Below are 55446 nucleotides of genomic sequence, written 5' to 3'. Positions count from 1 at the left end.
ACGAACGTGTAGGCCGTGTAGAGGTCGCCGCCGATCAGGAACCAGGTGATCCAGCTGCCGAAGCTGCGCCCGCCGAGGCCCCACTCGTCGAGGGTGGCGAGGTCGCCGGGACGGCGCCAGCGGGCGGCCACGAATCCCAGGCCGCTGACGACCAGGAACAGGAGCGTGAAGATGACGATCTCGGTGGTCTTCACCGGCTCCTCCTCGTCGCGCGGTAGACGAGGGTGGTCGTGGTCACGCCGAGGATGATGAAGGCGAGTTGCAGCCAGTAGAACATCGGGATGCCGAACAGCCGCGGTTCGTCGGCGTTGAACAGGGGCGGGATGAGCGGGATCGCGATCGGCAGCAGGAGCAGCCAGGTTCAGCGGGCTCCGGTCGGGGTTGCGGCCGCGGTCGGCGCGGGGGGTCGTCACACGTTCTCCAATCGGACACGGACCAGGCGTGACCGGCGGATCCGCGTGACGGGGCCGTCGCGCGGACCAGCGGGACGGTTACTCGGCGGCAGCGTAAGGACCCATGGGTAACAGGGGGATCACCAATCGCCGAACGGTCGTGTTGGCGCGCCCAGCGACGATCGCGGGGGAGGCCCCCGACCACATGCCGGCCCGATACCTGACGCCGTCTGACAGGAACGGGCGGTAGCCTCCCGCCGGAAGGAGGCGATGCGATGCGCTACGTGGCGCTGCTGCGCGGCATCAACGTCAACCCCGCCACCACGCTGGCGATGGCCGATCTCAGAACATTGCTGGAACGGCTCGGGTACGGGAACGTCCGCACGCACCTGCGCAGCGGGAACGCCCTGTTCACGGCGGACGGGGACGCCTAGTCGATCGCCACCGCGATCGAGCGCGGGCTCCGGGAGGAGTTCGGCCTGTCCGTGGCGGTGATCGTCCGTACGGCCGAGCAGCTTCGCGGCGTGGTGGAGCGCAACCCCCTGGAGGTCCGGGACCCCGCCAGGTTCGCCGTGGTCTTCCTGGCCCGGCCGCCGGACCGGGAGGGGCTGGCGAGCATCGATCCGGCGGCGTACGCCCCTGAGGAGATGCGGATGGGCGAGCGGGAGCTCTACATCTACTTCCCCGACGGGCTGCGGCGTCCCAAGCTGCCGCCGCTCCTGGAGAAGCGTTCGACCGGCCCGGCGACCATGCGCAACTGGAACACCGTCACCCGCCTGCTCGCGCTCGCCGAGGACCTCTAGGAGTATCCCCGGCGACTTTCCGCCCGTCAGGCTCCGGCGTGCAGGTAGGGGGCCCACAGCGAGGGCGTCCGCGGGAGCCGGTCGCGTACGGCGCGCACCGCGTGGTGCAGGGCCTGCGCGGACCGGCCGAGGTCCAGGGCTCCGTTCTCGGTGCGAAGGCCCTGGTAGAAGGCGTCGGCGAGCTCCAGGGTGATCGCGTCGTCGATCTCCCACAGCGTGCCGACGACGTGGCGGACGCCGATGGCCTGGAACGCCGCGGCGAGCGTGATGGCCTCGTCGAGCAGGTCACGTCCGCGGTTCAGCCGCCCGACGAGGGCGGCGAGCTGCGGCAGCTCGGTCCGGGCCGGTTGGGCGAGCTCGACCGTGCCCAGCGTGACGACGCTCATCTGCGCGGTGCTGCAGGCCGACAGGTAGACCAGCTCGGCGCCGCTCAGACCGGCCGCGGCGAGATCGGCCACGGTCAACGGGGCCGTCTCGTGGTCCGCCAGCAGCAGCCTGCTCCTCGCCGGATCGAGGGCCTCGCTCACGCCGTGACATGCGAAGTGGGCGATCGGCGCGTCCGCCATCGCGGCCAGCACCGCGTCGCGGGCAGGGGAGGTCAGCACGAGCGAGCCGGGCAACACAGCACGGAGCAGCTCGGCCTCCTCCGCGGCATAGGGCAGTGGCGCGGCACCCGGGGTCTGCGGCATCGCGACGACCAGGGGGCCGGCCGGGGGCCGCGCGCCCCCGGCGGCCGGGGGGCGGACGTCGTGCGTCGAGGAGGGCACGGACCGTCGGAGCGTACGACGAGACAACCCGGTCCAGGACCGTACGGCTGTCGGCGGCGCGGTGGTGGCCGGCCGCGTGGAGCGGGAACACGCTCAGCATGCCGCCGGGCACCCACCAGACCCGCGGCAACGGGGTGCCGGAGTCCGGCGGCGGCGCCGGGCAGCCGAGCGCGTCCAGCACCGGAGCCGCGGCGGCGTCCCACAGCCATTCCAGGGTGGCGTTGATGTCGTCCTGCGCCGCCACCCTCTCCCGCCATCCCGCCTCGGGGTCGCCGGCACCCTGCAACGCGGTGAGAAAGGCATGGAACCGCTCGGGGGCGGCGGCGAGACCGGGTAGCGGAAGGTGGTCGACGCCGTCGGGGGTGAGCAGGATCGCGTCGCTGCGGTAGCGGCTGACGTTGAACACCACGATCGGGCCGTCCTCCGCGGCGGCGCACAGCTCGGCCAGGCCGGGCAGCGGCGGGCTCTGCCGGATGCGGCCCAGCAGGATCGACCGGCCGGATTCCAGCAGGCGCAGGGCCCGCAGCGCGGGCGGTTCGGACCCGCCCCGCCGCTGCGGCGGCCCGGCGGAGGGGACGGACAGCGCGAGCGCGGCGGCGTCGGCGGCCAGCCGTGCGTAGGTTCTCAGCTCGTGCTGCCTGTCGCTCCAGCTCGGGCCCGCCGGAATCGTCTCGGGCAGTAGGGCGACCGCGGCCTCCAGCAGGTCCGCGGCGAGTGCCGGCCGCGTGTCGTGTACCAGGTCCGCCGCGGCCCTGGCGGCGGAGATCCGGAGGTCCAGCGGGCCCGACGGGTCGCCAAGCGCGCTCCGGTAGGCGGCCAGCGCCTCCCCGGCGCCTTCGCCGGAACGCTCGGCCCGGGCGCGCAGCGCGTTGCCGAGGAAGGCGACGTGCACGGCTCGGTGTGGTGAGCCGTCAGGGGTCGCCTCGACGGCCTCCCGGGCGACGGCGACGGCGGCGTGCAGGTCATCGGGTGCGCCCGTCGCTTTGGAGCGGTCGCCGTGTGCCTCGGCGAGCGTCGCCAGGAAGATCGACCGCGTCGGCGAGCCGGGCGGGGTCGCGTCCACCGCCTCGCGTCCCGCTCTGATCGCCATGTCGAGGTCCGACACGTCGCCGGTGAGTGTGAAGCGGTCCCGCAGTGCCACGCCGAGGTTGTGCAGCACGCCCGCCCGGAACGGGCGCCCTGCCGGCATCGCGTCCGCGGCGCCCTGGAAGGCCTCGACGGCGGCCTGGAGGTCGTGGAAATCACCCGTACGCCGGTAGCGCACGTGGTGTGCGGTGCCCAGGTCCGACAGCAGGGTCGCGCGGCGTGGGTGGCCGGCGGGGATCGCGCCGACGGCCTGCGTGCCCATCTCGACGGCCGCGTCGAGGTCGGCCGACGAGCGGCGGAGTTCGAACCGCAGCCGGAGGGCGAGGGCCAGGTTGCTCATCCGGGCCGGGCGCTCCGGATCACCGGGCGGGGTGGCGTCGACGGCCTCCCGGCCGACCGACACGGCTCGCTCGATGTCGTCCGATGCTCCGTCCGTTTCATGGCGCCGCAGGAGCGCGAGACACAGATTGTTCAACGCGGCGGCGCGCTCCGGCCGGCCCGGCGGGACGGCGCGAACGGCTTCCTCGCTGAGGGCGAGCGCTCGTTCCAGGTCCTCTCGTCCGCCCGTCACGCCGAAGCGGTCGAGCAGGGAGATGCCGAGATTGGTGAGCGGCGTGCCGCGGTCGTCGGCGGGGGTGCGGGCCAGGGACTCGCCGCCCGCTTCGATGGCGGCCTCGAGATCGTGCGTGTCTCCCGTCTGGTCGAACCTGGTCCGCAGGGCCACGGCGAGGTTGCCGAGGACGTGGTGGGCCGGCCCGTCCCGCGTCGTCAGGGCCTGCCGGTACGCCTCGATCGCGAGGTCCAGGTCGGCGACGTCGCCCGTACGGCGGAACCGTGTGACGAGCAGGACGCCCGTGTTGTACCAGAACCCGGCGGTCCGGAAGGCGGCGATCGCCGCGTCGAGGTCCGCGGCCTCGCCTGTGCGCTCGAACCTCGTGTTCAGCGCGCCTGCCAGGTTGCCCAGGAAGCCGGCGTGGTCGGGGTGGCCGGGCGTGGCGGCGGCCACGGCCCGGCGATTCGCCTCGACGACCTCGTCCAGGTCGGCGGGCGCCTGGGTGACGTCGAACCTGGCGCGCAGCGCCGCGCCGAGCAGCCATTGGTAGGTGCCGCTCCCGGGGACGGCGTCGGCCGAGAGCCGTGCGGCCTCGATCGCCGCGCTCAGATCACCCGGCGCGCTGTGCGGCGGAACCGGTCCAGAAGGGCGCGGCCGAGCCGGTGCCGCTGCTCGGGCACGTCGCCGTCCCGCGACAGGGCCACGGTGACCGCGAGACTCAGCGTCTCGACGGCCTCGTCCAAGAGATCGGCCGAGCCGGTCCGCTCGGCCAGCATCTGCAGGGAGACGCCCCAGCCGCCGATGTACCGGGCCCGGGCGGCGTCGTCGGGCGCGGCCGCGGCCACGATGCGCTGCCAGACGAGGGCGGCGGCCTCCAGACCGTCCGGTCCCGGCGTCTGGAGCCCCTGCTGGGTCATCGCGATCGCCAGGGGCTCGGCGATGTCGGCGAGGACGGGCAGCAGCGGTTCGGGCAGCGGTTCTGCGCCGGCCACGAAACAGCCGACGAAGGCACGCAGGGCGGCCCGCAGCTCGTCGCGGTCCTGGCCTTCGGGCAGGGCACTGTAGCGGTACCAGTGCAGCCAGCCGAGCGCGAACCCGGCGTCGAGGTCCTCGTCGTCGCCGAGCGCCTCCGTCAGCCGGCGGATGTCCGCCGTCACCTCGGGAGCCAATGCGTCCCGGGGTGTCCGGATGCGTGCCAGGTGCGCCTGGACGGCGGCGAGGTGCTGTTCCCGCATGACGGCCCCTGTCCCGGCGTCGGACCCGTGCGAGCGTAACGTCCGTGCGGGCCGAGCCGCTTACAGATTGGTGGGTCATCGGCTCCGCCGGGACTCGCCCGGAGGTGAGAATGAGCGATCGGACGGCCGCCGCGATCGGCTATGTCTGCGGCCACCTGGCCGGCATCCGCGAGCATCTGGAGGCACTGGGAGACACCGGGCCGCTCGACCGGCTGCTGGCCGCCGTTCGCTCCGGAGAGGAGGTCGCCGGACCGCTGGACCGGCTGCACGAGGCGCTGGTGGCGGGCGGCGACGTGCTCGGGGTGTACGGCAACGCGGGGCGTGGCCTGCGCGCTCTCGCCGTCGAACCCGACCCGGGCGAGTTCGTCTACCTGTGCCCGCAGCGACGGTGCGCGCGGTATCGCTGGCCCTCTCCCGGCTCCGGCGCCGCGCCGTCCTGCGACATCGGCGGGACGCCGATGACCCGCGAACGGCTGCGCTGACATGGGCGGCCTGCTGGCCGAGCTCGGGAAGAAGCTGGCCGAGCGCTGGCTGACCCTGCTCGTCCTGCCCGGGGCGCTGTACCTCGCCGCCCTGGTCGCCGCGGCGACGCTCGGGCATGCCCATCCGTTCGACGAACGTCTCATGACGACCCGGCTGGACCAGTGGACCGTGCCGTACGGCACCGGGCGTGCCGCGGTGCTCCTCACCACGTTCCTGCTGGGGTCGGCCGCCGCCGGGGTGGCCGCACAGGCCCTGGCCGCCGTGGTCGAACGGCTCTGGCTGGCCGAGGGATGGGGTTCCTGGCCACCACCGCTGCGGCAGGCCGCCGCCCGGCTCACCCGGCGCCGGCGCTCCCGCTGGTCCCGAGCCGTGGAGGGGTACCACCAGGCCAGGGAGGACGCCGCCGCCGCTCTGGCCCGCGCCCGCCTGGAAGAGGACCCGGTCTCCGGCGCGCCGGGCCGCGCGGCGCCCCCGTCGGGGCTCGACGCCGCACGGCGGCGGCTGCGGCACATCGGCACGGAGGAACCGGAGCGGCCCACGTGGATGGGCGACCGGATGCAGGCGGTCGCGACCCGTTTGGACCGGGAGCTGGACCTCGACCTGGCCACGGTCTGGCCGTACCTGTGGCTGACCGTACCGGAGACCGTCCGCGCCGAGATCACCGCGGCCCGCGAGACGCTCGGCCGGGCCACCACGCTGGCCGGGTGGGGGCTGCTCTACGCGGCGGTGGGGGCGCTGTGGTGGCCGGGCCTGCTCATCGCGGCCGTCGTCCTCGGCACGGGATGGCGCCGCGCCCGTACGGCCGTCGACGCCTACGCCGAGCTGGTCGAGGCGACGGTGCGCCTGCGCACCGCCGCCCTGGCCGGTGACCTGGGCCTGGAGCACACCGGTCCGCTCAGCCCGGCGACCGGCAAGGCCGTCACCGACCTCCTCCGTCACCGCGGGCCGGTGCCGTGAGAGCTACTCGCGGCTCATCATGTGACGATCGGTCAGAGCAGCGTGGGGAGGATCACCGCGGAGGGATGGCGGGGGTCGTGCAGGATCTCCTGGTCGGAGGCGACCATGGGGGTGCCGGCCGTCAGCGGCGCGCCGGTGCCCGGGTTGCGCGCGATGCGCGGGTAGGCGCCGCTCGCCACCTGCACCCGGATGCGGTGGCCGCGGCGGAACCGGTGACCCATCGGCCACAGGTCGATCTCCACCCGGCGCACGCCGTCCTCGTCGCCGCGGTCGGCGGGGGTCAGGCGGCGCACGCCCTCGCAGACGTTCATCGACGTGCCGTCGGGGTGCACGTCGCACACCCGTACGACGAAGTCGGTGTGCTCCCTGCCGGTGCGGACGAACAGTTCGGCGCTCACCGGGCCGATCATGTCGGTGTCCCTGCCGAGCACGTCCGAGGTGTAGACGAGCACGTCACGCCGGGCCTCGAGGCGCCGGTTGTCCCTCGGCTCGGAGTTGCCGATCAGCACCGGGCCGCCGAGCACCGGCGTGGGGTGCGCGGGGTCGTAGCGGTAGCGGTCCGGCTCGCCGCCCGCCGGGTTGTCCCGCGACAGGGCGAAGCCCGGCTGCAGGTGCCAGCGCTCGCGCCGCATCCCGGGCGGCGGCCAGTCGGGCTCGTCCCGCCACTCGTCCGCGCCGGTGACGTACAGCCGGACGGGGGAGGGGCGCAGCCCCGACGGGTCGCCGAGCAGGTGGGCGCGGAACCAGGCCAGGGCGTCGGCGTTGGCGGCCCGCCCGTGGCGGATGTCGGCGTGATACCACGGCCCGATCGTCAGATAGGGCCGCCGTCCGGCCGCCCGCAGCGCCGCGTAGTCCTTGAGCTGCCAGGGCAGGAACACGTCGTACCAGCCGCCGGTCATCGTGATCTCCGCACCGACCTGCCCCACGGAAGCGGAGAAGTCCGCCTTGTCCCAGTACGTGCAGAGGGTCTCGCCGTGATGGGCCAGCAGTTCGCGGAAGAACGGCAGCGGCCTGCCCGCCGACAGCAGGTCGAGTTCGTGCAGCGGGCGGCCCGACAGCACGGCCCGCCGCGTGCGCCGGGGCGCGATGAACGCGGCCACGCCGCCCAGCCTGCCCTCCAGGTGCGCGGTCAGCGTCGTCCAGATCAGCGTCGACTCCAGCGCGAACGACCCCCCGACGTACGCCGCGTCGCGGAAGCACGAGGCGGTCACCTGGATGGACATCGCGCGCAGGTCGGGGGTCTCCGCCGCGATCGCCCACTGTGTGTAGCCGAGGTAGGAGGGCCCGTGCATGGCGAAGCTGCCGCCGTACCACGCCTGCGCCCGCATCCACTCGACCGTCGCCAGGCCGTCCTCCTGCTCGTGGACCAGGGGATCGAGCCGCCCGCCGGAGCCGAAGCCGCCCCGGCAGCTCTGCAGCAGCACCTGGAACCCGTGCCGGGCGAAGGTCCAGCCGTACATCCAGCCGACCACCCCGCCCCTGCCGTACGGCGTGCGGATCAGGATCGTCGGCGGCCGGTCGGCGCCGACGGGCGCGTAGTGATCGGCCAGGAGGGTCACGCCGTCCGGCATCGGCACGGGCACGTCACGGCGGACCCGGACCCGGCGGCCCTGCGGCCCGCTCGAACCCCCGCCCGTACCTCTCGGCCCGCCCGGCTCTCCCGGGCGGCGGCTGTGCACCGGCACGCGGACCATGGCCCCTCCTTCCCCGGCCTCGAGCGGACGGCCCGCGCCGAGAGTGAGGTTTCCCGACCAGTAACAGAATATCTATCCGCTATTCGCCCTTCCAGTCATGCCGCGTTGCATGATCACGGCTCCCGCCGCTACCCTTGACGCATGCGAACTCATGCACCCTCCCAGTGGTGGCGCCGCTGACAGGCGGCGTTTTCGCATTCGCGTCGAATAGACCGGCCGCCCCATGAGTGGCGGCCTTCTGTGTGTCCGCCCCGGGGCATACGAAAAAAGGGGCGTGGACAGTGGAGATCAGCGGATATACCACGGCCGGCGGCATCGCGGTCGAGCGCCGGGTGCGCGAGGTGCCCGAGGAGGCACTGGAGGAGATCGTCACGTCGCTGGGGGAGCGGCGCGGCGGGGCCTTCTCGTCCGGCATGGACTACCCGGGCCGTTACAGCAGATGGGCGTTCGGCTACGTCGATCCCTGCCTGGAGATCGTGGCGCGGGGACGGCGGATCTCCGCCCGCGCGCTCAACGAGCGCGGCCAGGTCGTGCTGCCCGTCGTCGCCTCCTGCCTGCTGGCGGCCGGCAAGCCGGTGTCCGAGCCGACCCACGGCTACGTCGAGGTGCACGTCCCCGAGTCGGAGGACCTGCTGCCCGAGGAGATGCGCAGCCGCAGGCCCACCGTCTTCACCGCCATCCGCGAGATCATCGCGGCCTTCCGGTCCGACGACCCGCACCTCGGCCTGTACGGCGCCTTCGGCTACGACCTGGCCTTCCAGTTCGAGCCGATCCGCTACCGCCTGACCCGCCCGGGCGACCAGCGTGACCTGGTGCTGCACCTGCCCGACCGGCTTGTGGTGATCGACCGGGTCCGCGAGACCAGCGTGGAGTACTGCTACGAGTTCACCGTGGACGGCGCCTCCACCAGCGGCCTGGAGCGCGCCGGCGAGACGATCCCCCTGGTCGCGCCCCGGGAGATCCCGCCGAACCCGGTGAGGGGGACCTACGCCGAGGTCGTCGCCAAGGCCAAGGAGAAGTTCCAGCGCGGCGACCTGTTCGAGGTCGTCCCCGGTCAGGTCTTCCACGGCGCCTGCACCGACCCGTCCGCCTTCTACCGCTCGCTGCGCACCGAGAACCCCGCGCCGTACGAGTTCCTGCTCAACCTCGGCGACGGCGAGCACCTGGTCGGCGCCTCGCCCGAGATGTACGTCCGGGTGACCGGCGACCGCGTCGAGACCTGCCCGATCTCCGGCACCATCGCCCGCGGGGCCAACCCCGTCGAGGACGCCGAGGCCATCCGCACGCTCCTGTCCAGCGTGAAGGAGGAGTCGGAGCTGACCATGTGCACGGACGTGGACCGCAACGACAAGTCGCGGATCTGCGTCCCGGGCAGCGTCCGGGTGATCGGCCGCCGCCAGATCGAGATGTACTCCCGGCTGATCCACACCGTCGACCACATCGAGGGCCGCCTGCGCCCCGAGTTCGACGCCCTCGACGCGTTCCTCACCCACATGTGGGCCGTCACCGTCACCGGCGCCCCCAAGACGTGGGCCATGCAGTTCATCGAGGACCACGAGGAGACCACCCGGCGCTGGTACGGCGGCGCGGTCGGCTTCATCGGCTTCGACGGCTCGATGAACACCGGCCTGACCCTGCGCACCGCGCAGATCCGCGACGGCGTCGCCACCGTGCGCGCCGGGGCCACGCTGCTTTTCGACTCCGACCCCGAGGCCGAGGAGCGGGAGACCGAGCTCAAGGCCAGCGCCCTCCTCGGCGCGCTCGCCGCGTCCGCCCGCCCCCGGGAGGAGGCGCCGGCGGAGCCCCGGGCCGACCTGCCGGGCGAGGGCCACCGCGTGCTGCTCGTGGACCACGAGGACTCCTTCGTCAACACGCTCGCCGACTACTTCCGGCAGCAGGGCGCGTCGGTGGTCACGCTGCGGCACGGCTTCCCGCTGGAGAAGCTGGACGAGATCGCCCCCACGCTCGTCGTGCTGTCGCCCGGCCCCGGCTGGCCGTCCGACTTCGGCTGCTCGGCGCTGGTCGAGGCGCTGTACGCCCGGAGGCTGCCGGTGTTCGGGGTGTGCCTGGGCCTGCAGGCCATGGTCGAGCAGGCGGGCGGCACGCTCGAACTGCTGCCCTACCCGGAGCACGGCAAGCGCGGCCGGGTCCGCCGCGAGGGCGACAGCGTGCTGCTCGACGGGCTGCCCGGCGAGTTCGTCGCGGCCCGCTACCACTCCCTGCACGCCAAGGAGCCGGGGGTCAAGGGCTTCCGGGTCACGGCGTACACGCCGGACGGCGCGGCCATGGCGATCGAGGACGCCGAGAACCTGCGCTTCGGCGTGCAGTTCCACCCCGAGTCGATCCTGACCACGCAGGGCGGCGCCGGGGCCCGGATCATCGCCAACGTCCTGCGGCTTTGCGCACGTCATGGCTGAGTAAAGAGGCCGTCTGGGGCGGCGCCGGCGCGGCGGGGGAGCCGTAGAGTCCACTGCCGTGCCGGAGCCGAGATCCCACGACATGCTGCCCGTACCCGTACCCGTTCCCGACGCGGTGCGGGCGGCCCTGCTCGCGCCCGTGGTCGACCAGCACTGCCACGGCGTGCGCCGCGACGACACCACCAGGTCGGGGTTCGAGCAGCTCATCGGCGAAGGCGGCACGCCCGCGCCGCCCGGCACCACGCACTTCGACACCCCGGCCGCGCCGCCATCCGCCGCTGGTGCGCGCCGGTCCTCGGCCTGGAGCCGCACGCCTCGGCCACCGTCTACCTGTCGCGCCGCGCCGAGCTCGGCGCGGCCGAGGTCAACCGGCGGCTGCTGCGCGGCGCCGGGGTGTCGGCCTTCCTGGTCGACACCGGACCCGACGTCCCGGGGCTGCTCTCACCCGCCGAGATGGGACGCCTCGGTTCGGCCGCCGCCGACGAGATCGTCCGGCTGGAGCAGGTCGAGCAGGACGTCGCCGAGGCCGGGCTGCCCGCCGCCGACTACGCCGGGACGCTGCGGGACGAGCTCGCGGCCCGCGCGGCCTGCGCCGCCGCGCTCAAGTCGGTCGCGGCGCACCGCTGCGGCCTCGGCTTCGACCCCTCCCGGCCCTCGCGCGGCAGCGTGATCGCGGCGGCCGGCCGCAGGCTCGCCGACCCCAAGTCGCGCCTGGACGACCCCGTCCTCGTACGGCACCTGCTGTGGGCGGCGGTCGACGTCGCGAGGGAGCGGGGCCTGCCGCTGCAGTTCCACTGTGGCTTGTCCGGCGGGGGCTTGTCCGGCGGTGGTCTGTCCGGCTGGGGTCTGCCCGGCGGTGGTCCGTCGGGCGTCGGTGTGGGCCATCTGGCCGATCCCGCGCTGCTGACCGGGTTCGTCCGCGCCCTCGCCCCGCTCGGGGTGCCGGTCGTCCTGCTGCACTGCTATCCCTACCACCGCCAGGCGGCGTACCTGGCGGCCGTCTTCCCGCACGTCTACGTGGACGCCGGGCCCGCCGTCGCCCACACCGCAGCCGGCTCCGCACATGTCCTGCGCGAACTGCTCGAACTCGTCCCGTTCCACAAGCAGATGTACGGCTCCGGCTGCCACGGCGCCGCCGAGCTGTGTTTCCTGGCCGCGCTCTGCCATCGCCGCGGCCTGGCCCGCGTGCTCGCCGACCGGATCGCCGAGGGCGAGTGGAGCCCGGCCGACGCCGCCCGGATCGCCCACATGATCGGCTCGGGTAACGCCCGCCGCGTTTACCGCCTCTGAAATCCGGAAGCCCCGAGGGTTATGACATGGGGCCGGGTCGCGATCGTGGGGCCGAGCTGGTTTGCTTGGACGGTCACCCATCGGCAACCACTTCACGGGGAATGTGAATGCGCAGCGTCGAGCCCGAGGTCTTCCTCGTCGCCAAACCCTCTGTCGACTACGACGAGCTGGCCCGCTACCTTCACGAGATCGGCGGGGAGAGCTGGCTTGAGCGGCTGGAGCGGGGCGAGTTCGACGCCCAGAACCTCGCCGAGTTCGCCGGACGGCTGTGCTACCGGTCGTTCGAGCCGGGCCTGAACCCCAACGTCACGAGGGTGCGCACCGACCAGGAGGCGTACCTGCGCAACATCCTGGCCAGCGCGCACGGCAGCGTGCTTGAGCACCTCAGCTTCAGCTTCGTGCTGCACAACGTCTCGCGGGTGCTCACCCACGAGCTGGTACGGCACCGGCCGGGGGTGGCGATCTCGCAGGAGTCGCTGCGGTTCGTCCGGCTGAGCGACATCCCGTTCTGGTTCCCGGAGTGGGCGCGCGAGGACGCCGAGCTGATGAAGCGGGCGACCGAGATGCTCGACCGGATGGAGGAGTTCCAGAACTGGATGGCCACCCATTTCGGGCTGGACGAGGACGGCGTGCCGTTCGCGGAGAAGAAGCACCGCACCTCGTTCATGCGCCGCTTCGCCCCCGAGGGCGTCGCGACCGGCCTGGTCTGGACGGCCAACGTGCGCACCCTGCGGCACACGATCGAGGCCCGTACGGCCACGGGAGCCGAGGAGGAGATCCGCCTCATCTTCAACCGCATCGGGGAGATCATGCGGGAGGAGGCCCCGGCCCTGTTCGGCGACTACGTCGTCGAGGACGGCGCCTGGGTTCCCGGCTGGCGCAAGGTCTGAGCCGCCGAGGTTCGAGCCGCCGAGGTCTTGGGCCGCCGGCCCGCGGTCGCCCGGAAGGGCGCCGCGGGACGGCGGCGGCGGGTCAGAGGACGGCCGCCCGCACGCACAGCACGTCGGGCAGGTGACGGGCGATCAGCGACCAGGTCTCGCCCGCGTCGGCCGAGCCGTACACCTCGCCGTCCCGGGTGCCGAAGAACACCCCGGCGGGCCCCGCGGACATCGCGTCCCTGAGCACCGAGGCGTGCACCGGGCCCTCGGGCAGCCCGGCGGAGTGTCCGTGCCAGGTCTCCCCGGCGTCGTCGCTGCGGAACACCTGGTAGCGGTGGCCGAGCGGCGTCCGGTCGACGTCGCCGTGCAGCGGGAAGACGTACAGCCTGTCGGGGTGGTCCGGGTCCACCGCGATCGGGAACCCGAAGTCGGAGGGCAGGCTCGACCCGATCTCGGTCCAGGAGTCGCCGAAGTCGTCGGACCGGTAGACACCGAAGTGGTGCTGCAGGTAGAGCCGCTCGGGCGCCGCGGGATGCTGCGCCACCTTGTGCACGCACTGGCCGAACTCGGGATACTGCGCACCTTCCGGGAGGAAGGGAGCGCGGATGTTCTTGTTGGACGGCCGCCAGGTGGCCCCCGCGTCGTCGCTGCGGAAGAACCCCACGGCGGAGGCGGCGACCCCGATGCGCCGCGGGTCGGACGGGTGGGGGATCACCGTGTGGAGGCACAGGCCGCCGCCGCCGGCCTGCCACTGGGGCCGGGTGGGGTGGTCCCACAGGCCGTCGACCATCGTGTAGGTGGCCCCGCGGTCCTCCGACCGGAACAGTGCGGCGGGCTCGGCGCCCGCCCAGACCACGTCCGGCTCGGCCGGCGACGGCTGGAGCTGCCAGACCCGGGCCAGCGCGGCACCGGTGCGCTCGGGGAAGGCGACCGGCGGGGTCGTCGCCTCCTCCCAGGTCTCGCCGAGGTCGTCGGACCACATCACCGACGGGCCGAAGTGGCCGTACTCGATACCGGCGAGGAGACGGGGCGTGGTCCCGCGGGTGTCGATCGCGACCGAGTGGATCGCGATCGTGGAGAACCGCACGGGCTCGACCTCGAACGAGCCGCCGTCCGAGGAGCGCGCGAGGAACAATCCTTTGCGGGTGCCGATCGCGAGCAGTGCGGTCATATGTCCTCCCTGTGCCGATTTCGATTATGTTTTCGATTCGAATCCTGCCAGGAAACCTTCGCCGTCGCCCGCCCTTCCGGTCAAGCCTCGTTCTGCACCGGATCTCGGTGGATCCGCGCGAGCGGCACCCCCGAGCTCTGCAGGCGCCGTACGGTCTCGTTCACCATCCCGGGCGGCCCGCAGACGTACGCCTCGTGGTCGGCCCACGAGTGGAACCTCTCGACCACGTCGGGGAGCCGGCCGCGCATCCCGTCGTAGGCGAGGTCGTCGGAGACCACCGGCACGACCCGCAGCCAGGGGAAGGCGGCCTCCATCCTCGCCAGGTCCGGCATGTCGTACAGGTCGCACGCGCGCCGGACGCCGAACAGCAGGTGGATGTTCGGGCGGGCGCCGGAGGCGACGACGTGCTCGATGACGGCCTTGAGCGGCGCGAGGCCGGTTCCTCCGGCGACGCAGAGGAGGTCGCGATCGGTCTCGGGCGGCGTCATCGTGCCCACCGGCGGGCCGAGCAGGAGCTGGTCGCCGATGCGGGTGTGGCGGACCAGCGCCGTGCTCACCCAGCCGCCCGGCACGGCGCGTACGTGCAGGCGCAGCGAGCCGTCCGGGCGGGGCGCGTTGGCGATGGAGAACCGCCGCCACACGCGCGGCCACCGGGCGGTCTGGACCGTGACGTACTGCCCGGGGACGAAGTCCATGCGCTGCGAGGGCCGCAGTGTGAGCACCGCGATGTCCCGGGTGCGCGGCTCGTGGTCGGTCACCTCGGCGAGCCACCAGGGGGGCGTGGTCTCCGCGGCGGCGGCGTCGATCATGATCTTCGCCGCCATGGCGTACGCCTCGGTCCAGGCGGCCTCGATCTCGTCGGTCCAGATCTCGGCGGCGAAGTGCCTGATCGTGGCGAGGAGTGCGCTTCCCACGGCTCCGTAGTGCTCGGGGGACACGCCGTACTTGCGATGGTCCCGCCCCAGTTGGGCGAGATAGGACGCCAGCCCCTCGGGGCTGTCGAGCATCCAGACGACCCTCGTGAGCGCGTTGAAGAGCCGGTCGCGCTGCACCTCCATGCCCGGCGGGAACATGCCCCGCATGTGCGGGCACTGCGTGAACAGTCGTCCGTAGAAGTACCCCGCGGCCTTCTCGGCGACGGGCTCCACGACCGAGAAGCTCTCCTTGACGAGGCGCGGATTCAGCGGCATCAGTTGTGTCCCACCCTAGGGACCGGAATCGTGCTCCGGTCTGTCGATCCACCTCCCTGACGGCTCCGGGTGACGAGCGCCGGCGGCCCCGGCTCGACCGATCGCTCAACGGGGAGTGTTCCACTCGCTCTCGGGCGTCACAACCGATTCCCCGCAAGGCAACCGACTGTGAACACTTCGTTATTTTTCGTGATGTTGCTGCTGTGACTCCTGTGACTGGTGAGAAAATCGACAAAAGGAAAACGATCTGCGCCATGATGGGCCTGCCTGCTCGCACACCCCCAGGAGATGGCCATGGCGCGTCCCATCGTCGGCATCACCACCTATCTCGAGGCCGCGCGCTGGGGCACGTGGGTTCGTGAGGCGGCGGTCTCGCCCCAGGCGTACGCGCGCGCGGTGGAGAAGGCGGGCGGCGCGCCCGTCCTGCTGCCGCCGCTGAGCCCCGTGTCCGCCGGCGACTACGTGCGCCGCCTGGACGCGGTCATCCTCGCCGGGGGCGTCGAGGTCGATCCGGCGCTGTACGGCGAGGTCCCGGCGGGCGAGCAGGACGACGACGGGCTCGGCGGCCCGCAGCCCCAGCGCGACCGGTTCGAGACCGCGCTGGCGCAGGCGGCGGTGGAGGCGGGCGTGCCGCTGCTGGCGATCTCGCGCGGCATGCACGTGCTCAACGTCGCCCAGGGCGGCACGCTGATCACGTCCCTGCGGGAGGCCGTGGGCCATGACCGCCACGAGACGGCCGCGCACGTGGTCACCGTCAGCGTGTCGAGCAGGGTCGGCAAGGCCGTGGGCGACCGCGCGGAGGTGACCGGCGCGCACCGCCGGGCCGTGCGGCGGCTCGGCACCGGCCTGATCGCCGTGGCGTGGGCGGACGACCAGATCGTCGAGGCCGTCGAACTCCAGGGGCACCGGTTCGCCGTCGGCGTGCAGTGGCACCCCGAGCGCGGCGCGGACAACCGCCTCTTCGAGGCCCTGGTGGACGCGGCCCGCCCCTGACCCGTACGGACCGGTGTCCGGGAGGCGGCGCGGGCGGCTCACCGGCCGGGAGCGCGCGCCGCGGCCGCCTCGGCGGTTGTGTCGGCGCGCGCTGTTACTGTGCGGGGCATGGCGTTGCATCCCCAGGCGGAGGCCTATCTCAAGCTGTTCCCCTCGGATCTCGGCGTCGACCCCGACTCCCTCACCCGTGAGCAGATCGCCGAGATGCGGTCCCTGGACGGGCTTGCCGAGCAGCGCGGGCCGAGGATCGGCCTGCCGGTGGTCAGGGACGAGACGGCGGCCGGGGTGCCGGTCCGGATCTACCGTCCTGAGCCGGGCGAGCATCCGCTGCCGACGCTCGTCTACTTTCACGGCGGCGGCTGGGTCTTCGGCAGCGTCGAGCGCAACGACGCCCTGGGCCGCGACCTCGCCCACAGGACTGGAGCGGTCGTCGTCTCGGTGGACTACCGCCTCGCGCCCGAGCACCCGTTTCCCGCGGCCGCCGAGGACGCCTTCGGCGTGGTCCGCGACGTGCACGCCCGTCCCGCGTTCTACGGCGCGGACACGCGCAGGGTGGCGGTCGTCGGCGACAGTGCCGGGGGCAACCTCGCGGCGGTGGCGGCCTGGCTGGCCAGGGACGCCGGGCTCCGCCTCGCCCACCAGGCGCTGATCTGCCCGGTCACCGACGTCGCCACCGACACGGCCAGCTACCGCGCGTACGGGAAGGGGTTCGGGCTCGACGCGGCGGAGATGAGGTGGTTCATCGAGCAGTACGCCGCCGGCGCCGACCCCCGCGACCCCCGTCTCGCGCCGCTCCACCTGCCGGACAAGTCGGGCCTGGCGCCCGCGACGGTGATCACGGCGGAGTGCGACCCGTTGTGCGACGAGGGCGCGGCCTACGCGCGGGCGCTCGCCGAGGCGGGCGTCCCCGTGGAGCACCGCAGCTTCGAGGGCGCGCTGCACGGCTTCCTCGGCCTGCCGGGGTTCTTCGACCAGGCGCTGGAGGGCCGCGACTACCTCGCCGCCAGGATCAGGGACGCGCTGGGAGTCGCGTCGTGAGGGAGTACGAGAAGCTGAAGGTCGACTGGGCGGCGGACGGCGTCCTGCGCGTCGTGATCAGCGAGCCGTCCCGGCGCAACGCCGTGGACCGCACGGGTCACCGCGAGCTGGCCGAGATCTGGCGCGACGTGGACCGCGACGACGACGTCAGGGCAGTGGTCGTGCGCGGTGAGGGCGAGGCGTTCTCGGCGGGCGGCGACCTGTCGATGATCGAGGAGATGACCCGCGACCACGCCACCCGCCTGGAGGTCTTCGCCGAGGCCCGCGGCATCGTCTACAACGTGCTCAACTGCTCGAAGCCGGTCGTCTCGGCGATCCAGGGCCCGGCGGTGGGGGCGGGGCTGGCCGTCGCGCTGCTGGCCGACGTCTCGGTGGCCGGGCGGACGGCCCGCATCATCGACGGCCACACCCGGCTCGGGGTCGCTGCGGGCGACCACGCGGCGATCATCTGGCCCCTGCTGTGCGGGATGGCCAAGGCCAAATACCACCTCCTCCTGTGCGAGCCGGTCACGGGCGAGCAGGCCGAGGCGATGGGGCTGGTGAGCCTGTGCGTCGACGACGACCAGGTCCACGACCGGGCGCTGGAGATCGCGACACGGCTGGCCGCCGGGTCGGCCGAGGCGATCCGGCTGACCAAGTACGCGCTGAACAACTGGCTGCGCATGGCCGGCCCGTCGTTCGACGCCTCGCTGGCCATGGAGTTCCTCGGCTTCACCGGCCCCGACGCCGCCGAGGGCGTGCTGGCCCTGCGCGAGAAGCGCCCGCCCCGCTTCCGGCCGGGGTCGGCCTGACGGCCCGGCCTCACTTAAGGTGCCGGGCGAAGAACCGGGCCCGTGTCGTCCCTTCAGGTCCTAACCGGCCAGTCGCCGGAGGAGGCCCTCCAGGTCGCGTTCGCCGTCGGGGGTCTGGGCGCCGTGGGCCAGTCCGTCGCGGATCAGCTGTGCGGCCGCAGGGCGAATGATCTGTCCCGTCCAGGCGTCGTTCTCCCGCAGGAGCCCCTCGGCCAGGTCCTCCGGCGGGATGGCGCGCTTGGCCGCCGCGATCACGCCCTCGGGCAGGGCGGCGATGTTGCGGGCGAGCCGGTCGACGACGTCGTCGAGTTCGTCGGCGGGGACGGCCCTGTTGACCCAGCCGTAGCGCTCCGCGGTCTTGGCGTCGTACAGGTCGGCACTCAGCACCGCCTCCAGCGCGCGGTTGCGGCCGACCCTGGTGGCGAGATACTGCGTGCCCCCTCCGCCGGGCACGATGCCCATGAGGGCTTCGATCTGGCCGATCCCGGCACGGCCGATCGCGGCGAAGGTCATGTCCGCGGAGGCGACGAACTCCGCCCCGCCGCCGCGCGCCATCCCGGCGAGCTTGATGATGGTCACCTGGGGCTGGTGCCGCAGCAGTTCCCCCAAAGCCTGGAAAACGTTGACACCATCCGGAAGGTCGTGCGCGAACTTGTCGAGCGCGTCCGGCGTGTCACCAAGCGACATGTCGACGTGGGCGATGAAGAACTCGGGATTGGCGCTGTCGAACACGATGACCCGAACCGAGTCGTCGTCCCGCAGCGCGGTCAGCAGGCGCCGGAGGTCGCCCATCAGGGCGACGTCCAAGACGTTGACGGGTGGATTGTCGAGGGTGACGCGGGCGATGCCGGCGTCGCGGCTCACCCGCAGGGTCGTGTAGGCGTCGTTCAATGGAGTGCCCGATCTGTATCTGGTGTGCACCTAGGTTCCCGATGCATACTTACGATGCGGTGGCGGGCGATCAGCCGTCAATAACGCACTTTCGGCATCTCAAGGATCGCGAAGGATACCGATATGGCCATTCCCGAAGTCGGCACCTCAGCGGACATCGTCTACCGGGCCGACTGCCCCAGCCGCCCCATCCTCGACCAGATCGCCGACAAGTGGTCGATGATGGTGATGGCGGTTCTCAACGAGCCCAGGCGGTTCAACGACATCAAGCGCCGCCTTGAGGGCGTCACCCAGCGCGTCCTGACCCAGACCCTGCGCCGCCTGGAGCGCAACGGGATGATCACGCGCCGCGTGCTCCCCACCTCGCCGGTCGGGGTCGAGTACTCACTCACGCCACTCGGCGAATCGCTGCGCGAGCCGTTCGGCCGGTTGTACGACTGGACGGTCGACAACGCGGACGAAATCCAAAGGCATCAAATGGAGTACGACCGACGCGTTCAGAGCTGAATCCGTCAGAGACGACTCAGCCGAATCGCTTGCGCAGCGATTCGAGGCCGGGGACGAAGACGCCCCGGGTGAGGATCTTGGCGACCTTCTCCGGGTCGTCGGCCTCGAAGCTCGCGTACCACTCCACGAACGCCTGTCCGGAGTCCGTCACCGGGGCGACCCGGCAGGTCGCGTGGTAGTCGCGCATGGGCAGCGGGGACTCGACGGCGGTGTACGTCAGCGTGCGCGCCTCGTCGTCGAGGGTCAGCAACCGCTCGCGGAACACCCCGCCCGCCCCCTCGGCCCGCCGCACGACCCCCGGGGCGAGCGGTGCGCCGTCCTCGATCTCGCAGGTGGCGACGCCTGGCAGCCACTCGTGGAGGTTGCCGAACTCGCGCACATACCCCCAGACGTCCCCGGCGTCCGCGCTGATCACCGTGCTGGCGTACGGACCGCGCATGTGTGACTCCCTTCCGCTGCCTCAGGTAACTGCCCCGCCGGGGCGGCGCGCAAGCGGCCGGAAGCGGTCAGAAGCTCCTGGGCAGGCCGAGCACCTGGGTGGCCAGGTAGTTGAGCAGCAGTTCCTCGGTCACCGGCGCGATCCGGCCGATCCTGGCGTCGGCCAGCAGTCGCGCGACGGGGTACTCCAGCGAGTACGCCATGCCCCCGTGGGTCTGGAACGCGGCGTCGGCGGCCTCCCACGCGGCCTGCGAGGCCGTCAGCTTGGCGATGTTGGCCTCCGTGCCGCAGGGCAGCCGGTTGTCGAACGACCAGGCCGCCTTGTACAGCATGAGCCTGGCCAGCTCGATCTTGGCCTTGACCTGCGCCAGCGGGAACGCGATGGCCTGGTTGGCCCCGATGGGCCGGCCGAAGACCTCCCGCTGCTTCGCGTAGTCCACACCCACCCGCAGCGCCACCTCGGCCCCGCCGAGAGCGCTGGCCGCCAGCAGGATGCGCTCGGGGTTCAGCACGTCCCACAGCACGGCCACTCCCCGGTCCACCTCGCCGACCACGCTGGAGGCGGGCAGCCGCAGGTCGTCGATGAAGACCATGTTGGAGGGCGTGGTGTTCGCGCCCATCTTGGGGATCGGCCGGTAGGACAGCCGCCCCTCCGCCACGGCCTCAGGGACGTTCACCAGGAACACCGTCAGCCCGTCGCTGCGCGGCCTGGCCTGCGCCGCCGGGATCGTCCGGGTGACGAGCAGCATCCAGGCGGCCCGCTGGACACCCGTGATCCAGATCTTCTGGCCGTTGACGACGAAGTCGTCGCCGTCCCTGCGGGCGAAGGTCGAGATCGCCAGGGAGTTGGACCCGGCGTCGGGCTCGGTCAGCGCGAAGCAGGTCTCGATCTCTCCGGTCGCCAGCTTCGGCAGCAGCGCGGCCTTCTGCTCGGCCGAGCCGTGCCTGGCCAGCGTGAGCGCCCCGAACCCCGGCGTCAGCACGTACATGAACGCGGAACCGCCGGCGGAGCCGGAGGCCGACAGGGTCTCGGTGGCCACGGCCAGCTCCAGCAGGCCCTGCCCGGCCCCGCCGTACTCCTCGGGTACGGCCAGGCCGAGCCAGCCGCCCTTGGCGAGCTCGGCCCACACCTCCTCGGGCCAGCGCTTCTCCGATTCGCAGCGCTGCCAGTAGTCCATGTCGTACCGCGAGCAGATGTCCGCGATGCCCCGGCGCACCGCCTGCGCGCTCTCCGGCAGCGTGAAGTCCATGCCCGCCACTCTAGAACGCCGTTCGGCGGGCTGCGAGATCACCGGCGGGGGCGGCGCGCGTGGTAGACGAAGGCGGGCGGCAGGTTCCGCCACACCGTGCGCCCGGCCACCACCTCCTCGAACGCCTCGCCCAGCCTGCGGCGGAACCGCAGGGCCGCGGGCAGGGCCCGGGCGTGGACGTAGGAGACGTCGTGAACGCGCCCCCGGGCGCGGAGCGAGGCGACCACGGCCCGCAGCAGGTCCGCCTGGTGGGCGGGGGGGAACGCCGCCCAGGGCAGCCCGCTCACGATCACGTCGGCGGCGGCCACGCCCCGGGCGGCGAGCAGCTCGGGCAGCCGTGCGGCGTTGTCGACCACGAGCTCGACCCCCGGGTAGCGGGCGCCGAGGTGGCCGGCCAGCCGCGGATTGATCTCGACCGCCAGGTGCCGCCCCCGCCCGCCGATGCGGCGCTGGATCTCGGCGGTGAAGGGACCGGTGCCCGGCCCCAGCTCGACCACGACGGGGTCGCCGCGCTCCGGCACCGGCACGCACACCGCCTCCGACAACCGCCGTGAACTGGGCGCGACCGCCCCGGTCACGGCGGGGGAACGCAGGAACTGCCCGAAGAAGATCGCTGTTTCGTTGGCCATGTGGTGACGCTAGGGCCGCGCGACCGCCCGGACGCCCGCCGTCCGGACCGACCCGGCGGCCGGGTGGATCATCGCGTACGGCCCTTGGGCGGGCGGGTCCGGCCAGAAGGAGGAGAAGCGTCCTCCCGACGGAGGACCGGCCTCCGGGCGGGCGGGCGGTAGCGTTCCCCTCATGCGGTGGCCCTCGACGCGCCGGCTCGTCACTCAGCGTCCCTTCACTAACAGGCTCTTCGCGCTCCCGCGCGGCACGGCCCTCGACATCGGCCTGGCGTTGTGCGGGACCGGGCTCGACGTGCTCGTCAGCGCCGGTTCCTGGAGTGGCGGGAGCGGCCCGGCCCCGGTATGGGTGGGGATGGGCTTCGCCCTGCTGGCCGGGCTGCCGATGGGCCTGGTGCGCCGATGGCCCGGCCCGGTGGCCGTCTACCTGTCCGTGCTGCTGGTGGTCTGCGACCAGATCGGCGCGTTCACCGTCAACACCCTGCAGGTCCTGCTGCCGATCTCGGTGGGCGTGCTGGCCCGGTCGCGCGGCTGGGGCTGGACGGCGCCGGCGGCCGTGCTCGCCTCCGCCGCGACCGCCGTGAACCTCGCCGACCCCGGCATCGCCCTCACGAGAAACACCTGGTTCTACTCCGTCGGCCTGATCGCGGCTCCGGTGCTGGTCGGCCGCTACCTGCGCGGCCAGGAGGGACGCCGCAAGGAGGACCCCGCGCCGCTGCTCGACGTGCTGCTCGCCGGCGGCGGGGTGGCGCTGTCGGTGCTGACCACCTGGCCGTACTGGCACGGCGGCGAGCCGCCCGTGTGGGCGGTTGCGCTCGGGGTGATGCTCGCGGGGCTCGCGCTCGGCGTCGTGCGGCACCTGCCCGGCGCGGTGCTGCTGCTGGAGAGCTCGCGCTGATCGTGGCCGACCAGTACGTCCCGAGGACCGGCAACAGCCTGCAACTGCTCGCCCTGGTGGCGCTCGGCGTGTTCGCGACCCGCGCCACCTGGCCGTGGGTCGCCGCGGCGTACGCCCTGACCTGCTCGGTCGCCGCGATCGTGGTCGTGGACGACCCCGGCGACGTCACCCCGTTCCGGGTGGTGGCGCTGATGACGATGGTGACCGCGCCCGTGGCGATCGGCCGGTACGCCGGCGTGCGGCAGGCCCAGGCCAGGCACGCCGCCGAACTGGCCGCGGAGCGGGCCAGGGCGGGCCGGCTCGCGGAGCGGGAGCGGATCGCCCGCGAGGTCCACGACATCGTGGCCCACCACGTGGGGGCGATGGTGCTGCGGGCGAGCGCGGCGCAGTACGCGGGGCCGACGGCCCGGCCGCCGAGGCGCTGGCCGACATCAGGGACACCGGCCACCGCGTGCTGGAGGACCTGCGCGGACTGCTGGCCGTGCTGCGCGACCCGGACGAGGCGCTGGGCTCCGATCTCATGCTCGCGAACATGCTGGCCGACCCCGGCGACGTGCTGCGCGACGCCGTGTCCCGGATGTCGGCGGCAGGCCTTCGGGTGGACCTGCGTCTCGCGCCCGAGGCGGAACGGGCCCCGCTGGTGGTGCGGGCGTCGGCGGCGAGGATCGTCCAGGAAGGGCTGACGAACGTGCTCAAACACGCCGGGCCGGGAGCCCGCGCGGAGGTCGATGTGGCGATGCGCCCGGACGCGCTCACGGTCGAGGTGCGCAACGGCCCCGGCACGTCCCGTCCCCCGGACGTGCTGCCGTCCCACGGCCAGGGCATCGCGGGCATGCGGGAACGGGCCCGCGCCTTCGGCGGGCACATCACCGCGGGCCCGGCCGAGGGCGGCGGCTGGCGGCTGACCGCTTCGCTGCCGGTCCCGCGTGAGAGCCGGTCGGAGTGCCGCGTGGCGGGGAGGTTCGCGTGATCCGCGTCGTGGTCGCCGACGACCAGGCCCTGGTGCGGGCGGGCGTCCGGATGATGCTGGAGGCGGCCGGCGACATGGAGGTGTGCGGGGAGGCCGCCGACGGGGCCGAGGCCGTGCGGCTGGCCGAGCGGCACCGCCCCGACGTGGTGCTGATGGACCTGCGGATGCCGCGCGTCGACGGCCTGGAGGCCACCCGCAGGATCCTCTCCGCCCAGCCGTCCGCCCGGATCGTCGTGCTCACCACGTTCTCCGAGGACGAGAACCTCTACGCCGCGCTGGGCGCGGGCGCGCTCGGGTTCCTGGTCAAGGACGACCCGCCCGCCCGGATGGTCGAATCCGTACGGCGGGCCGCGACGGGGGAGTCCCCGCTCGCGCCGTCGGTGCTGCGGCGCGTCGTCGAACGGGCCCTGGCGGCCGAGCGGCAGGCGGTGCCGCTCCCGCCCGGCCTCACCGAGCGTGAGGCGCAGGTGCTCACGCTGGTCGGGGTGGGCCTGTCCAACGCCGAGATCGCCGACCGGCTGCACGTGGGGGTCACGACGGTCAAGAGCCACGTCGCCGCGCTCATCGAGAAGCTGGGGCTGCGCAACCGCACCCAGGCGGCGGTGATGGCGCACCGATTCGGATTGGTCGACAACGGATTCAACCCCGTGGCTCCTGCCCGGAGCGACCGGGAGAGCGGCGCCTCCGGCTCCTACCGCCACCCGTGACGCCGGTTTAAGCGCCCGTTCAGCCGATCCCCAGATCGTCCAAAGTGGACGCCAAGAGGGCCCTCCTAGTGTCTGTGCCCGGTGCCCGACCGGGTGCCTTCACATCGAGAACCACGCCGTCCTCGGACGGCGGGAGGGATCACAATGTCCAAGATCAGGATCGACGACATCGCGGCGGCCGGGCCGGAGCTCGACGAGGGAGACCTCCGTCTCGTCAACGGCGGCCGGAAGTTCGAGTGGTCGAGCCACGTCATCACCCCGGACGGCAGCGTCGACGCCAAGGACCTCGACTTCTGAGCGACCGCTTCTGAGCGACCGCTTCCGAGTGACCGCGCGGGGCGCCCTTCCGGCGCCCGCGCCCGACCAGGAAGCCGGATCAGGAAGCCAGATCAGGAAGCCAGACGAGGAAGAACGAGGGATGTCCGGCGAGATACTCATCCTCACGATCGACGGAGACCTCCATGCGGAGCACGTGGCCCGTCTGCTGGCCGCGCGGGGGGCGAAAGCCGTCGTCTTCGACCCGGCCGACTATCCGGTCCGCGCGGTGCTCGACGCGGCTTACCACCGAGACGGGCGGGTGCGACGGCGGCTGCGCACGGAGACGGCGGACGTCGATCTCGACCATCTGACGGCGGTGTGGTTCCGCCGGCCCCAGGCTCCCGTCGCGCATCCCGAGATCGCCGACCCGGTGGCACGTGCCCACATCGAGCAGGAGTGCGCGGTGTTCGCCGGGGACCTGTGGGAGCAGCTCGACTGCCGCATGGTCCCCGCGCCCAGGGAACGGGTCAGGCTGGCCCAGCGCAAGTCGTCCCAGCTGCTCCTGGCCGGTCGTCTCGGATTCGAGCTGCCGGACACGCTGATCACCAACGACCCCGACGAGTTCCTGGACTTCTACAACCGGCACCAGGGCCGCATCATCACCAAGCCCTTGGGTGTTCCCACGAGCGTCCGCGCCGACGGGGAGGGCGTGGCCCGGATGTCGGAGCCGGTGTCCACCCGGGATGCGGCGTACGCGGACGCGATCAGGTTCGGCCCGGTCGTCATGCAGGAATACGTGCCCAAGCGGGTCGAACTGCGGGTGACCGTTGTGGAGCGGGCCGTCTTCGCGGCGGAGATCCACTCGCAGGAGAGCAATCACACGAGGCTCGACTGGCGCCGCTACGACCCGGGCAGCACGCGCCATGAGGTGCACGAGCTGCCCTCGGAGGTGGCCGAGCGCTGCACGCGGATCGTGCGGCGGCTCGGCCTGCGCTACGGAGCGATCGATCTCATCCTGACCCCCGACGGGCGTTACGTCTTCCTCGAAGTCAACCCCAGTGGCCAGTGGCTCTGGATCGAGAAGGCCACGGGCCTGCCGATCGGCGCGGCGTTGTGTGATCTGTTGATGTACGGCACGGTCGGAGAGGAGACCGCGCATGTTGCCGGACGCCCTTGAAACCCTCCGCGGCCTGGACGGCCTCGACCCGTCCGAGGCCCAGGAGCGCCTGCGGGAGTTGCGGGAGCGCCATCCCGGCGTGCGCTTCCGCCTGCTGTGGCAGCGGGAGGACTACGACGACTCGCTCCACTACGACCTCCTGATCAAACGGCCGGGGGAGGGGACCGTCTCGCTGTCCTGGTGCCCCGACCGCGCCCTGCCCTGGCCCCTGCGGGGCGTGCAGCGGGCCGGCGAGATGCTGCTGCTACGGATCGACGGAGTCGGGGTCAAGGTGGTCGACGCGGTCGCCTGGCTCGACTTCCTGTGGGACGAGGCCCGGCTGGTGGACCGGATCGTCGCCGCCGCCCTCGTCCAGGCCGAGATGGAGGAGGCGCCGGTCGAGCTGTCCGACGACGAGATCCAGGAGGCGGTGGACGCGTTCCGGCGCGCCCGGGGACTGCTCACCGCGGAACGGACGCGCGAGTGGATGGACCGCCGCTCTCTCACCCTGGTGGACCTCCAGGAACTGGTCGCGGGGGAGGTGGCCGCCGCCCGCGTCCGCGAGCGGGTGACGGCCGGACGGGTCGAGCCGTACTTCGAGGAGCACCGGGAGGAGTTCGCGACGGCCCGGGTCGCCCGCCTCACCTTCTCCGACTCGGAGACGGCCCGGCGGGCGGCGGCCGAGATCGACGCCGGAGCGGGCTTCTTCGGGCTGGCGGAGCGGACGCGCGGCGCCCGGCTGGTCGTCGAGGACGTGCCCGCGGCCGAGATCGGCACCGCCCGCCCCGGCGACGTCGTCTCGCCCGCCCCGGACGTCCTGCTCAAGGTGATCTCCGTGGCCGGCGCCGAGCTCGACGCGGACACGCGCCGCCGTGTCGAACGGCGGGTCTTCGACCTGTGGATCGATGAACGCCGCCGTTCCGCGAAGATCGAATGGTTCTGGGGAACCACGGCGCGGACCGGCACGCTGTGAACCGGCAGATCTTCCGCGCCGAGGCGCTGCGCCGCCATGCCGCCCCGCCGCCCGCCGCGGCCGGCGTCAAGGAGGTCGGCGACCGTACGCTCGTCCTGCTCTGGTGCGCGGTCGCGGTGCTCACCGCGGGGCTGGCCGTCCTCACCGCTCTGGTCCTGAGGGGTGGCGGGTGAGACGGGTCCCGGTCTTTCTGCAGAACTCGGCGACCGAGTGCGGCGCGGCCTGCCTGGCGATGATCCTGTCCTTCCACGGCCACCGCACCACCGCGCAGGAGGTCGCCGACCACCTCCAGGTGGGCAGGGACGGCCTGAGCGCGCTGGCCATCGTCCGCGCCGCGCGGGAGTTCGGCCTGAACGCCAAGGCGTTCTCTCTGGAGCCGGCCGATCTCGGGCGAGTGCCCATGCCCGCGATCGTCCACTGGGAGTTCCAGCACTTCGTGGTGGTGGAGCGGTGGACGCCCGACCATGTGGACATCGTGGACCCCGGCCAGGGACGCAGGCGGCTCACGCCCGCCGAGTTCGACGCCGGCTTCACCGGCGTGCTGCTTGCGTTCGAGCCCGAGCCGGGGTTCCGCCGCGTACGGTCCAGCGCCGCGCGGGCGTGGCGGCGCGACTTCCTGCGCGCGCTGGTGTTCCGCAGGAAGGGCCTGCTCGCCCAGGTGCTCGCGGCCTCGGTGCTGCTCCAGGTGCTCGGCCTGGGGCTCGCGACGGCGTTCCAGATCGTCGTCGACCGGATCCTCCCGCGCGGGGACTCGGGGCTTCTCACGCTCCTCGGCGTGGCCGTGCTGGTCGCCGTGGTCACCCAGTTCGCGGTGGGCTACCTGCGTTCGGTGCTGCTCGTCGCGCTCCGCTCGCGCACCGACGGGGAGGTGACGCGGAACCTGGTGTCGCACCTTGTCGCACTGCCGTACCGGTACTTCGCGGTGCGCGGCAAGGGCGACCTGGTGAACCGATCGAACAGCGTCATCGCCCTGCGCGAGACGCTGACCGGGCAGATTCTCTCGTCGTTGCTCGACGGGCCGCTCGCCCTGGTCTACCTGCTGCTCGTCTTCGCCCGGGACCCGGTCTTCGGCGGCTTCCTCGCGCTGCTCGCCGGAGGGCAGGCCGCCCTCCTGCTCGGCACCGCCCGCCGGGTGGGCGACCTGACCAGGCGCGAGCTGGCCGCTCTGGCCGTCACGCAGGGCCGGCTGATGGAGGCCGTCGGCGGCATCGAGACGCTCAAGGCGTCCGGGGGCCGAGCCGCGGGCGATGCAGCGCTGGTCGGACCTGTTCGCCCGGCAACTCGACGCCGACGTGCGGGGAGGGCTCGTCCGGGGGCTCATCGAGGCGGTGCTCGGGGCGGTGCGCTATCTCGCGCCGCTGGGGCTGCTGTGGGTCGGCGCGTGGCGGGTGCTCGACGGGTCGCTGAGCCTCGGGACGCTGCTCGCGCTGAACGCCCTGGCCACCGCCGCGCTCACCCCGATCGGCTCGCTGATGACCAGCCTGCGCAGCCTTCAGCAGGCCGGGGCGCACTTCGACCGGCTGTCGGACATCCTCGCCTCCGAGCCCGAGCCGTCCACGGGGATCGAGGTGCTGCGGCTGCGCGGCGGCATCGAGCTGCGCGGGGTGGGTTTCCGCCACGACCCGCGCGGCCCGTGGACGCTGCGCGACGTCTCACTGGTCGTACGGCCCGGGCAGAAGGTCGCGCTGGTCGGTCCCTCTGGGTCGGGCAAGAGCACGCTCGCCCGCCTCCTGCTCGCCCTGTACCAGCCGACGGCCGGGGAGATCCGGTACGACGGCGTTCCCGCGGCGGAGCTCAACCCGCGATCGCTGCGCCGCCAGTTCGGCGTGGTCACCCAGGAGCCGTCGCTGTTCACCGGGACGATCCGCGAGAACATCGCGCTCAACTTCCCCGAGGCCGGCATGGACCGGATCGCCGAGGCGGCCCGGCTCGCGGGCCTGCACGACGAGATCATGGCGATGCCGATGGGTTACGAGACGATCCTGGTCGAGGGCGGCGGCCTGTCGGGCGGACAGCGCCAGCGGCTCGCCCTGGCCCGCGCGCTGCTGCCCCGCCCCAAGGTGCTGCTGCTCGACGAGGCGACCAGCAACCTGGACAGCGCGACCGAGGCCGGCATCGAGGCCCGGCTGTCCCGCCTGACGCAGACCCGCATCGTGATCGCGCACCGGCTGAGCACGGTGCGGGACGCCGACCTGATCCTGGTCGTCGAGCGGGGCATGGTGGTGGAGCGGGGCACCCACGAGGAGCTGCTGGCCCTGGGCGGGCGCTACACCCGGCTCGTCGCCGCGCAAACGGCCTGAGGCCGCGCACCCGCGGCCGGGCCGCGGTGACGGCGCACCGGTTCGGCGTGGTCGACAACGGGGCCGACCCCGTGGCTCCTGCCCGGAGCGACCGGGAGAGCGGCATGTAGGGTCTGGGGCGTGAACGCTGCCGAGGACCGGATCTGGACGGTGCCCAACCTGCTGAGCGCCCTGCGGCTGCTCGGCGTCCCCGTCTTCCTCTGGCTCGTGCTGGGTCCCCACGCCGACGGGTGGGCCATCGCGCTCCTGGCGCTCGCGGGCTTCAGCGACTGGCTCGACGGCAAGCTCGCCCGCGCCTGGAACCAGATCAGCAGACTGGGCCGGCTCATCGACCCGCTCGCCGACCGGCTCTACATCCTCGCCACCCTGATCGGCCTGGTGCTGCGGGGCGCCGTCCCCTGGTGGCTGGCGCTCGCGGTGCCGCTGCGCGACGTGCTGCTGCTGTGGATGCCGCCCGTGCTGCGGCGGCACGGCTACGGTCCGGCGCTGCCCGTCCACTTCCTCGGCAAGGCCGGCACCGCCGCCCTGATGTACGCGTTCCCGCTGCTGTTCCTCGCCTCTCACGAGGGGTGGTACGCCGAGATTGCCGCGATCTTCGGATGGGCCTTCGCCATCTGGGGAACTGGTCTGTATTGGTGGGCGGGGGTGTTGTATGTCGTACAGGTGCGCCAGCTAACGAAGGGGTGACCCGTGAAGGCCGTCGTCATGGCGGGCGGGGAGGGGACACGGCTGCGGCCGATGACCGCGAACCAGCCCAAACCCCTGCTCCCCATCATCAACCGGCCGATCATGGAACACGTGCTCCGGCTGCTGAAGCGGCACGGGTTCACCGAGACCGTGGTGACCGTGCAGTTCCTGGCCGCGCTGATCCGCAACTACTTCGGCGACGGCGACGAGCTGGGCATGACCCTCCACTACGCCACCGAGGAGGTCCCCCTCGGGACGGCCGGCAGCGTGAAGAACGCCGCAGACAAGCTCCGTGACGACCGCTTCCTGGTCATCTCCGGCGACGCGCTCACCGACATCGACCTGACCGACATGCTCCGCTTCCACCGCGAGAACCGGGCGCTGGTCACCATCGGGCTCAAGCGCGTGCCCAACCCGCTGGAGTTCGGGATCATCATCGTGGACGAGAGCGGCCGCATCCAGCGCTTCCTGGAGAAGCCCACCTGGGGCCAGGTGTTCTCCGACACGGTCAACACCGGCATCTACATCATGGAGCCGTCGGTCCTCGACGAGATCGCCCCCGGCCAGTCGGTCGACTGGTCGTCCGACATCTTCCCGAAGATGCTCGAACGGGGGTGCCGGCTGTTCGGCTACGTGGCCGAGGGCTACTGGGAGGACGTCGGCACGCACGAGAGCTACCTCAAGGCCCAGGCCGACGTGCTGGAGGGCAAGGTCAAGGTCGACTTCGACGCGTTCGAGCTGGCCCCCGGCGTGTGGGCCGCCGAGGGCGCCTCGGTGGACCCCGAGGCCGTGCTCAAGGGCCCCCTCTACATCGGCGACTACGCCAAGGTCGAGGCCGGCGCCGAACTGCGGGAGTACACCGTGCTCGGCAGCAACGCCGTCGTCAAGGAGGGCGCGTTCCTGCACCGCGCCGTGGTGAGCGACAACGTGTACGTCGGCCCGGCCGCCCACCTGCGCGGCTGCGTGATCGGCAAGAACACCGACGTGATGACCGGCGCCAGGATCGAGGAGAACGCCGTCGTCGGCGACGAGTGCGTCATCGAGGCCGAGGCGTACGTCTCCTCAGGCGTGAAGATCTACCCCTTCAAGACGATCGAGGCGGGCACGGTCGTCAACACCAGCGTCATCTGGGAGTCGCGCGGCCAGCGCAGCCTGTTCGGCCCCCGCGGGGTCTCCGGGCTGGTCAACGTCGAGATCACCCCGGAGCTGTGCGTACGGCTGGCCAGCGCGTACGCCACGACGCTGCGCAAGGGCGACACGGTCGTCACCTCCCGCGACGCCTCGCGCGCGGCGCGGGCACTCAAGCGGGCGGTGATCAGCGCGCTGAACTCCAGCGCGATCAACGTGGTCGACCTGGAGGCCGCCGCCCTGCCGGTCGCCAGGTTCAACACCTCGCGCGAGAACGTCAGGGGCGGCATCGCCCTGCGCACCACGGCGGGCGACCCCCAGAGCGTCGACATCGTGTTCATGGACGAGACGGGGGCCGACCTGTCCCAGGCGGCCCAGCGCAAGCTGGAGCGGGTCTTCTCCCGGCAGGAGTACCGGCGCGCCTTCCCCGGCGAGATCGCCGAGCTGACCTTCCCCGCCCGCGCCGTGGACACCTACGCCCGGGAGTTGCTGGCCTGCATCGACATGTCCGGGGTGAAGGACACCGAGATGAAGGTCGTGGTCGACTGCGCGGGCGGCACCTCCTCGCTCGTGCTGCCGAGCCTGCTGGGCCGGGCCGGGGTCGACGTGCTCACCGTGAACAACCGCCTCGACGACGCCTCGCCGACCGAGACGCTCGCCGAGCGCCGCCGCGACCTGCAGCGCCTGGCGGAGCTGGTGGCCTCGGCGAGGGCCGCCTTCGGCGTACGGTTCGACCCGGTGGGGGAGCGCGTCTCCCTGGTGGACGAGATGGGCCAGCTGATCAGCGAGGAGCGGGCGCTGCTCGTCGTGCTCGACCTGGTGGCGGCCGAGCGCCGGGGCGGCCGGGTGGCCCTGCCGGTCACCACGACCCGGGTGGCGGAGATGGTCTGCCGATTCCACGGCGTGCAGGTCGACTGGACGGCCACGAGCCTCGACACGCTGACCCGGGCGGCCAGGCACCCTGACACGATCTTCGCCGGCGACGGGAGGGGCGGCTTCATCGTCCCGGAGTTCGCGCCCACCGTGGACGGCCTGGCGGTGTTCCTGCGCCTGCTCGGCCTCGTGGCGCGCACGCGGCTGTCGCTCAGCCAGATCGACGCCCGCATCCCGGAGGCCAAGCTGCTCAAGCGGACCGTTCCCACGCCCTGGGCGCACAAGGGGGCCGTGATGCGCTCGGTCGTCGAGGCGGCCGAGGGCCACCGTCTGGACACCACCGACGGCGTCCGCGTCGTGGAGGACGACGGGAGCTGGGCCCTCGTCCTGCCCGACCCCGCCGAGGCCGTCACCCACCTGTGGGCCGAGGGCCACGACATGGACACCGCCCAGGCCCTCCTGGAGCGCTGGGCCCACGTCGTCGAACAAGCCGCCGGCGCCCACTGATATCCCTTCGGATACGGCGCGCAACCGTCCCGCGAAGCGGCTACCCCATTGCGAGGTTTACGGCGCGCAACCGTCACGCGAGGGGCGCGGCCGCGACTGGACTGAGGAGCGCCCGGAGCGAGGAACGAGCGAGGACGCGACGAGGGCTGTGCTCATGGCGCGCCTCCGGCACGACGCGTGGCCTTTGGGCGCCCCGAGCCGCGCGAGCGGAGCGAGCGCAATCAAACACTGTGTGGCGGGATGGACCTTGAACCTCCGCTGGCTGTAGCGTTGGTCAGTCCACGCCCAGCCGCGGTCTTGACCTTTGTGCCTGATCAGCGTAAGTTGCGGCATTCGCAGTTTGAGCTAGTCCTAGAGCAAGTCGTGAGAGAGGCCGAGCCGTTCGATGCCCAGCGTCTACTGCACGCAGTGCGGTCATGCCAACCCCGAGGATGCCCGTTTCTGTTCACGATGCGGTTCGCCGCTGAGCGCTCCGGCGCCCGTCGCAGCCGACACGACCTCGACGATCTCACTCGAGGCGCTTGAGGCGGAGACGGGCCAGACGCTTCTGCCGGACAGAGCCGCCGTCGAGCAGCTGCCGCCTGGCACGGCTCTTCTGGTGGTCATGCGGGGTCCGAACGCGGGCAGCCGATTTCTGCTCGACAGCGACCTCACTACGGCGGGTCGCCACCCGGAAAGCGACATTTTCCTGGACGATGTGACCGTGTCCAGGAGGCACGTGGAGTTCTACCGGCGCGGCGGCCAGTTCACCGTGCGGGACGTGGGCAGCCTCAACGGCACCTACGTCAACCGGGAGCGCATCGAGGAGTCCCCGTTGCAGGGCGGCGACGAGGTGCAGATCGGCAAGTTCCGGCTGGTGTTCCTCACGCGTGGTCCCGGAGGGCTGTGATCGGTGAGGAGGAGGAGTCATGAGCGCGCAGGCCGTACGGGCGTTCATGAGCATCGGGGAGGTGCTCGCCCTGCTGCAGGGCGAGTTCCCGGACGTGACCGTCTCCAAGATCCGGTTTCTGGAGGGTGAGGGGCTGATCGAGCCCCAGCGGAGCCCGTCGGGGTACCGCAAGTTCACCTACAACGATGTCGAGCGCCTGCGGTACATCCTGCGTGCGCAGCGTGACCAGTACCTGCCGCTCCGGGTGATCAAGGATCAGCTGGACGAGCAGGCGGCCCGCCCGCACGCGGTGTCCGACGGCGCTCCGCCCGTGCGCCTCAGCCGGGAGGAGCTCATCGAGGCCGCCGGCATCGACGAGGAGACCCTGGCCGAGATGGAGAGTTTCGGCCTGGTCGCTCCCGTCGCGCGCCGGTACGACGGGGAGGCGCTGGAGGTCGCGCGCAGCGTGGGGGCGCTGGCGCGCTTCGGCCTGCAGGCGCGGCACCTGCGGGCGATCCGCGCCGCGGTGGAGCGGGAGGCCGGTCTGATCGAGCAGGCGGTGGCCCCGCTGCTGCGGCGCAAGGCGCCGGGGGCGATCGCGGAGGCGGACGAGACCGCCAGGGAGATCTCCGGACTTCTCCAGGAACTGCACAATGCGTTACTGCGTGGGAGTGTTCGCGGCGTTCTGGGGCGGTGACCGGCACATCCGCACCTCCGTGGGTGTTACGTTGAATGCCTGGTGATATGCCGCGACGCTTGAGACGGAGCCGCCCGTGTTGCAGATGGAGGTCGTGGGGGTTCGCGTTGAGATGCCCACCAACCAGCCGATCGTTCTCCTGAAGGAGACGAGCGGTGATCGGTATCTGCCGATCTGGATAGGCATGACCGAGGCGACCGCTATCGCGTTGGCCCAGGCGGAGGAGCCGCCGCCCCGGCCGCTGACCCACGACTTGTTCCGTGACGTTCTTGAGGCCTTGGGGGTGCGGTTGCGCACCGTCAACATCGTCGCGCTCCGCGATGGAATCTTCTTCGCCGATCTGGTCTTCTCCAACGGCGTGGAGGTCAGCGCCCGTCCTTCGGACTCGATCGCGCTGGCGTTGCGTACGGGTGCGACGATCTACGCGAGTGAGGACGTGATCCAGGAGGCGGGCGTGAGCATGCCCGACGACCAGGAAGACGAAGTGGAAAAGTTCCGCGAGTTCCTGGACAAAATCACACCGGAAGACTTCGGCCGGGCGGGCTGACGTGCCGGACGATTTCGGGAGATTACGCTTCACGACGCGCCGGACGGGGTCGTTGACTGACGATGGCCCCGGTCCTACGGTGCAAGGGAAACCACGGTTGTAATTCACGAACCCCCAGATCAGACCGTGGGATGAGAGAAAGCCGGAGGTCCGCAGTGGCGGTCAGCAGCGGCGAGGGTAAGTCGGCCGGCCAGCACGACCCGGTTCGGCAGGCGGCGCGCGAGCGCGCCGGCGAACAGGGTCTGCTGTTCGACGAGCAGCCGACGGCGCTGCCTCAGGGCATCGGATACCGCGGGCCCACGGCGTGCGCGGCGGCCGGGATCACCTACCGGCAGCTCGACTACTGGGCCCGGACCGAACTGGTGCTCCCGACGATAAGGGCCGCCCAGGGATCCGGGTCCCAGCGACTGTACAGCTTCCGCGACATCCTCGTCCTGAAGGTCGTCAAACGTCTTCTGGACACCGGGGTCTCCCTCCAGCAGATACGCACCGCCGTACGGCATCTGCGCGACCGCGGCGTCAACGACCTGGCCCAGATCACTTTGATGAGCGACGGCGTGAGCGTCTACGAGTGCACGAGCGCCGACGAGGTGATCGACCTGCTGCAGGGCGGCCAGGGCGTGTTCGGCATCGCGCTCGGGCGGGTCTGGCGGGAGGTCGAGGGATCGCTGGCCGAGCTTCCGGGTGAGCGCGCGGAGGCCGCTCCGGATGCGGAGGGGGGACCATCCGGCGGACGAGCTGGCCCGTCGAAGAAAAGGCCCGCAGGACCGGCTGAGCGGATGCCCGGCGAGCGCTGGGCCGGGATCAGACCGACCAGGAACGGCAGGGCGAACCATCGGATCGCGCCCGCGCCGCGGTCTCGGCGCCGATCTCGTGCGGGGTGCGAGCCGGGCGATCCGGGGTAGCCGGTAGAGTGGGACACGGCCGACGACCTCGTGCGGGAGAGACCCCTGGCCTTCAGGGGCGCCGAAGGAGCAAACCTCCCCGGAATCTCTCAGGCACCCGTACCGCACGGACGAGGCGACTCTGAAAAGCAGGCCCGCCGGCCAGGCGGCGCCTCACCGAAGGGGAAAGCCGGGCTCGACGGCCCGGTGAAGCTCTCAGGTCCGATGACAGAGGGGGAGACCGCTTCACGACCGGCCGCGCCACCGCAGGCGCCGGGCGGTCGCCGCAGGTCTCGACCCGCCCAGGAGGCCCCTGTCATGAGCGACCGGTCCACACTTCGCGATCTTTCCGCCCCGCCCTTCGCCACCCGTCATATCGGCCCCTCCGAGGGCGACCGCGCCCGGATGCTGGAGGTGGTCGGCTACGAGTCGGTGGCCGACCTGCTCGCCGTGGCCGTGCCCGAGGCGATCCGCACGCGCGGTCCGCTGAACCTGCCCGAGGCGGTGGGGGAGGCCGAGGCCCTGGCCGAACTGCGCGCCCTCGCCGGCCGCAACCGGGTGCTGACCCCGATGATCGGCCTCGGGTACTACGACACGATCACCCCGGGTGTCGTCCTGCGCAACGTGCTGGAGAACCCCGGCTGGTACACCGCGTACACGCCCTACCAGCCGGAGATCTCGCAGGGGCGGCTGGAGGCGCTGCTGAACTTCCAGACGGTCGTGTCGGACCTCACCGGCCTCGACGTCGCCGGCGCGTCCCTGCTCGACGAGGCGACGGCCGCGGCCGAGGCGATGACGCTGGCCCGGCGGGCGAGCAAGGCGAAGACCGACGTGTTCGTGGTGGACGCCGACGCGCTGCCGCAGACCAAGGCCGTGCTGGCGACCCGCGCCGAGCCGCTCGGCATCACGCTGGTGGAGTCGGACCTCGCCGGTGAGCTGCCCGAGTGCTTCGGCGTCCTCGTGCAGTATCCGGGCGCGAGCGGCCGGGCGGCGTCCTTCCGCGCGGTCGCCGAGCGGGCGCACGCCCAGGGGGCGCTGCTGGTGGCCGCGGCCGACCTGCTGGCGCTGACCCTGCTGGAGGCCCCGGGCGAGCAGGGCGCCGACATCGCCGTCGGCTCCTCCCAGCGCTTCGGGGTCCCGCTGGGCTACGGCGGCCCCCACGCGGCGTACATGGCCGTACGCGAGGGCCTGCAGCGGCAGATGCCGGGCCGCCTGGTCGGGGTCTCGGTGGACGCCGACGGCCGCACGGCCTACCGGCTGGCTCTGCAGACCCGCGAGCAGCACATCCGGCGGGAGAAGGCCACCAGCAACATCTGCACCGCGCAGGTGCTGCTCGCCGTGATGGCGTCGATGTACGCCGTATACCACGGCCCGGAGGGCCTCAGGAGGATCGCCCAGAGGGTGCACCGCCACGCGGCCGTTCTCGCCGCCGGGCTGCGCGAGGGCGGCGTGGAGGTCGTCCACGACGAGTTCTTCGACACCGTGCTCGCCCGCGTTCCCGGGCGGGCCGCCCAGGTCGTGGCCGCCGCCGCGGAGCGGGGCGTGAACCTGCGCCTGGCCGGAGACGACCACGTCGGCGTCGCCTGCGACGAGAAGACCACCACGGAGCACCTGCGGGCGGTCTGGGCGGCGTTCGGCGCGTCCGAACTCGTGGTCGAGGACCTCGACCGGGTGACCTCCGACGCGCTCCCGGCCGACCTGCAGCGGACCTCGGACTTCCTCACCCACCCGGTGTTCCACTCCCACCGGTCCGAGACGGCCATGCTGCGCTACCTGCGGCGCCTGCAGGACAAGGACATCGCGCTCGACCGCTCGATGATCCCGCTGGGCTCCTGCACGATGAAGCTCAACGCGACCACCGAGATGGAGCCGGTCACCTGGCCGGAGTTCGCCTCGATCCACCCGTTCGCGCCGGCGGAGCAGGCCGAGGGGTACGCCGAGTTGATCGCGACGCTGGAGGGCTGGCTGGCCGAGGTCACCGGCTACGACCGGGTGTCGATCCAGCCGAACGCGGGCTCCCAGGGCGAGTTCGCCGGGCTGCTGGCGATCAGGTCCTACCACCGCTCCAGGGGCGAGGACGGGCGCGACGTGTGCCTGATCCCGTCCTCCGCGCACGGCACCAACGCCGCCAGCGCCGTCATGGCGGGCATGCGGGTGGTCGTGGTGGCCTGTGACCCGAACGGCAACGTCGACCTGGCCGATCTCGCCGCCAAGATCGACAAGCACCGCGACGCGCTCGCCGCGATCATGGTGACCTACCCGTCCACCCACGGGGTGTACGAGGAGACGATCGTCGAGATCTGCGAGCGGGTCCACGAGGCCGGCGGGCAGGTCTACGTCGACGGGGCCAACCTCAACGCGCTGGTGGGCCTGGCCAAGCTGGGCGAGTTCGGCGCGGACGTCTCCCACCTGAACCTGCACAAGACCTTCTGCATCCCGCACGGCGGCGGCGGCCCCGGTGTCGGTCCGGTAGCGGTCAAGGCCCACCTCGCCGACCACCTGCCGGCACACGTGTCGGCCGCGCCGTACGGCTCGGCGGGCATTCTGCCGATCTCCTGGGCGTACGTCAGGATGATGGGCGCCGACGGGCTGCGCCAGGCCACCGAGCAGGCGATCCTGTCGGCCAACTACCTGGCCCGGCGGCTGGCGCCGCACTACCCGGTGCTGTACACCGGCCGGGACGGCCTGGTCGCCCACGAGTGCATCGTCGACCTGCGCCAGATCACCAAGGAGACCGGCGTCACGGTCGACGACGTGGCCAAGCGGCTGATCGACTACGGCTTCCACGCGCCCACGATGTCGTTCCCCGTCGCCGGGACGCTCATGATCGAGCCGACCGAGAGCGAGGACCTGGCCGAGCTCGACCGCTTCGCCGACGCGATGATCGCCATCCGGGAAGAGATCGCCAAGGTGGCGTCGGGCGAGTACGACAAGACCGACAACCCGCTCCGCAACGCCCCGCACACGGCCGAGTGCCTGACCGCCGACGAGTGGACCCACCCGTACTCGCGGGCGGTGGCCGCCTACCCGGTGCCCGGCCTGCGGGACGACAAGTACTGGTCGCCGGTGCGCCGCATCGACCAGGCGTACGGCGACCGCAACCTGGTCTGCTCCTGCCCGCCCCTCGAGGCGTACGAGGACTGATCAGTTGAGTATGTCGGCCCCGCCCGGCGGCCGGTCTCGTTAAGATCGCGGTGATCGTTTCTCATCACCTGCGACCATGCGAGGCCCCTGAATGACGGCCATCGATTCCGGGCGGCGGTCCGACCGGCTCGACCACGCGCGCCGGCTCGCCGAGGGCGGCGACCTCGACGGCGCGGCCGCGATCTTCGCGGAACTCGCCGCGGACGAGGACGCGCCGGACCGCGGCGAGGCCGGCGAAGGCCTGTCCGTCGTGGTCGAGCGGATGGCCGAGCGGCTGCTGGAGGACGGCGAGCCCGAGAGGGCCGCCGACGTGCTGCTCGAGGCGCTGTCGGTCAGCGCGGTGGCCGACCCGGCACGCCTGCGGGTGCTGCTCGGCATGGCGCACCTGGAGATGGCGTGCGCGCAGTTCGCCGGGGCCGTGGAGGACAGCCGCCAGGAGGGGGCCGACGCCGGCACCGGGGCGCTCGCGATCGAGCTGCTGGCCCGTACGCTGCCGCTGCGGGGCCGCGACGCCGACGCGGAGACCGTGTGGCGCTACGGCCTCGACCACCCCGACGAGGCGCTGGCCGACCAGGTGCGGCTGCGCCTCGGGCGGGACGTGCGCCCCGCCATGGAGGGCGTCGAGGGCTGAACCGGGGACCGGTTCAGCGCTGGGAGCGGCGGCTGATGGCGTAGGCGAAGTTGACCGCGACGATCCCGCCCCAGGCGAGCAGGAGCCCCGGAAAGTGCCCGGCTCCGGCCGCGATGGCGGTCAGCGGGATGCCGATGCCGAGTGAGCCGAGGGCCAGGCCCACGGCGCCGTCCTTCTGCTTGGGCTGGTTGCCCGGGGGCTGGTGGTGCAACTGGGCCGCCACCTCGTTGCGTACCCGCGCGGCGATCTCGACGTCGAGCTTGTCGAGGAACGAGTCGACCAGCGCGTCCTCGTACTCCGGACCGAGGTCGCGGCGGGCCGCCATGACGGCGCGCAGGTCCTCGCGGGTCGAGGAGGCCGCCGGCGGCGGAGGGACGGGGCGCCCGGGCGCGGGCGGCTGCTGCGATGCGATGTCCGTCACCATGACATTCTGGCCCCTTTCACGGGGGCGTGCCATCCTCCGATCGGAGGGTCGCCTCCTCCCGCTTCAGTCGGACCCGCTACCGTCACCGGCATGGAGATCGAGACCCCGCACGGCCGCGCCCTGGCCGAGGTGGACGAGGCGGCCGATCCCCGGCTGCTGCTGGTCCTGACCCACGGGTCCGGGGGAGGTGTCGACGCCCCGACCTGCTCGCCGTACGGGACGCGGTGGCTGGCGGACGGGGGGACCGTCGGCACGGGTGACGCAGCCGTTCCGGTTGCGCGGCGCGCGGGCGCCGGGGTCGGCGGTCAAGCAGGACGAGGCGTGGCTGTCGATCGTCGCCGCGCTCCGCGAGCGCCACCCGGGCCTGCCGCTCGTCCAGGGCGGGCGGAGCAACGGCGCGCGGGTCGCCTGCCGCACCGCGCGTGCCACCGGGGCCGAGGCGGTGGTGGCGCTCGCGTTCCCGCTCCACCCGCCGGGCAAGCCGGAGCGGTCACGGGCGGAAGAACTGCGGCAGGCGGGGACCCCCGTGCTCGTGGTCAACGGGGATCGGGATCCGTTCGGCGTGCCGGACGAGAAGGACGCCGCACGTCTCGTGGTCCTCCCGGGGGAGGGGCACGAGTTCAAGAAGGACCCCGCCCGGGTGGGCGAGGTGGTGGCGCGGTGGCTGCGTTCGCCTAGGCCGCGCTGATGGCCATGTCGGTGGGGCGGTGCGGGGCGATGACGCCGCCGTCGGGCAGCAGCTCGCCGGTGTCCTCGAACAGCACGACGCCGTTGCAGAGCAGGCTCCAGCCTTGCTCGGGGTGACAGGCTATCGTGCGGGCGGCTTCTCGGTCCTTCGCGTCCGCGCTGGGACAGGCCGGTTCATGAGGGCACATCGCCGGGGCTCCGTGTCTTTATCGTTCGCTCGTTTTGTCTTCCGGGTGTCCGTGGGGTATGACGCACACCACACTGGACTACACCAGTTTGCGGCTCGGCCGCATCCGTACGACATAGTCAGTTCGGAGCATTTCCGCCGGTCGGGCAGGGGACCCGGCCGCACCCCGAGCAGGCTCACGCGCACTGATGTGACCTAGTACACAAGAATGCCCCATTGGAGGCAACGGTCCGGCCTCGACACGCCGACGGCCGGGTAACCGACAGATCACAGATTCCGGTCACCGGAAGCGGCCGTTGCGGACGACCCGGAAACCCCAGGTCTCAGCCGCCGAGGCCGGCGATCAGCGCGTCGAGGCCGTGCTCGAAGTCGCGCTCGCCCTCGGCGGTGCGGGCGTCGCGCACCTCGGCGTCCGGGTCGGCCCATCCCGACTGCTGGACCTCCACCGCCACGCTGCCGAACACGTAGGCCCGCAGCGCCCGGACCGCTCCGGCCGGGTCGCCCGCCCCCGCCTCGCGCAACTGCTCGGTCTGCTCCCCGATCGCGATGAGGGCCGACCCCTTCGGCGGCTTGGTCAGGGCCAGCGACAGCACGCCCGGGTGCTCGAGAAGCGCCGCACGGCTCGCACGGGCCCAGGCGCGTGCCCTGTCCTGCCAGGTGGCGGCGGTGGCCGGATCGACCTCCACGGTCGTCACGTGCTCGGCGAGGGCGTCCATCAGCGCCTCCTTGCCCCGCGGCAGGTGGTGGTAGATGGCCATGGCCTCCACCTGGAGGGCGTCGCCGAGGCGGCGCATGGTCAGCCGGCGCAGGCCCTGGCCGTCGGCGATGTGCAGGGCGGCGTCGATGATCCGCTCGCGGGACAGGGGGACGGGTGGTCGCTTGGCAGGCACGGCGATCATGCTGCCACATCGGGCCTTACTTCGTAAAGGGCGGCGCACCCTGCGGTGCGGGCCCCCGCGCGGAGCGCGTACGCTACCGGTTGCGACGCGAGTTCGATACCGAAGGGGCTGACGATGGCGTTTTTCCGTCCGCGGGTGAGCCGGGAGGCGGAGGTCCGCTACCACGCGGATCTGGAGATCCGGAAGAACTTCGACCAGGTGCTGGAGAAGGTCCGGGTGGCGCAGCGGCGGTTCCAGGAGGCGAAGGCGGCGGGCGCGCCGCTCCCCGAGCTCCGCGAGGCGGCCCTGGGCCTCGACGCGGCCCTGACCGAGGCGCTGCGCGCCGCGGAGGCGGGCCAGCGCGCCACGTTCGGCGTGAAGTCCTACGACAGCAGGATCGCCCGGCGCAAGGCGAAGGCCACTCCCGACGGCGCGCTGTGGACCGACGAGGTGAACCGCCTGCGCACGCTGCGCGAGGCGCACCGCCTCAGCGGCATCCCCCGGGTGCCGCGCGCCTCCAAGACGGGCGACCCCGCCCGCCTGACCCCGCGCGACGTGCGCAAGGGCCTGGCCGCCGCGCACCACTAGGCACGAGCGAGCAGGCCACGCAGGCCCGCCCGCTCCGCGCTGTGGGCGTTCCTGCACCGCCTCCGCGGCGGAAGAAGGGACGACCACCAGGCCGGCTGAAAAGCCGTACGCCGCACCCCCTGAGGGCGCGGGCCGCACGGATATGTGAATCAGCTGGCCCAGTTCTCAGCTGGCCCAGTCGAGCAGCGGGCGGGTGTTGCTCGGGTGGCGCAGCTTGGACAGCGACTCCTTCTCCAGCTGGCGGATCCGCTCCCGGGTCAGGCCCAGGTGCTTGCCGATCTCGTCCAGCGTGTGGGGCTTGCCGTCGGCCAGGCCGAAGCGCAGGCTCATGATCTTGGCCTCGCGCGGGGACAGGTTGCTCAGCACGCCCTTGAGCTGCTCGGCCAGCAGCTGCCGGTCGACGACCTCGGACGCCTCGGGGGAGTCGACGTCCTCGATGAGGTCGCCGATGCGGGTCTCGCCGTCCTCACCGATGGTCGAGTCGAGGCTGATCGGCTGCCGGCTGGTGCGCAGCAGCTCCTCGATCTGGTCCGGGGTCTTGTCCAGCTCGACGGCCAGCTCCTCCGGCGTGGGCTCCCGGCCGAGCCGCTGGTGCATGTCACGCTCGACGCGCGACAGCTTCGACAGCATCTCCAGCACGTGGACGGGCAGCCGGATCGTCCGGGCAGAGTCGGCGAAGCCGCGCTGGATGGCCTGCCGGATCCACCACATGGCGTACGTCGAGAACTTGTAGCCCTTGGTGTAGTCGAACTTCTCGACGGCGCGGATCAGGCCGAGGTTGCCCTCCTGCACGACGTCGAGCAGGGCCATGCCGCGGTCGGTATACTTCTTGGCCACCGAGACGACCAGGCGGAGGTTGGCCTCCAGCATGTGGTCCTTGGCCCGCCTGCCGTCCTCGATGACCCACTCCAGGTCCTCGCGCACGTGCGGGGGCAGGTGCTCGCCGTTCTCGAGCGCGGTCTCCAGCTTGTACTCGGCGTACAGACCGGCCTCGATGCGCTTGGCCAGCTCCACCTCCTGGGCGGCGGTGAGCAGCGTACGGCGGCCGATGGACTTCAGGTAGGTGTGCACCGAGTCGCCCATGACCGAGGAGGTGTCGTCGAGGTCGAGCGTCTCGCCGTCCTCCGCCTCGGCCTCGTCGGCCTGCAGCTCCTCCTCGTACGGCTCCTCGTCGGCGGCCTTGGCCGCCTTCTTCGCGGCGCTCCTGGAGGCCGGCGCGCTCTGGGCGGCCTGCGCCGCGGCCTGGGCGGCCCGGCGGGACTTCCTGGCCGGCGCCTTGGCCGGGGTCCGCGCCCCCGTCTCGGCGGTCGTCTGCGCGCCCGGCTCGTTCTCCGTGCCGTTGTCAGCGGCCAGGTTCACGCCCGCCTCGGTGAGCTCGCGCAGGATCGAGCGGCCCTCAACGGGGCTGACGCCGGCCTTCGCGAAGGCCTCGCGCAGCTCCGACAGGGAAAGGCGACCCTGTGCACGGCCTCGCTCCAGCAGCAGGTCGAGCGTCGTCGGGGTCGCCTCGCGCTCGGGCGAGTCCGCCACGGCGGTCCGGGGCATGAGGACACCTCCTCCTTGCGGAGTTCATGGTTGGTTCGAGGTTTGTGATGCTTGCGATCGGGGCGCGGCGTCCGGCGGCTCAGCGCACCAGTATCAATAACGCTCTCGCGCCTGGTTTGTTCCCTCACCCCGCGGGGGAGGTCTGCCGGATTCGGCGGAGCGGCCCGGTCATTCGGGGATGATGACGCTGACCTCGGGCACAGGCATGGGGTCCGCGCCCTCGGTGCGCTCGCGCGTCCAGTATTCGGCGACCCCGTCCGGGTCGTCCGTGAGGACCTTGGACGTCACGCCGGAGTCGTCGGCCTCGGGAGTGGACCGCGCCCCGGTGAGGTCGCGGCCGGAAGCGTCGGGGGAGACCTCGACCGATTGCCCGTGGCCGCCCGTCGCGGGGCCGAGCTTGGCGGCGGGTGCGTCGCCCACCTTCGCGACGTCATCCAGGCGGCCGGCGAAGGCGGCGGCCGTGATCGACGCTCCGCCCACGATGACGACGCCGACGAGCACGGCGGAGGCCATCGTCTTCTGGGCCGGCGTGAGGCGGATCGGTTGCATGCGGCGTCCCCTTCCCCTGCTCTTACAGACGCACGAAGGTCATCCGCGGTTCCGGTTCTTGAGTTCGACCATATCGGGTTTGCCGTTCGGCAGGAGCGGGATCTGGGACACCAGCTCGACGGCGCGCGGCGCGGCGTAGGCGGGCAGCCGCTCCTTGGCGAAGTCCCTGAGCTCGCCGAGCGTCACCTCGCCACCGTCGCGGGGAACCACGACGGCGACCACGATCTCGCCCCACTCGGGGTCGGGCCTGCCCACCACCACGACGTCGCGTACGGCCGGGTGCCCGGCCAGGACCTCGGCGACCGCTCCGGCCACGACCTTGCGGCCGCCGGTGTTGATCACGTCGTCGGCCCGGCCCAGCACGGTGAGCCGTCCGTCCTCGATCGAGCCCAGGTCGGAGGTGACGAACCAGCCGCCCTCGAAGGGCCGTTCCTCGCGCAGGCGGTAACCCGAGAACAGCACCGGGCCCGCGATCCGCACCCGTCCGTCGCCGCCGATCTTGACCTCGACTCCGTCGAGCGGCACGCCGTCGTACACGCACCCGCCGCTCGTCTCGCTCGAGCCGTACGTGGTGACGACCCTGGCTCCCGCCGCGCGGGCCTCGGCCAGCAGGCCCGAGGGGGCGGCGGCCCCGCCGAGCAGGATCGTGCCGAAGGCCGCGACGCCGGCCCCCGCGTCCAGCATCCGCCGCAGCTGGGTGGGGACCAGCGAGACGTGGTCGGCCCCGCTCGCGGCGACGTCGGCGGGTGAGAAGCGCGCGTGGACGATCGGCTCGGTGCCGCACAGCAGCGACCTGACGAGCACCTGCGCGCCCGAGATGTGCGACGGCGGCAGGCAGCACAGCCAGCGGTCGCCTTCGCGGGCGCCGAGCCTGGCCAGCGAGGCGCGGGCCGAGGCGAGCAGCGCCTCGGCCGTCAGCTCCACCCCCTTCGGGGTGCCGGTGGAGCCGGAGGTCGCGATGATCAGCGCCGCGTCGGACGGCTCTCCGTCCGGCATGCGCCGGACGCCGTCGGCGGTGACGACGTGGGTGGGGCGCAGCGCGGCGAGCGTCGCCTCCAGCGCGGGCCGCGGCAGGTCGGGCGACAGCGGCAGCACGGCGGGCCCGTCGCCGGTCAGGGCCTGCCGTACGGCCTCGGACAGGGCGGGCCCCGGAGGCAGGACGAGGGCGTGCACGGGTCGCTGTCCCGGGCGGCGTCCCGGGTGGTGTCCTGGACTGCTGAGCACGGTCGTAAGGTTAGTCCCGGCGCGGTGGCCGGAGGCGACCGCCTGGTCGGAGACGGCGCCTGGTTGCTGACGGCGCCTGGTTGGTGACGACGAAGGAGCGGGTGTGACGAGCGGGGTCGACTGGAAGCGGTCGGGCGAGTACGAGGACATCATCTACGAGACCGCGGAGGGGATGGCGAAGATCACGATTAACCGCCCCGAGCGGCACAACGCCTTCCGGCCCACGACCTTGTTCGAGCTCCGCGAGGCCTTCAACCGCGCCCAGGAGGACACCGAGGTCGGTGTGATCATCTTCACCGGCGCCGGGGACAAGGCGTTCTGCTCGGGCGGCGACCAGAAGATCCGCGGCGACGACGGCTACGTGGACGACAAGACCCACGGCATCGGCCGGCTCAACGTCCTGGACCTGCAGGTGCAGATCCGCCGCTGCCCCAAGCCGGTCATCGCCATGGTGGCGGGCTACGCCATCGGCGGCGGCCACGTGCTGCACGTCTGCTGCGACCTGACGATCGCCGCCGACAACGCGAGGTTCGGCCAGACCGGTCCGAAGGTGGGCTCGTTCGACGGCGGGTACGGCTCCTGGCTGCTCGCCGAGACGGTGGGCCTCAAGCGGGCCCGCGAGATCTGGTACCTGTGCCGCCAGTACGACGCCCAGACCGCGCTCCAGTGGGGCCTGGTCAACGCGGTGGTGCCGCTGGAGCGCCTGGAGGAGGAGACCGTCCAGTGGGCCCGCGAGCTGCTGGAGAAGTCGCCCCTCGCGCTGCGCATGCTGAAGGGCGCGCTCAACGCGGTGACCGACGGCGCGGCCGGCATGCAGCAGTTCGCCGGCGACGCGACGCTGATCTACTACATGAGCGAGGAGGCCCAGGAGGGCCGCGACGCGTTCAAGGAGAAGCGCAAGCCGGACTTCTCGAAGTTCCCCCGCCGCCCGTAGAAGGGCGAGCGATGACGGCGGCCTCTCCGTTTTGCCGTACGCTTGCGGCTGCGGGAACGGGAGGAGACGGGCGGGTGGACAGGAACCGGGCCGGTCTGGGCGTTCTAAATCTGGGCGTTCTGGAGGCGCGGCGGTGAACCCGGCGACCGCCCTCTCGACCGTCCTGATCGACGAACTGGTGCGTTGCGGGGTCACCGACGTGGTGCTCGCGCCGGGCTCCCGGTCGGCGCCGCTGGCGCTCGCCGCGCACGCCGACTCACGGGTGCGGCTGCACGTGCGCGTCGACGAGCGGTCGGCCTCGTACGTCGCGCTCGGCCTGGCCAAGCGGTCCGAGCGCCCGGTGGCCCTGATCTGCACGTCGGGCACGGCGGCGGCCAACTTCCACCCCGCCGTGATCGAGGCGTCCGAGTCGGGCGTGCCGCTGCTCGTGCTGACCGCCGACCGGCCGCCCGAGCTGCGCGGCACCGGCGCCAACCAGACGATCGACCAGGTCAAGCTGTACGGCTCGGCCGTGCGCTGGTTCGCCGAGGTCGGCGTGCCGGAGGAGCGGCCGGGCCAGGTGGCCTACTGGCGGTCGCTGGTGTGCCGGGCCTGCCAGCGCGCCGCCGGGCCGCCGGACCCCGGGCCCGTCCACCTCAACGTGGCCTTCCGCGAGCCGCTGATCCCCGACGGCGACGCGAGCTGGTGCGAGCCGCTGGACGGCGACGCCTCCGGCGCGTGGTTCCGGGCGCGGGTCGCGCCGCCCTCCGCCGCCCTGCACATCCCGCCGACCCGGCGCGGGGTGCTGATCGTCGGCGACGGCGCGCCAACGTGCGGCGATACGTCGCCGCGGCGGGCATGGCGGGCTGGCCCGTGCTGTCGGAGCCCAACGGCGGCGGCCGGTACGGCGACCACGCGATCTCGACCTACCACTTCCTGCTGGGCGACCAGGAGTGGGCCGACGCCCACCGGCCCGACGTCCGTGGTCACCCTCGGCCGCCCCGGGCTGTCGCGCCCGCTGCTGTCGTGGCTGCGCCGGGCCGAGGAGCACATCGTGGTGGCCCCCGACCTGACCCGGTGGCCCGACCCGACCCGCTCGGCGACACAGGTGGCCCAGGCCGTGGAGATCCCCATCGCGGCCGGTGGGGACGCCTGGCTGCGTGCCTGGCGGCACGCCGACCACGTGGCCCGCGAGGCGATCGACGCCGTGCTCGACTCCTCCGGGCTGACCGAGCCGCGGCTGGCCAGGGACCTCGCCGAGGTGCTGCCCAACGGCTCGCTGCTGTTCTGCGGGTCCTCCATGCCGATCCGCGACCTCGACCAGGCCATGCGCCCCCGGCGGGGGCTGCGGCTGATGGCCAACCGGGGCGCGTCGGGCATCGACGGCCTGGTCTCCACCGCCGTCGGGGCCGCGCTCGCCCACAACGGCCCGGCGTACGCGCTGATCGGCGACCTCACGCTGCTGCACGACCAGAACGGCCTGATCCTGGGCCCGCGCGAGCCCCGGCCCGACCTGTGCCTGGTGGTGGTGAACAACGACGGCGGCGGGATCTTCTCGCTGCTGCCGCAGGCCGCGCTCGAGGACCCGTTCGAGCGGGTCTTCGGCACCCCCCACGGGGTGGATCTCGGCTACCTGGCCGCCGCGAGCGGCCTGCCGTACGCGCTGGTCGAGGACCCCGAGGAGCTGTCCAGGGCGATCAAGGGGGACGGCCTGCGAATCGTGGAGGCGCGCACCGACCGGGTGGGCAACGCGGCCGTCCATGTCGCGATGCGCGACGCCGTACGCGCGGCGATGCGCGACTGATCGTCTTCCGGTCGGAGGCGGGGCGGGCCCGTCCTCCTAACGGGTTACCGGCCTTGGTCCTTTCGGCGGATGCCGCACCCCCGGGGCGACGGCAGAATGGGTGCTGTTACCGCGTTGAGGGAGTGAGATGCACGTCGACGAGTGGCTGCAGACCATCCCGTCCGTATGGGTCTACGTGCTCGTGGGCGCCGTCATCGGGCTGGAGAGCCTGGGCATCCCGCTCCCGGGTGAGATCGTGCTGGTGAGCGCCGCGCTGCTGTCGTCCAGAGGGGTCGTGGACCCCGTGGTCCTCGGGCTCTGTGCGAGCGGCGGCGCGATCGTGGGGGACTCCATCGGCTACCTGATCGGCCGCAAGGGCGGACGGGCGCTGTTCGACCGGCTGGGACGGCGCTTCCCCAAGCACTTCGGCCCCGCGCACATCGCCAAGGCGGAGCACATGTTCAACCGCCACGGGATGTGGGCGGTGTTCTTCGGCCGCTTCATCGCCCTGCTGCGGATCCTCGCGGGGCCGCTGGCCGGGGCCCTGCACATGCCCTACTGGCGCTTCCTCGTCGCCAACGTCCTGGGCGGCGTCGCCTGGGCCGGCGGGACCACGGCCGCGATCTACTACCTGGGCGTGGTGGCCGACAAGTGGCTCAAGGGCTTCTCGTGGGTGGGGCTGGTGATCGCCGTCCTGGTCGGCCTGGGCACCACGGTGTGGCTCAAGCGCAAGGCCGCCAAGGCGGTGGGCGAGGAGGAAAGCGTGCCGGAGACCGTCAGCGCCTCGTAACGCGCCGTCCGTTTTCCGCCAGCCTCACGGATGGCCGGAAGGCCACGATGAGGGCATGGCGTTCGAGATCAGGGCCATCGAGCCCGACGTGCTTGACCAGCTCAGGAAGACCGACGACGCCGGGCGCCGGCCGCGCCGGATCGTCGAGGAGGAGGGCGGCAACCCGCTGCGCTGCTGCCTGCGCCGTTCCCGGCCCGGGGAGGCGGTCCTGCTCGCGGCCTACGCGCCGCTGCGCCGCTGGGCGCTGGAGACCGGCGCCGACCCCGGAGCGTACGAGGAGGTCGGGCCGGTGTTCGTCCACGAGGAGCCGTGCGAGGGACCGGAGCCCGGCTATCCGGCGGCCATGGGCGGTCCGCGGCGGGTCTTCCGCACCTACCGCGCCGACGGCTCCATCCTGAACGGGCACCTCGTGGAGGCGCACCAGTCGGCCGACCCCGTCGCGGCGTCGATCCTGCTGGACACCCTGCTGGAGGATCCGGAGACGGCGGTGGTCCATGTGCGGGCCGTGGAGTTCGGCTGTTTCCTGTTCGAGGTACGGCGCGGCGTGTTGGAGAATCCCACTACGAGCGCCGCGCCGGTTCGTTGAGGTGAACGAAGCAGCGGCGGGAAAGGACGCCTAGCGTTCGGGCAACGGCCAGGCGACGAAAGGACCCCTCCGATGGCTGACGTGGCAGGACGATGGCAGACCCGGCTCGGTGAGCTGATCGCCGAGTATGAGGTCCCCGGAGCGACCCTGGCCTACCTGCACGAGGGAGAGGTCCACGAGTTCGCCGCCGGGGTGCTCAACGTCGCCACCGGCGTCGAGGCGACCCCCGACTCGCTCTTCCAGATCGGCTCGATCACCAAGCTGTGGACCTCGACGCAGATCATGCTGCTCGTCGAGCAGGGACGGGTCACCCTCGACACCCCGGTGCGGGAGATCCTGCCGGAGTTCAAGGTGGCCGACCCGGAGGTGACCAAGACGGTCACCCTCCGGCACCTGCTATCGCACACCTCGGGCATCGACGGCGACCTGTTCCTCGACACCGGCCGGGGCGACGACTGCCTGGAGAAGTACGTCGAGGCGTGCGCGGACCTCGCCCAGAACCACCCGCTCGGCGCCACCCAGTCGTACTGCAACTCCGGCTTCTCGGTGGCGGGGCGGGTGGTCGAGCGCCTGACCGGTCAGGTGTGGGACGCCGCGCTGCGCGAGCAGGTCGTCGAGCCGCTGGGCCTGACCCACACCTGGACCCTGCCGGAGGACGTCCTGCGCTTCCGCGCGGCCATGGGCCACATGGGCGGCGCGCCCGCGCCGATGTGGGGCCTGATGCGCTCGGCCGGGCCCGCCGGGCTGATCTGCGCCCGCGCCGCCGACGTCGTGGCCTTCGCCCGAGCCCACCTCGACGGCGGCCTGCTGGCCGACCCGCGGGCGATGTGGGAGCCGCAGGTGGACGTCCCCAACCCGCACACACTGGGCAGGCAGTGGGGGATCGGCTGGATCCTGGACGAGTGGGACGGCCACCGGGTGATCTCCCACGGCGGCAACACGATCGGCCAGGCGGCCATGCTCTGGGCGGTCCCCGACGCGGGCACGGCCGTGTGCGTGCTGGCCAACGGCGGCCAGACCTCCGCCTTCCAGCACGCGGTGGCCACCGAGCTGTTCGCCGACCTGCTCGGCCTGGCCGTCCCGCCCGTGCTCGGCCCGCCGGCCGAGCCGTACGAGACCGACGTGGAGCGGTACGCCGGGGTCTACGAGCGGGCCGGCATGCGCATCACGATGACCGTGCGCGACGGGGTGCTCGCGACGCACATGGAGGCCACCGGGGCCCTCGCCGGGGCGCAGCCGCCCATGGACGTCGACCTCGTTCCGGTGGACGACGTCACCTTCGTCGGCCGCCCGCAGGGGCAGCCCGACTGGTGGTCGGCGGTGTTCTTCCGGCTCGCCGACGGCACGCCGTACGTCCACCTCGGCGCGCGGGCCACGCCCAGGATCGGCTGAGGCGGGGGGGATGACCGCACGGCCGCGCGCCAGCCTGCGCCGGGTCCTGGAGGACCTCGGCAGCACCGTACTCGACGTGGCCGCCTCACCCGGTGACCTCGACGCCGAGGTCACCGGGGTGCACATCTACGACCCCCTGGACGAGCCGCTGCTTCAGGAGGGGGCTCTCGTGCTCGCCGTCGGGGTGGACTCGGCGAGCGGGTCCGGGCCCTGCTGGACGCGGCCGGTCCGGCGGCAGGCGTCGTCGTCAAGCAGCCGGTGGAGGTGGACGAGCCGCTCCGCGCGAAGGTCCTGGAGACCGGCGTCGCGGTGCTCGGCCTCACCCGCGCCGCCTCCTGGGCCCAGGTGGCGGCGCTGCTGCGCTCCCTGCTGGCCGAGCTCCGGGGCGAAGGCGATCTCGCCGAGCCCGGACAGCCCCCGCCGGACGGCCTGTTCTCGCTGGCCAACGCCGTGTGCGCGCTGCTGGACGCGCCGGTGACCATCGAGGACCGCTCCTCGCGGGTGCTGGCGTACTCCGAGCGGCAGGAGGAGGCCGACGCCGGGCGGGTGGCGACCGTGCTCGGCCGCCAGGTGCCGGAGCGGTATCGGCGGATGCTGGAGGAAGGAGGCGTCTTCCGCCGGCTCTACCAGAGCCGCGAGCCGATCTACATCGAACTCGACGACGAGGGGATCAACCGCGCGGCGGTGGCCGTCCGCTCGGGGGACGAGATCCTCGGCTCCATCTGGGCCGCGGTGCGCGAGCCGCTGAGCGAGCAGCGGCGGCGCGCGCTCGCCGACGCCGCCAAGATCGTCGCGTTGCAGCTCCTGCGGCAGCGCGCCGGGGCGACACCAGCAGGCGGCTGCGCGCCGACCTGCTGTCGACCGTGCTCGCCGGCGGCCGCGACGGCGGCGGAGGCGGCGGGCCGGCTGGGCGTCGCGAGCGAGCACCTGTGCGTGCTCGCGGCCCAGCTCACCGAGGAGACGTACGACGACGCCGCCCGGCTGGAGGGCGACCGGCAGCGGTTCTGCGACGCCCTCGCCCTGCACGTCGGGGCCATCCACCCGAAGGCCGCCGCCGCGCTGGTCGGTTCCGTCGCCTACGCCGTGCTGCCTCTGCAGGCCGGCGGGCAGGAGGAGACGCGGGCCGTGAGCGTGGCGGAGAGTTTCCTGACCAGGGTCGGCCCCCGGCACGCGGCCAACATCGGCGTGGGGCGCCTGGCGGCCGACCTCACCGAGGTGGCGCGCTCGCGGGCCGACGCCGACCGCGCGCTGCGGGTGCTGCGCGCCAGGGGCGCCTCCGGCCAGGTGGCCGGGTATACGAGCGTGCACTTCGAGGCGTTGCTGCTCCAGCTGTCCGATCTGGTCAGGGCGGACAAGCAGGCGCCCACAGGGCCGTACGAGCGGCTGCTCGCGTACGACGCCGAGCACGGCAGCGAGCTGGTCGCCACCCTGCGGGCCTACCTGGACGCCTTCGGCGACGTCAACGCCGCCGCCGCGCGGGTCCACGTGCACCCCAACACCTTCCGCTACCGCCTCAAGCGGCTGACGGAGATCGGCGGGCTGGACCTGGCCGACCCCGACGCGCGGCTCGGCGTCATGCTCCAGATGCGGATCTTCGGCCGATAACGCGCCGCGCGCCGTTCCGGGGCCATGCCGTTTCCTGCGGTGGACGTGACGCGGCCTCAGGGTTCGCGGGCGCGGAGGTACGCGTCGAGGCCGGCGGCGCCCTCGAGCATGGCGCGGCCCCGGGCGGACAGGCGGGCCTGCCAGTCGCGCAGGGCCGACTCCAGCGGGGCGACGCCTCCGGCGGAGCGGACCTGAGCGATCAGCGGAGCGATCTGCTCCAGCAGGTAGCCGCCCCGCCTGAGCTGGTGGGCCAGCCGGGCGTCGCGTACGTCGGCCGCGCTGTAGATCCGGTAGCCGGTCTGCGGATCGCGGCGCGGGCGGACCAGCCCGGCGTTCTCCCATTTGCGCAGGGTGGCAGGGCGGAGGCCGAGCCTCCTGGCCAGGGGTCCGATGAACGAGTCGCCGCGCTCCTCGGGCACGGGCGCCAGATCGCGGAGCGCGGCTTCGACGGCCTGGAGGGTGCGGCGGTCGTCGAGGAGCTGGCCGTGGCTCTCGTCGATGAGCCGCAGCGCGTCCTCGGTGGCGCCCCGGTTGACCGCCTGCATGATCGACGTGGCTGTCCGGTGACCGTGCCCGGTCACGAGGGCGAGGAACGCGCGCAGGGCTTGCGCGTGCAGCGGCGTGTAGGTGCGGTAGCCGTGGACGGTGCGTTCGGCGGCGGGCAGGATGCCGGCGTCCTCGTAGTTCCTGATCGCCTGGGTGGACAGGCCGTGCTCGCGCGCCAGGTCCACTGGCCTCATGGATGCATCACCGATTGAAGGTCCATCGCGGTGGAATGGGGGTTTTCGGGGAAAAGTTTACAAGGAAGGTTCAGCGATACCGTTGAAGGCATGGACATCAAGGACATGGCCCGGCAGCTCGATGGCGCGGGCATCTCGGCGTTCCTCCGGTCGCTTCCCGCCGAGCCCCTGCTGCTGGGCCTGGGCGAGGCCAGACACTTCGTGGGGGAACTCGGCGAGTTGCGCAACGAGATCTTCCGGCATCTGGTCGAACACGAGGGCTACCGGTCGTTCGCCATCGAGAGCGACTGTCTCATGGGCCTCGTGGTAGACGACTACATCGCGACGGGCACGGGCACGCTCGACGACGTCATGGAACGCGGCTTCAGCCACGGTTTCGGCGCCTCACCGGCCAACCGCGAGCTCGTGCGCTGGATGCGGGCGTACAACGAGGAGCATGACGAAAAGCTCCGGTTCTTCGGATTCGACGGCCCTCTGGAGTATTGGGCGGCGAGCCCGCGCCAGGCGCTCACCGCCCCTCTACGCCCTCCTCGACGGCCCGCTCCTCCCCAGTGTGGTAACCGGGGAAACCCTCGACACGCTGCTGGGCCCGGACGACCGGTGGTCGAACGAGGCCGCGGCCATGGATCCGTCCCAATCGATCGGCCGGTCCGCCGACGCTCAGCGGCTGCGACTGATCGCCGACGACCTGGTGGCGCTGCTCGGCGCGCAGCGCCGCAGCTGAGCGCGGAGGACAGGGAGCGGGCGGCACTGTACGGGCGCACCGCCACCGGCCTGCTCCGCTACCACTACTGGATGGCCGACGCGTCCCCGGCACGGTGGACCCGGCTGTCGGCCCTGCGGGACGCGATGATGGCCGCCAACCTGCGTGCCGTCGCCGAGCACGGCCCGGCCCTGGTCTTCGCCAGCAATCTCCACCTGCAGCGGAACAAGAGCCTGATGCCGTTCGGCGACCAGGTGCTGGAGTGGTGGAGCGCCGGAGCGATCACCGCGACGCATCTGGGCGACCGGTACGCCTTCCTGGCCTCGGCCTTCGGCACGGTCGCCGACGACGCCCCACCCCCGAACACCGTCGAGGGCATCCTGTCCACGCTTCCGTGGGACCGATCTCTCGTCGACGCCCGCCGCCTGGCCGAGGCCATCACGAAGCCGGACCCGCGCATCTCCCGCGATTTCGCCTACTTCCCGCTGGACCCGGCCCAGCTCGGCATGATCGACGGCGTCGTCTTCCTCAAGTTCCTCAAGCAGGTTGCCGAGCTGGGGTGACCGGAGCGCATCGACGTGCAACTTATGGTTGCGCGAATGCCGGCCTCCCGATAGCCTGATGTGCAACCAAACGTTGCAGGAGGCTGACGTGGAGTTCGGCACCATCGAGCGCGAGATCTACATCGAGGCGTCACCGGAGATCGTCTTCGAGGTGGTGAGCAGCCCCGACCACCTCAAGGAGTGGTGGCCGGACGACGCCAGGTACGAGCCGGCGCCCGGAGCGGCAGGGGAGATCGTCTTCGGTGACCGCGACGCCGGCGGGGCGGTGGTGTCGTTCACCGTCGTGGACGTGCGACCGCCGCGGACGTTCTCGTTCCGCTGGACCCACCCGGCCGGCGAGATCGCGGCCGAGGGCACCTCGCTGCTGGTCACCTTCGACCTGACCCCCTCGGGCGGTGGGACGCTGCTCAAGATGACCGAGTCCGGCTTCCGCGAGATGGGCTGGGAGGCGGCGGTCCTCGAACAGCAGTACCGCGAGCACGTCACCGGCTGGGACTTCTACCTGCCGCGGCTGGCGCCGTACGTCGCGACGCTGCGGGTGCGGCCGTGAGCGCCGCGGCGGCCGAGGACGTCGACGACGACCTTTGGTCGGCGATCGGAGACCCCACCCGGCGCCGAATGCTCGACCTGCTGCTCGTCGAGGGCGAGGGCACCGCGACCTCGCTGGCCCAGCGGCTCCCGGTCACCCGGCAGGCGGTGGCCAAGCACCTCGGCGTCCTCGACCGGGTCGGCCTGGTCAGGGGGACGCCGGCGGGCCGGGAGAAGCGCTATCGGGTGGACGACGTCCAGCTCGCCCGCGCGGTGGCCCAGCTGTCCTCGGTCGGGGCGGCGTGGGACGCCCGGCTGCAGCGGATCAAGCGGATCGCCGAGGCGATCCAGCGCACCCAACAGGACTGACGAGCTCAAGGAGAGCCGAACATGGTGGACATCCTGCACAGGATCGGCGTCAAGACCACGACGCCGCAGAAGGTGTACGACGCGCTGACGACAGTCGAGGGCCTGGCCGGCTGGTGGACCGACGACACGAAGGGGAGCGGCGACGCCGGCGGCGTGCTCGAGTTCCGGTTCCCGGTCGGCGGCTTCGACATGGAGGTCGTCGAGCTGCGGCCGTCGGAGCGGGTGGCCTGGCGGGTGGTCGACGGCCCCGAGGAATGGATCGGGACGACGATCGACTGGAATCTGCGCCAGGACGGCGACTACACGATCGTGCTGTTCGAGCACCGGGGCTGGAAGGAGCCCGTGGAGTTCATGCACCACTGCAGCACCAAGTGGGCCACGTTCCTGATGAGCCTGAAGTCCCTGGTGGAGACCGGCGAGGGCGCGCCGGCGCCCCGGGACGTGCAGATCAGCGACTGGCACTGAGCCGGGCGCGCGCCTTGTTCAGCGGGACCGGGGATGTAGCCCGTCGAGGATGAGCTGGGCGATGTGCCCGGAGCGCTCGCGGCTGGTCTCCGCGCCGGCGTGGCGGATCGCGGCGAAGGCGCCGGCGACCAGTGCCATCACCTCGTCGACGGTGAGGTCGGGGCGCACGGCGCCGGCCGCGTGCGCGCGCTCCAGCAGGTCCGCGACATGGCGCGTGAGATCCGCCGCCACATCCGGGGCGGCGGTGCG

General features: G+C 72.5%; 57 protein-coding genes, 4 pseudogenes and 1 riboswitch (2 of these 62 cut by a window edge). Of the genes and pseudogenes, 42 read left to right on the top strand and 19 right to left on the bottom strand.

Features of this window, described 5'->3' with window-relative positions; translation table 11 throughout:
• A protein-coding gene (mctP, locus tag B1L11_RS08340; RefSeq protein WP_079313938.1) for a monocarboxylate uptake permease MctP crosses the window boundary here: on the bottom strand, window positions 1–194 show its beginning. 1399 nt of this gene lie to the left of the window's left edge; 194 of the gene's 1593 nt are visible here — the first part of the coding sequence; it begins with the start codon at window positions 192–194; its stop codon lies off the left edge, out of view.
• Window positions 191–316, bottom strand: a complete 126-nt coding sequence (locus B1L11_RS08335) for a DUF3311 domain-containing protein (protein ID WP_256862340.1) — start codon at window positions 314–316, stop codon at window positions 191–193. Before B1L11_RS08335 ends, mctP begins: the two co-directional genes overlap by 4 nt.
• A gap of 351 nt (window positions 317–667) precedes the next feature.
• On the opposite strand from B1L11_RS08335, the pseudogene B1L11_RS08330 reads away from it, so the two are divergent.
• Window positions 668–1195 (top strand): annotated as a pseudogene (locus B1L11_RS08330) (DUF1697 domain-containing protein).
• Window positions 1196–1221: 26 nt separating this feature from the next.
• Here B1L11_RS08330 and B1L11_RS50095 read toward each other — a convergent pair.
• Window positions 1222–1962, bottom strand: a complete 741-nt coding sequence (locus tag B1L11_RS50095) for a CHAT domain-containing protein (RefSeq protein WP_256862338.1) — start codon at window positions 1960–1962, stop codon at window positions 1222–1224.
• A 398-nt stretch (window positions 1963–2360) separates the two neighbouring features.
• Here B1L11_RS50095 and B1L11_RS54600 point away from each other — a divergent pair, with 398 nt between their 5' ends.
• A complete protein-coding gene (locus B1L11_RS54600) occupies window positions 2361–2582 on the top strand; it encodes a hypothetical protein (protein WP_372974653.1) in 222 nt (73 codons plus the stop codon).
• Window positions 2583–3641: 1059 nt separating this feature from the next.
• Window positions 3642–4151: a hypothetical protein gene (locus B1L11_RS54595; protein WP_372974652.1), complete on the top strand. Its 510-nt coding sequence runs from the start codon at window positions 3642–3644 to the stop codon at window positions 4149–4151.
• Between the two features lie 55 nt (window positions 4152–4206).
• Here the strand turns inward: B1L11_RS54595 and B1L11_RS08315 are convergent, their stop codons facing one another.
• Window positions 4207–4836: a hypothetical protein gene (locus B1L11_RS08315; RefSeq protein ID WP_079313934.1), complete on the bottom strand. Its 630-nt coding sequence runs from the start codon at window positions 4834–4836 to the stop codon at window positions 4207–4209.
• Between the two features lie 110 nt (window positions 4837–4946).
• On the opposite strand from B1L11_RS08315, the gene B1L11_RS08310 reads away from it, so the two are divergent.
• Complete coding sequence (locus B1L11_RS08310) at window positions 4947–5318, top strand: hypothetical protein (RefSeq protein WP_079313933.1); 372 nt, start codon at window positions 4947–4949, stop codon at window positions 5316–5318.
• Window position 5319: 1 nt separating this feature from the next.
• Window positions 5320–6276: a hypothetical protein gene (locus B1L11_RS08305; protein WP_079313932.1), complete on the top strand. Its 957-nt coding sequence runs from the start codon at window positions 5320–5322 to the stop codon at window positions 6274–6276.
• 32 nt (window positions 6277–6308) lie between these two features.
• Here the strand turns inward: B1L11_RS08305 and B1L11_RS08300 are convergent, their stop codons facing one another.
• Window positions 6309–7970, bottom strand: coding sequence for a CocE/NonD family hydrolase (locus B1L11_RS08300; protein ID WP_218670965.1), 1662 nt, complete (start codon window positions 7968–7970; stop codon window positions 6309–6311).
• 281 nt (window positions 7971–8251) lie between these two features.
• On the opposite strand from B1L11_RS08300, the gene B1L11_RS08295 reads away from it, so the two are divergent.
• The 3 genes from B1L11_RS08295 to thyX all read left to right on the top strand — a co-directional run bounded on the left by B1L11_RS08295 (window position 8252) and on the right by thyX (window position 12567).
• Window positions 8252–10387: an anthranilate synthase component I gene (locus tag B1L11_RS08295; protein ID WP_079313931.1), complete on the top strand. Its 2136-nt coding sequence runs from the start codon at window positions 8252–8254 to the stop codon at window positions 10385–10387.
• A gap of 393 nt (window positions 10388–10780) precedes the next feature.
• Complete coding sequence (locus tag B1L11_RS08290; RefSeq protein ID WP_256862337.1) at window positions 10781–11677, top strand: amidohydrolase family protein; 897 nt, start codon at window positions 10781–10783, stop codon at window positions 11675–11677.
• A 107-nt stretch (window positions 11678–11784) separates the two neighbouring features.
• The gene (gene thyX / locus B1L11_RS08285; protein ID WP_079313930.1) at window positions 11785–12567 is read left to right on the top strand and encodes an FAD-dependent thymidylate synthase; all 783 of its coding nucleotides are present in this window, start codon (window positions 11785–11787) and stop codon (window positions 12565–12567) included.
• 82 nt (window positions 12568–12649) lie between these two features.
• Here the strand turns inward: thyX and B1L11_RS08280 are convergent, their stop codons facing one another.
• Window positions 12650–13726: a glycosyl hydrolase gene (locus B1L11_RS08280; RefSeq protein WP_079313929.1), complete on the bottom strand. Its 1077-nt coding sequence runs from the start codon at window positions 13724–13726 to the stop codon at window positions 12650–12652.
• An 80-nt stretch (window positions 13727–13806) separates the two neighbouring features.
• Complete coding sequence (locus B1L11_RS08275) at window positions 13807–14916, bottom strand: globin domain-containing protein (protein ID WP_079313928.1); 1110 nt, start codon at window positions 14914–14916, stop codon at window positions 13807–13809.
• 294 nt (window positions 14917–15210) lie between these two features.
• Here B1L11_RS08275 and B1L11_RS08270 point away from each other — a divergent pair, with 294 nt between their 5' ends.
• From B1L11_RS08270 to B1L11_RS08255, 3 genes are all read left to right on the top strand, one after another.
• Window positions 15211–15909, top strand: coding sequence for a gamma-glutamyl-gamma-aminobutyrate hydrolase family protein (locus B1L11_RS08270; RefSeq protein WP_079313927.1), 699 nt, complete (start codon window positions 15211–15213; stop codon window positions 15907–15909).
• Between the two features lie 108 nt (window positions 15910–16017).
• Window positions 16018–16947 (top strand): alpha/beta hydrolase, encoded by a 930-nt coding sequence (locus tag B1L11_RS08260; RefSeq protein ID WP_079313925.1) that lies wholly within the window; start codon window positions 16018–16020, stop codon window positions 16945–16947.
• Window positions 16944–17738 carry an enoyl-CoA hydratase/isomerase family protein gene (locus B1L11_RS08255; RefSeq protein WP_079313924.1) on the top strand — a complete coding sequence of 265 codons (795 nt, stop codon included), beginning with the start codon at window positions 16944–16946 and terminating at the stop codon, window positions 17736–17738. Before B1L11_RS08260 ends, B1L11_RS08255 begins: the two co-directional genes overlap by 4 nt.
• A 60-nt stretch (window positions 17739–17798) precedes the next feature.
• Here the strand turns inward: B1L11_RS08255 and B1L11_RS08250 are convergent, their stop codons facing one another.
• Complete coding sequence (locus B1L11_RS08250) at window positions 17799–18659, bottom strand: enoyl-CoA hydratase/isomerase family protein (RefSeq protein WP_218670964.1); 861 nt, start codon at window positions 18657–18659, stop codon at window positions 17799–17801.
• A 93-nt stretch (window positions 18660–18752) separates the two neighbouring features.
• On the opposite strand from B1L11_RS08250, the gene B1L11_RS08245 reads away from it, so the two are divergent.
• Window positions 18753–19136 (top strand): helix-turn-helix domain-containing protein, encoded by a 384-nt coding sequence (locus tag B1L11_RS08245; RefSeq protein WP_079313922.1) that lies wholly within the window; start codon window positions 18753–18755, stop codon window positions 19134–19136.
• A 16-nt stretch (window positions 19137–19152) separates the two neighbouring features.
• Here the strand turns inward: B1L11_RS08245 and B1L11_RS08240 are convergent, their stop codons facing one another.
• The 3 genes from B1L11_RS08240 to B1L11_RS08230 form a co-directional block, all read right to left on the bottom strand.
• Window positions 19153–19575, bottom strand: coding sequence for an SRPBCC family protein (locus B1L11_RS08240; RefSeq protein WP_079313921.1), 423 nt, complete (start codon window positions 19573–19575; stop codon window positions 19153–19155).
• Between the two features lie 67 nt (window positions 19576–19642).
• Window positions 19643–20824, bottom strand: a complete 1182-nt coding sequence (locus B1L11_RS08235; RefSeq protein WP_079313920.1) for an acyl-CoA dehydrogenase family protein — start codon at window positions 20822–20824, stop codon at window positions 19643–19645.
• 38 nt (window positions 20825–20862) lie between these two features.
• Window positions 20863–21453 (bottom strand): class I SAM-dependent methyltransferase, encoded by a 591-nt coding sequence (locus tag B1L11_RS08230; RefSeq protein WP_079313919.1) that lies wholly within the window; start codon window positions 21451–21453, stop codon window positions 20863–20865.
• Window positions 21454–21625: 172 nt separating this feature from the next.
• Between B1L11_RS08230 and B1L11_RS50085 the strand changes: the two genes are divergently transcribed.
• The 18 genes and pseudogenes from B1L11_RS50085 to B1L11_RS08165 all read left to right on the top strand — a co-directional run bounded on the left by B1L11_RS50085 (window position 21626) and on the right by B1L11_RS08165 (window position 38678).
• Window positions 21626–22348 (top strand): hypothetical protein, encoded by a 723-nt coding sequence (locus B1L11_RS50085; RefSeq protein WP_256862336.1) that lies wholly within the window; start codon window positions 21626–21628, stop codon window positions 22346–22348.
• Window positions 22349–22350: 2 nt separating this feature from the next.
• A complete protein-coding gene (locus tag B1L11_RS50080) occupies window positions 22351–23031 on the top strand; it encodes a histidine kinase dimerization/phosphoacceptor domain-containing protein (protein ID WP_256862335.1) in 681 nt (226 codons plus the stop codon).
• Between the two features lie 5 nt (window positions 23032–23036).
• On the top strand, window positions 23037–23318 hold the full coding sequence (locus B1L11_RS50075; protein ID WP_256862334.1) for a sensor histidine kinase: 282 nt from the start codon (window positions 23037–23039) through the stop codon (window positions 23316–23318).
• The gene (locus B1L11_RS08220; protein ID WP_079313918.1) at window positions 23315–24025 is read left to right on the top strand and encodes a response regulator transcription factor; all 711 of its coding nucleotides are present in this window, start codon (window positions 23315–23317) and stop codon (window positions 24023–24025) included. The genes B1L11_RS50075 and B1L11_RS08220 overlap by 4 nt, the downstream gene beginning before the upstream one ends.
• Before the next feature lie 144 nt (window positions 24026–24169).
• Window positions 24170–24322: a putative ATP-grasp target RiPP gene (locus B1L11_RS44940; RefSeq protein WP_143737104.1), complete on the top strand. Its 153-nt coding sequence runs from the start codon at window positions 24170–24172 to the stop codon at window positions 24320–24322.
• Between the two features lie 121 nt (window positions 24323–24443).
• Complete coding sequence (locus tag B1L11_RS08215; RefSeq protein ID WP_079313917.1) at window positions 24444–25460, top strand: MvdC/MvdD family ATP grasp protein; 1017 nt, start codon at window positions 24444–24446, stop codon at window positions 25458–25460.
• The gene (locus B1L11_RS08210; RefSeq protein ID WP_079313916.1) at window positions 25441–26412 is read left to right on the top strand and encodes a TIGR04500 family putative peptide maturation system protein; all 972 of its coding nucleotides are present in this window, start codon (window positions 25441–25443) and stop codon (window positions 26410–26412) included. Before B1L11_RS08215 ends, B1L11_RS08210 begins: the two co-directional genes overlap by 20 nt.
• The gene (locus B1L11_RS50070) at window positions 26409–26585 is read left to right on the top strand and encodes a hypothetical protein (RefSeq protein ID WP_179155037.1); all 177 of its coding nucleotides are present in this window, start codon (window positions 26409–26411) and stop codon (window positions 26583–26585) included. The genes B1L11_RS08210 and B1L11_RS50070 overlap by 4 nt, the downstream gene beginning before the upstream one ends.
• A 59-nt stretch (window positions 26586–26644) precedes the next feature.
• Window positions 26645–27577 (top strand): annotated as a pseudogene (locus B1L11_RS50065) (cysteine peptidase family C39 domain-containing protein); the annotation flags it as partial.
• 82 nt (window positions 27578–27659) lie between these two features.
• Window positions 27660–28712, top strand: a complete 1053-nt coding sequence (locus tag B1L11_RS50060) for a peptidase domain-containing ABC transporter (RefSeq protein ID WP_256862333.1) — start codon at window positions 27660–27662, stop codon at window positions 28710–28712.
• Window positions 28713–28832: 120 nt separating this feature from the next.
• The gene (locus B1L11_RS08200) at window positions 28833–29399 is read left to right on the top strand and encodes a CDP-alcohol phosphatidyltransferase family protein (RefSeq protein WP_079313915.1); all 567 of its coding nucleotides are present in this window, start codon (window positions 28833–28835) and stop codon (window positions 29397–29399) included.
• A 3-nt stretch (window positions 29400–29402) separates the two neighbouring features.
• Entirely contained in the window at window positions 29403–31907 is a 2505-nt protein-coding gene (locus B1L11_RS08195) for a mannose-1-phosphate guanyltransferase (RefSeq protein ID WP_079313914.1), read from the top strand.
• Between the two features lie 385 nt (window positions 31908–32292).
• A complete protein-coding gene (locus B1L11_RS08190; RefSeq protein ID WP_079313913.1) occupies window positions 32293–32796 on the top strand; it encodes an FHA domain-containing protein in 504 nt (167 codons plus the stop codon).
• A gap of 19 nt (window positions 32797–32815) precedes the next feature.
• Entirely contained in the window at window positions 32816–33472 is a 657-nt protein-coding gene (locus tag B1L11_RS08185) for a MerR family transcriptional regulator (RefSeq protein ID WP_079313912.1), read from the top strand.
• A gap of 76 nt (window positions 33473–33548) precedes the next feature.
• Window positions 33549–34019, top strand: coding sequence for a bifunctional nuclease family protein (locus B1L11_RS08180; RefSeq protein ID WP_139577972.1), 471 nt, complete (start codon window positions 33549–33551; stop codon window positions 34017–34019).
• A gap of 155 nt (window positions 34020–34174) precedes the next feature.
• Window positions 34175–34794, top strand: a pseudogene (locus B1L11_RS08175) (MerR family transcriptional regulator).
• Between the two features lie 153 nt (window positions 34795–34947).
• Window positions 34948–35039, top strand: a riboswitch (glycine riboswitch).
• 182 nt (window positions 35040–35221) lie between these two features.
• Window positions 35222–38047 (top strand): aminomethyl-transferring glycine dehydrogenase, encoded by a 2826-nt coding sequence (gcvP, locus tag B1L11_RS08170; RefSeq protein ID WP_079313911.1) that lies wholly within the window; start codon window positions 35222–35224, stop codon window positions 38045–38047.
• Between the two features lie 91 nt (window positions 38048–38138).
• Complete coding sequence (locus tag B1L11_RS08165) at window positions 38139–38678, top strand: hypothetical protein (RefSeq protein ID WP_079313910.1); 540 nt, start codon at window positions 38139–38141, stop codon at window positions 38676–38678.
• A gap of 13 nt (window positions 38679–38691) precedes the next feature.
• On the opposite strand, the gene B1L11_RS08160 is transcribed toward B1L11_RS08165, so the two are convergent.
• Complete coding sequence (locus tag B1L11_RS08160; RefSeq protein ID WP_079313909.1) at window positions 38692–39102, bottom strand: hypothetical protein; 411 nt, start codon at window positions 39100–39102, stop codon at window positions 38692–38694.
• Window positions 39103–39192: 90 nt separating this feature from the next.
• On the opposite strand from B1L11_RS08160, the pseudogene B1L11_RS08155 reads away from it, so the two are divergent.
• Window positions 39193–39790, top strand: a pseudogene (locus B1L11_RS08155) (alpha/beta family hydrolase).
• Here the strand turns inward: B1L11_RS08155 and B1L11_RS08150 are convergent.
• A complete protein-coding gene (locus tag B1L11_RS08150; protein WP_079313908.1) occupies window positions 39777–39977 on the bottom strand; it encodes a DUF5999 family protein in 201 nt (66 codons plus the stop codon). The pseudogene B1L11_RS08155 and the gene B1L11_RS08150 overlap by 14 nt on opposite strands.
• A 322-nt stretch (window positions 39978–40299) precedes the next feature.
• On the bottom strand, window positions 40300–40875 hold the full coding sequence (locus B1L11_RS08145; protein WP_079313907.1) for a TetR/AcrR family transcriptional regulator C-terminal domain-containing protein: 576 nt from the start codon (window positions 40873–40875) through the stop codon (window positions 40300–40302).
• Between the two features lie 114 nt (window positions 40876–40989).
• Between B1L11_RS08145 and B1L11_RS08140 the strand changes: the two genes are divergently transcribed.
• Window positions 40990–41442 (top strand): hypothetical protein, encoded by a 453-nt coding sequence (locus tag B1L11_RS08140; protein ID WP_204050879.1) that lies wholly within the window; start codon window positions 40990–40992, stop codon window positions 41440–41442.
• 165 nt (window positions 41443–41607) lie between these two features.
• Here B1L11_RS08140 and B1L11_RS08135 read toward each other — a convergent pair whose 3' ends face one another.
• From B1L11_RS08135 to B1L11_RS08125, 3 genes are all read right to left on the bottom strand, one after another.
• Complete coding sequence (locus tag B1L11_RS08135) at window positions 41608–42987, bottom strand: RNA polymerase sigma factor (RefSeq protein ID WP_079313905.1); 1380 nt, start codon at window positions 42985–42987, stop codon at window positions 41608–41610.
• Between the two features lie 168 nt (window positions 42988–43155).
• Window positions 43156–43536 (bottom strand): hypothetical protein, encoded by a 381-nt coding sequence (locus B1L11_RS08130; protein ID WP_079313904.1) that lies wholly within the window; start codon window positions 43534–43536, stop codon window positions 43156–43158.
• 39 nt (window positions 43537–43575) lie between these two features.
• Window positions 43576–44760: an AMP-binding protein gene (locus tag B1L11_RS08125; protein WP_256862332.1), complete on the bottom strand. Its 1185-nt coding sequence runs from the start codon at window positions 44758–44760 to the stop codon at window positions 43576–43578.
• Window positions 44761–44863: 103 nt separating this feature from the next.
• Between B1L11_RS08125 and menB the strand changes: the two genes are divergently transcribed.
• The 6 genes from menB to B1L11_RS08095 all read left to right on the top strand — a co-directional run bounded on the left by menB (window position 44864) and on the right by B1L11_RS08095 (window position 51829).
• Entirely contained in the window at window positions 44864–45694 is an 831-nt protein-coding gene (gene menB / locus B1L11_RS08120) for a 1,4-dihydroxy-2-naphthoyl-CoA synthase (RefSeq protein ID WP_079313902.1), read from the top strand.
• Window positions 45695–45827: 133 nt separating this feature from the next.
• Window positions 45828–47477: a 2-succinyl-5-enolpyruvyl-6-hydroxy-3-cyclohexene-1-carboxylic-acid synthase gene (menD, locus tag B1L11_RS08115; protein WP_256862331.1), complete on the top strand. Its 1650-nt coding sequence runs from the start codon at window positions 45828–45830 to the stop codon at window positions 47475–47477.
• 127 nt (window positions 47478–47604) lie between these two features.
• On the top strand, window positions 47605–48246 hold the full coding sequence (locus B1L11_RS08110) for a DedA family protein (protein ID WP_079313901.1): 642 nt from the start codon (window positions 47605–47607) through the stop codon (window positions 48244–48246).
• 55 nt (window positions 48247–48301) lie between these two features.
• Complete coding sequence (locus B1L11_RS08105; RefSeq protein ID WP_079313900.1) at window positions 48302–48832, top strand: DUF1203 domain-containing protein; 531 nt, start codon at window positions 48302–48304, stop codon at window positions 48830–48832.
• A gap of 72 nt (window positions 48833–48904) precedes the next feature.
• A complete protein-coding gene (locus tag B1L11_RS08100) occupies window positions 48905–50224 on the top strand; it encodes a serine hydrolase (RefSeq protein ID WP_079313899.1) in 1320 nt (439 codons plus the stop codon).
• A gap of 264 nt (window positions 50225–50488) precedes the next feature.
• On the top strand, window positions 50489–51829 hold the full coding sequence (locus B1L11_RS08095) for a CdaR family transcriptional regulator (protein ID WP_218670963.1): 1341 nt from the start codon (window positions 50489–50491) through the stop codon (window positions 51827–51829).
• A gap of 56 nt (window positions 51830–51885) precedes the next feature.
• Here the strand turns inward: B1L11_RS08095 and B1L11_RS08090 are convergent, their stop codons facing one another.
• Window positions 51886–52569, bottom strand: coding sequence for a TioE family transcriptional regulator (locus B1L11_RS08090; RefSeq protein WP_079313898.1), 684 nt, complete (start codon window positions 52567–52569; stop codon window positions 51886–51888).
• 90 nt (window positions 52570–52659) lie between these two features.
• Here B1L11_RS08090 and B1L11_RS08085 point away from each other — a divergent pair, with 90 nt between their 5' ends.
• The 4 genes from B1L11_RS08085 (at window position 52660) to B1L11_RS08070 (ending at window position 55197) form a co-directional block, all read left to right on the top strand.
• The gene (locus B1L11_RS08085) at window positions 52660–53835 is read left to right on the top strand and encodes an erythromycin esterase family protein (RefSeq protein ID WP_079313897.1); all 1176 of its coding nucleotides are present in this window, start codon (window positions 52660–52662) and stop codon (window positions 53833–53835) included.
• Window positions 53836–53923: 88 nt separating this feature from the next.
• A complete protein-coding gene (locus B1L11_RS08080) occupies window positions 53924–54385 on the top strand; it encodes an SRPBCC family protein (RefSeq protein WP_079313896.1) in 462 nt (153 codons plus the stop codon).
• Window positions 54382–54732 (top strand): helix-turn-helix transcriptional regulator, encoded by a 351-nt coding sequence (locus B1L11_RS08075; protein ID WP_079313895.1) that lies wholly within the window; start codon window positions 54382–54384, stop codon window positions 54730–54732. Before B1L11_RS08080 ends, B1L11_RS08075 begins: the two co-directional genes overlap by 4 nt.
• Before the next feature lie 21 nt (window positions 54733–54753).
• On the top strand, window positions 54754–55197 hold the full coding sequence (locus tag B1L11_RS08070; RefSeq protein ID WP_079313894.1) for an SRPBCC domain-containing protein: 444 nt from the start codon (window positions 54754–54756) through the stop codon (window positions 55195–55197).
• An 18-nt stretch (window positions 55198–55215) separates the two neighbouring features.
• On the opposite strand, the gene B1L11_RS08065 is transcribed toward B1L11_RS08070, so the two are convergent.
• On the bottom strand, window positions 55216–55446 hold the final stretch of the coding sequence (locus tag B1L11_RS08065; protein WP_079313893.1) for a TetR/AcrR family transcriptional regulator. The gene runs 393 nt beyond the window's last position; the window shows 231 of its 624 coding nt (coding positions 394–624); the start codon falls outside the window, past its right edge — the gene reads right to left on this strand; the stop codon is at window positions 55216–55218.

The organism is Microbispora sp. GKU 823 (assembly GCF_002027145.1).
Classification (GTDB): Bacteria; Actinomycetota; Actinomycetes; order Streptosporangiales; family Streptosporangiaceae; genus Microbispora; species Microbispora siamensis.
The sequence above is the reverse complement of the archived record's forward strand: the minus strand, read 5'-3'. Positions and strand labels throughout refer to the sequence as shown.

Excerpts from the sequence above, each read along its gene's own strand:
- gcvP (WP_079313911.1), top strand. The coding sequence starts at position 35,222 with ATGAGCGACCGGTCCACACTTCGCGATCTTTCCGCCCCGCCCTTCGCC.
- B1L11_RS08275 (WP_079313928.1), bottom strand. The coding sequence starts at position 14,916 with ATGCCGCTGAATCCGCGCCTCGTCAAGGAGAGCTTCTCGGTCGTGGAG.
- B1L11_RS08300 (WP_218670965.1), bottom strand. The coding sequence starts at position 7,970 with ATGGTCCGCGTGCCGGTGCACAGCCGCCGCCCGGGAGAGCCGGGCGGG.
- B1L11_RS50085 (WP_256862336.1), top strand. The coding sequence starts at position 21,626 with ATGCGGTGGCCCTCGACGCGCCGGCTCGTCACTCAGCGTCCCTTCACT.
- B1L11_RS08230 (WP_079313919.1), bottom strand. The coding sequence starts at position 21,453 with ATGGCCAACGAAACAGCGATCTTCTTCGGGCAGTTCCTGCGTTCCCCC.
- B1L11_RS08190 (WP_079313913.1), top strand. The coding sequence starts at position 32,293 with ATGCCCAGCGTCTACTGCACGCAGTGCGGTCATGCCAACCCCGAGGAT.
- B1L11_RS08145 (WP_079313907.1), bottom strand. The coding sequence starts at position 40,875 with ATGATCGCCGTGCCTGCCAAGCGACCACCCGTCCCCCTGTCCCGCGAG.
- B1L11_RS08270 (WP_079313927.1), top strand. The coding sequence starts at position 15,211 with ATGGCGCGTCCCATCGTCGGCATCACCACCTATCTCGAGGCCGCGCGC.
- B1L11_RS08245 (WP_079313922.1), top strand. The coding sequence starts at position 18,753 with ATGGCCATTCCCGAAGTCGGCACCTCAGCGGACATCGTCTACCGGGCC.
- B1L11_RS08215 (WP_079313917.1), top strand. The coding sequence starts at position 24,444 with ATGTCCGGCGAGATACTCATCCTCACGATCGACGGAGACCTCCATGCG.
- B1L11_RS08070 (WP_079313894.1), top strand. The coding sequence starts at position 54,754 with ATGGTGGACATCCTGCACAGGATCGGCGTCAAGACCACGACGCCGCAG.
- B1L11_RS54595 (WP_372974652.1), top strand. The coding sequence starts at position 3,642 with ATGCCGAGATTGGTGAGCGGCGTGCCGCGGTCGTCGGCGGGGGTGCGG.
- B1L11_RS08135 (WP_079313905.1), bottom strand. The coding sequence starts at position 42,987 with ATGCCCCGGACCGCCGTGGCGGACTCGCCCGAGCGCGAGGCGACCCCG.
- B1L11_RS08305 (WP_079313932.1), top strand. The coding sequence starts at position 5,320 with ATGGGCGGCCTGCTGGCCGAGCTCGGGAAGAAGCTGGCCGAGCGCTGG.
- B1L11_RS08100 (WP_079313899.1), top strand. The coding sequence starts at position 48,905 with ATGGCTGACGTGGCAGGACGATGGCAGACCCGGCTCGGTGAGCTGATC.
- B1L11_RS08105 (WP_079313900.1), top strand. The coding sequence starts at position 48,302 with ATGGCGTTCGAGATCAGGGCCATCGAGCCCGACGTGCTTGACCAGCTC.
- B1L11_RS08240 (WP_079313921.1), bottom strand. The coding sequence starts at position 19,575 with ATGCGCGGTCCGTACGCCAGCACGGTGATCAGCGCGGACGCCGGGGAC.
- B1L11_RS08210 (WP_079313916.1), top strand. The coding sequence starts at position 25,441 with ATGTTGCCGGACGCCCTTGAAACCCTCCGCGGCCTGGACGGCCTCGAC.
- B1L11_RS08315 (WP_079313934.1), bottom strand. The coding sequence starts at position 4,836 with ATGCGGGAACAGCACCTCGCCGCCGTCCAGGCGCACCTGGCACGCATC.
- B1L11_RS08130 (WP_079313904.1), bottom strand. The coding sequence starts at position 43,536 with ATGCAACCGATCCGCCTCACGCCGGCCCAGAAGACGATGGCCTCCGCC.
- thyX (WP_079313930.1), top strand. The coding sequence starts at position 11,785 with ATGCGCAGCGTCGAGCCCGAGGTCTTCCTCGTCGCCAAACCCTCTGTC.
- B1L11_RS08260 (WP_079313925.1), top strand. The coding sequence starts at position 16,018 with ATGGCGTTGCATCCCCAGGCGGAGGCCTATCTCAAGCTGTTCCCCTCG.
- B1L11_RS08310 (WP_079313933.1), top strand. The coding sequence starts at position 4,947 with ATGAGCGATCGGACGGCCGCCGCGATCGGCTATGTCTGCGGCCACCTG.
- B1L11_RS08085 (WP_079313897.1), top strand. The coding sequence starts at position 52,660 with ATGGACATCAAGGACATGGCCCGGCAGCTCGATGGCGCGGGCATCTCG.
- B1L11_RS50060 (WP_256862333.1), top strand. The coding sequence starts at position 27,660 with ATGCAGCGCTGGTCGGACCTGTTCGCCCGGCAACTCGACGCCGACGTG.
- B1L11_RS08150 (WP_079313908.1), bottom strand. The coding sequence starts at position 39,977 with ATGTGCCCTCATGAACCGGCCTGTCCCAGCGCGGACGCGAAGGACCGA.
- B1L11_RS08090 (WP_079313898.1), bottom strand. The coding sequence starts at position 52,569 with ATGAGGCCAGTGGACCTGGCGCGCGAGCACGGCCTGTCCACCCAGGCG.
- B1L11_RS44940 (WP_143737104.1), top strand. The coding sequence starts at position 24,170 with ATGTCCAAGATCAGGATCGACGACATCGCGGCGGCCGGGCCGGAGCTC.
- B1L11_RS08185 (WP_079313912.1), top strand. The coding sequence starts at position 32,816 with ATGAGCGCGCAGGCCGTACGGGCGTTCATGAGCATCGGGGAGGTGCTC.
- B1L11_RS08280 (WP_079313929.1), bottom strand. The coding sequence starts at position 13,726 with ATGACCGCACTGCTCGCGATCGGCACCCGCAAAGGATTGTTCCTCGCG.
- B1L11_RS08165 (WP_079313910.1), top strand. The coding sequence starts at position 38,139 with ATGACGGCCATCGATTCCGGGCGGCGGTCCGACCGGCTCGACCACGCG.
- B1L11_RS08160 (WP_079313909.1), bottom strand. The coding sequence starts at position 39,102 with ATGGTGACGGACATCGCATCGCAGCAGCCGCCCGCGCCCGGGCGCCCC.
- B1L11_RS08235 (WP_079313920.1), bottom strand. The coding sequence starts at position 20,824 with ATGGACTTCACGCTGCCGGAGAGCGCGCAGGCGGTGCGCCGGGGCATC.
- B1L11_RS08110 (WP_079313901.1), top strand. The coding sequence starts at position 47,605 with ATGCACGTCGACGAGTGGCTGCAGACCATCCCGTCCGTATGGGTCTAC.
- B1L11_RS08140 (WP_204050879.1), top strand. The coding sequence starts at position 40,990 with ATGGCGTTTTTCCGTCCGCGGGTGAGCCGGGAGGCGGAGGTCCGCTAC.